General features: G+C 33.9%; 47 protein-coding genes, 2 tRNA genes, 2 pseudogenes and 1 riboswitch (1 of these 52 cut by a window edge). Of the genes and pseudogenes, 26 read left to right on the forward strand and 25 right to left on the reverse strand.

Annotated elements, in window-relative coordinates; genetic code table 11:
• The 4 genes from feoB to tkt all read left to right on the forward strand — a co-directional run.
• Positions 1-1,809, forward strand: the 3' portion of a protein-coding gene (gene feoB / locus J3T98_RS01050; RefSeq protein ID WP_267361918.1) for a Fe(2+) transporter permease subunit FeoB. Its footprint begins 495 nt before the window's first position; 1,809 of the gene's 2,304 nt are visible here — the last part of the coding sequence; its start codon lies beyond the left edge, outside the window; its stop codon occupies positions 1,807-1,809.
• Positions 1,810-1,824: 15 nt separating this feature from the next.
• The gene (locus J3T98_RS01055) at positions 1,825-2,061 is read left to right on the forward strand and encodes a FeoC-like transcriptional regulator (protein WP_065561719.1); all 237 of its coding nucleotides are present in this window, start codon (positions 1,825-1,827) and stop codon (positions 2,059-2,061) included.
• 766 nt (positions 2,062-2,827) lie between these two features.
• Positions 2,828-3,778 carry a transaldolase gene (gene tal / locus J3T98_RS01060; protein WP_065561718.1) on the forward strand — a complete coding sequence of 317 codons (951 nt, stop codon included), beginning with the start codon at positions 2,828-2,830 and terminating at the stop codon, positions 3,776-3,778.
• A gap of 115 nt (positions 3,779-3,893) precedes the next feature.
• Positions 3,894-5,900 (forward strand): transketolase, encoded by a 2,007-nt coding sequence (gene tkt, locus J3T98_RS01065; protein WP_267361919.1) that lies wholly within the window; start codon positions 3,894-3,896, stop codon positions 5,898-5,900.
• A gap of 245 nt (positions 5,901-6,145) precedes the next feature.
• On the opposite strand, the gene J3T98_RS01070 is transcribed toward tkt, so the two are convergent.
• From J3T98_RS01070 to J3T98_RS01085, 4 genes are all read right to left on the reverse strand, one after another.
• Entirely contained in the window at positions 6,146-7,315 is a 1,170-nt protein-coding gene (locus J3T98_RS01070) for a phosphoethanolamine transferase (protein ID WP_267361920.1), read from the reverse strand.
• Between the two features lie 601 nt (positions 7,316-7,916).
• Positions 7,917-9,305, reverse strand: coding sequence for an MATE family efflux transporter (locus J3T98_RS01075; protein WP_267361921.1), 1,389 nt, complete (start codon positions 9,303-9,305; stop codon positions 7,917-7,919).
• 9 nt (positions 9,306-9,314) lie between these two features.
• Positions 9,315-10,631, reverse strand: coding sequence for a 30S ribosomal protein S12 methylthiotransferase RimO (gene rimO, locus J3T98_RS01080; RefSeq protein WP_416380610.1), 1,317 nt, complete (start codon positions 10,629-10,631; stop codon positions 9,315-9,317).
• A 195-nt stretch (positions 10,632-10,826) separates the two neighbouring features.
• A complete protein-coding gene (locus tag J3T98_RS01085; protein ID WP_065734490.1) occupies positions 10,827-11,726 on the reverse strand; it encodes a siderophore ABC transporter substrate-binding protein in 900 nt (299 codons plus the stop codon).
• A gap of 194 nt (positions 11,727-11,920) precedes the next feature.
• On the opposite strand from J3T98_RS01085, the gene J3T98_RS01090 reads away from it, so the two are divergent.
• From J3T98_RS01090 to J3T98_RS01100, 3 genes are all read left to right on the forward strand, one after another.
• Positions 11,921-13,894, forward strand: a complete 1,974-nt coding sequence (locus tag J3T98_RS01090) for a TonB-dependent receptor domain-containing protein (protein ID WP_267361923.1) — start codon at positions 11,921-11,923, stop codon at positions 13,892-13,894.
• 634 nt (positions 13,895-14,528) lie between these two features.
• A complete protein-coding gene (locus tag J3T98_RS01095) occupies positions 14,529-16,082 on the forward strand; it encodes a hypothetical protein (protein ID WP_267361924.1) in 1,554 nt (517 codons plus the stop codon).
• Positions 16,083-16,632: 550 nt separating this feature from the next.
• Complete coding sequence (locus tag J3T98_RS01100) at positions 16,633-17,598, forward strand: sugar-binding transcriptional regulator (protein WP_065563273.1); 966 nt, start codon at positions 16,633-16,635, stop codon at positions 17,596-17,598.
• Positions 17,599-17,650: 52 nt separating this feature from the next.
• Here J3T98_RS01100 and pssA read toward each other — a convergent pair whose 3' ends face one another.
• Both pssA and ydiK read right to left on the reverse strand, forming a co-directional pair.
• Complete coding sequence (pssA, locus tag J3T98_RS01105; RefSeq protein ID WP_267361925.1) at positions 17,651-19,006, reverse strand: CDP-diacylglycerol--serine O-phosphatidyltransferase; 1,356 nt, start codon at positions 19,004-19,006, stop codon at positions 17,651-17,653.
• 132 nt (positions 19,007-19,138) lie between these two features.
• Positions 19,139-20,191: an AI-2E family transporter YdiK gene (gene ydiK, locus J3T98_RS01110; RefSeq protein ID WP_065734485.1), complete on the reverse strand. Its 1,053-nt coding sequence runs from the start codon at positions 20,189-20,191 to the stop codon at positions 19,139-19,141.
• A gap of 102 nt (positions 20,192-20,293) precedes the next feature.
• Between ydiK and eco the strand changes: the two genes are divergently transcribed.
• The 6 genes and pseudogenes from eco to ribB all read left to right on the forward strand — a co-directional run bounded on the left by eco (position 20,294) and on the right by ribB (position 26,672).
• A complete protein-coding gene (gene eco, locus J3T98_RS01115; RefSeq protein ID WP_267361926.1) occupies positions 20,294-20,788 on the forward strand; it encodes a serine protease inhibitor ecotin in 495 nt (164 codons plus the stop codon).
• 305 nt (positions 20,789-21,093) lie between these two features.
• Positions 21,094-22,203 (forward strand): extracellular solute-binding protein, encoded by a 1,110-nt coding sequence (locus J3T98_RS01120; RefSeq protein ID WP_220226203.1) that lies wholly within the window; start codon positions 21,094-21,096, stop codon positions 22,201-22,203.
• Positions 22,204-22,303: 100 nt separating this feature from the next.
• Positions 22,304-23,440, forward strand: coding sequence for a putrescine ABC transporter ATP-binding subunit PotG (gene potG / locus J3T98_RS01125; protein WP_081299544.1), 1,137 nt, complete (start codon positions 22,304-22,306; stop codon positions 23,438-23,440).
• Between the two features lie 324 nt (positions 23,441-23,764).
• A pseudogene (gene potH / locus J3T98_RS01130) lies at positions 23,765-24,637 on the forward strand (putrescine ABC transporter permease PotH); the annotation flags it as partial.
• A 243-nt stretch (positions 24,638-24,880) separates the two neighbouring features.
• Positions 24,881-25,639, forward strand: a complete 759-nt coding sequence (locus J3T98_RS01135; RefSeq protein ID WP_416380611.1) for an ABC transporter permease subunit — start codon at positions 24,881-24,883, stop codon at positions 25,637-25,639.
• Between the two features lie 109 nt (positions 25,640-25,748).
• Positions 25,749-25,887: riboswitch (FMN riboswitch) on the forward strand.
• Between the two features lie 146 nt (positions 25,888-26,033).
• Positions 26,034-26,672 (forward strand): 3,4-dihydroxy-2-butanone-4-phosphate synthase, encoded by a 639-nt coding sequence (ribB, locus tag J3T98_RS01140; RefSeq protein ID WP_267361928.1) that lies wholly within the window; start codon positions 26,034-26,036, stop codon positions 26,670-26,672.
• Positions 26,673-26,714: 42 nt separating this feature from the next.
• On the opposite strand, the gene J3T98_RS01145 is transcribed toward ribB, so the two are convergent.
• Genes J3T98_RS01145 through J3T98_RS01155 form a run of 3 tightly spaced genes read right to left on the reverse strand, consistent with a single transcriptional unit; the run spans position 26,715 to position 28,952 of the window.
• The gene (locus J3T98_RS01145) at positions 26,715-27,815 is read right to left on the reverse strand and encodes a M20 peptidase aminoacylase family protein (RefSeq protein ID WP_267356892.1); all 1,101 of its coding nucleotides are present in this window, start codon (positions 27,813-27,815) and stop codon (positions 26,715-26,717) included.
• Between the two features lie 14 nt (positions 27,816-27,829).
• Positions 27,830-28,303 (reverse strand): YjiG family protein, encoded by a 474-nt coding sequence (locus J3T98_RS01150; protein WP_065563280.1) that lies wholly within the window; start codon positions 28,301-28,303, stop codon positions 27,830-27,832.
• Positions 28,296-28,952 (reverse strand): nucleoside recognition domain-containing protein, encoded by a 657-nt coding sequence (locus tag J3T98_RS01155; RefSeq protein WP_065734480.1) that lies wholly within the window; start codon positions 28,950-28,952, stop codon positions 28,296-28,298. The genes J3T98_RS01150 and J3T98_RS01155 overlap by 8 nt, the downstream gene beginning before the upstream one ends.
• A 599-nt stretch (positions 28,953-29,551) precedes the next feature.
• On the opposite strand from J3T98_RS01155, the gene J3T98_RS01160 reads away from it, so the two are divergent.
• The 4 genes from J3T98_RS01160 to J3T98_RS01175 all read left to right on the forward strand — a co-directional run bounded on the left by J3T98_RS01160 (position 29,552) and on the right by J3T98_RS01175 (position 31,649).
• On the forward strand, positions 29,552-29,875 hold the full coding sequence (locus J3T98_RS01160; protein ID WP_065734479.1) for a DMT family transporter: 324 nt from the start codon (positions 29,552-29,554) through the stop codon (positions 29,873-29,875).
• A gap of 23 nt (positions 29,876-29,898) precedes the next feature.
• Positions 29,899-30,213 (forward strand): DMT family transporter, encoded by a 315-nt coding sequence (locus J3T98_RS01165; RefSeq protein WP_065563283.1) that lies wholly within the window; start codon positions 29,899-29,901, stop codon positions 30,211-30,213.
• A gap of 97 nt (positions 30,214-30,310) precedes the next feature.
• Positions 30,311-30,386 (forward strand) — tRNA-Lys (locus J3T98_RS01170).
• Between the two features lie 930 nt (positions 30,387-31,316).
• A complete protein-coding gene (locus J3T98_RS01175; protein ID WP_065563209.1) occupies positions 31,317-31,649 on the forward strand; it encodes a DMT family transporter in 333 nt (110 codons plus the stop codon).
• A 148-nt stretch (positions 31,650-31,797) separates the two neighbouring features.
• Here J3T98_RS01175 and J3T98_RS01180 read toward each other — a convergent pair whose 3' ends face one another.
• Both J3T98_RS01180 and srmB read right to left on the reverse strand, forming a co-directional pair.
• On the reverse strand, positions 31,798-32,400 hold the full coding sequence (locus J3T98_RS01180) for a peroxiredoxin C (protein WP_065563210.1): 603 nt from the start codon (positions 32,398-32,400) through the stop codon (positions 31,798-31,800).
• 125 nt (positions 32,401-32,525) lie between these two features.
• Positions 32,526-33,836 carry an ATP-dependent RNA helicase SrmB gene (srmB, locus tag J3T98_RS01185; protein ID WP_267356891.1) on the reverse strand — a complete coding sequence of 437 codons (1,311 nt, stop codon included), beginning with the start codon at positions 33,834-33,836 and terminating at the stop codon, positions 32,526-32,528.
• A gap of 243 nt (positions 33,837-34,079) precedes the next feature.
• On the opposite strand from srmB, the gene trmA reads away from it, so the two are divergent.
• The 3 genes from trmA (at position 34,080) to J3T98_RS01200 (ending at position 37,608) form a co-directional block, all read left to right on the forward strand.
• Positions 34,080-35,180 carry a tRNA (uridine(54)-C5)-methyltransferase TrmA gene (gene trmA, locus J3T98_RS01190; RefSeq protein ID WP_267361929.1) on the forward strand — a complete coding sequence of 367 codons (1,101 nt, stop codon included), beginning with the start codon at positions 34,080-34,082 and terminating at the stop codon, positions 35,178-35,180.
• A 351-nt stretch (positions 35,181-35,531) separates the two neighbouring features.
• Positions 35,532-36,218, forward strand: coding sequence for a heavy metal response regulator transcription factor (locus J3T98_RS01195; protein ID WP_065563213.1), 687 nt, complete (start codon positions 35,532-35,534; stop codon positions 36,216-36,218).
• Positions 36,205-37,608 carry a heavy metal sensor histidine kinase gene (locus J3T98_RS01200; protein WP_065734474.1) on the forward strand — a complete coding sequence of 468 codons (1,404 nt, stop codon included), beginning with the start codon at positions 36,205-36,207 and terminating at the stop codon, positions 37,606-37,608. The genes J3T98_RS01195 and J3T98_RS01200 overlap by 14 nt, the downstream gene beginning before the upstream one ends.
• Here the strand turns inward: J3T98_RS01200 and J3T98_RS01205 are convergent.
• From J3T98_RS01205 to J3T98_RS01230, 7 genes and pseudogenes are all read right to left on the reverse strand, one after another.
• Positions 37,601-37,801 (reverse strand): YaeP family protein, encoded by a 201-nt coding sequence (locus J3T98_RS01205; RefSeq protein ID WP_267361930.1) that lies wholly within the window; start codon positions 37,799-37,801, stop codon positions 37,601-37,603. The two genes, J3T98_RS01200 and J3T98_RS01205, sit on opposite strands and share 8 nt — an antisense overlap.
• A 37-nt stretch (positions 37,802-37,838) precedes the next feature.
• Positions 37,839-38,801, reverse strand: coding sequence for a lipopolysaccharide heptosyltransferase RfaC (gene rfaC / locus J3T98_RS01210; RefSeq protein WP_267361931.1), 963 nt, complete (start codon positions 38,799-38,801; stop codon positions 37,839-37,841).
• Between the two features lie 2 nt (positions 38,802-38,803).
• Positions 38,804-39,844, reverse strand: coding sequence for an ADP-heptose--LPS heptosyltransferase RfaF (gene rfaF, locus J3T98_RS01215; protein ID WP_267361932.1), 1,041 nt, complete (start codon positions 39,842-39,844; stop codon positions 38,804-38,806).
• 11 nt (positions 39,845-39,855) lie between these two features.
• Positions 39,856-40,782 (reverse strand): ADP-glyceromanno-heptose 6-epimerase, encoded by a 927-nt coding sequence (gene rfaD, locus J3T98_RS01220; RefSeq protein ID WP_267356888.1) that lies wholly within the window; start codon positions 40,780-40,782, stop codon positions 39,856-39,858.
• 118 nt (positions 40,783-40,900) lie between these two features.
• A pseudogene (locus tag J3T98_RS11180) lies at positions 40,901-41,011 on the reverse strand (CBS domain-containing protein); the annotation flags it as partial.
• Between the two features lie 31 nt (positions 41,012-41,042).
• The gene (locus J3T98_RS01225) at positions 41,043-41,810 is read right to left on the reverse strand and encodes a methyltransferase domain-containing protein (protein WP_267361933.1); all 768 of its coding nucleotides are present in this window, start codon (positions 41,808-41,810) and stop codon (positions 41,043-41,045) included.
• Positions 41,811-41,815: 5 nt separating this feature from the next.
• Positions 41,816-42,544, reverse strand: coding sequence for a 1-acylglycerol-3-phosphate O-acyltransferase (locus J3T98_RS01230; protein ID WP_267361934.1), 729 nt, complete (start codon positions 42,542-42,544; stop codon positions 41,816-41,818).
• Between the two features lie 86 nt (positions 42,545-42,630).
• Between J3T98_RS01230 and mnmD the strand changes: the two genes are divergently transcribed.
• A complete protein-coding gene (gene mnmD / locus J3T98_RS01235; RefSeq protein ID WP_267361935.1) occupies positions 42,631-43,344 on the forward strand; it encodes a tRNA (5-methylaminomethyl-2-thiouridine)(34)-methyltransferase MnmD in 714 nt (237 codons plus the stop codon).
• Between the two features lie 42 nt (positions 43,345-43,386).
• Here the strand turns inward: mnmD and J3T98_RS01240 are convergent, their stop codons facing one another.
• From J3T98_RS01240 to J3T98_RS01265, 6 genes are all read right to left on the reverse strand, one after another.
• Entirely contained in the window at positions 43,387-47,187 is a 3,801-nt protein-coding gene (locus tag J3T98_RS01240; RefSeq protein WP_267361936.1) for a translocation/assembly module TamB domain-containing protein, read from the reverse strand.
• A gap of 1 nt (position 47,188) precedes the next feature.
• Positions 47,189-48,907: an autotransporter assembly complex family protein gene (locus tag J3T98_RS01245; protein ID WP_324123921.1), complete on the reverse strand. Its 1,719-nt coding sequence runs from the start codon at positions 48,905-48,907 to the stop codon at positions 47,189-47,191.
• A 17-nt stretch (positions 48,908-48,924) separates the two neighbouring features.
• Entirely contained in the window at positions 48,925-49,464 is a 540-nt protein-coding gene (hpt, locus tag J3T98_RS01250; RefSeq protein WP_065563227.1) for a hypoxanthine phosphoribosyltransferase, read from the reverse strand.
• Positions 49,465-49,596: 132 nt separating this feature from the next.
• Positions 49,597-50,094, reverse strand: coding sequence for a tRNA adenosine(34) deaminase TadA (gene tadA / locus J3T98_RS01255; RefSeq protein ID WP_065563228.1), 498 nt, complete (start codon positions 50,092-50,094; stop codon positions 49,597-49,599).
• Positions 50,095-50,102: 8 nt separating this feature from the next.
• Positions 50,103-50,924 (reverse strand): 4-hydroxy-tetrahydrodipicolinate reductase, encoded by an 822-nt coding sequence (gene dapB, locus J3T98_RS01260; RefSeq protein WP_267353440.1) that lies wholly within the window; start codon positions 50,922-50,924, stop codon positions 50,103-50,105.
• Between the two features lie 364 nt (positions 50,925-51,288).
• Positions 51,289-51,900 (reverse strand): FKBP-type peptidyl-prolyl cis-trans isomerase, encoded by a 612-nt coding sequence (locus J3T98_RS01265; protein WP_220224823.1) that lies wholly within the window; start codon positions 51,898-51,900, stop codon positions 51,289-51,291.
• A 208-nt stretch (positions 51,901-52,108) separates the two neighbouring features.
• Between J3T98_RS01265 and bamE the strand changes: the two genes are divergently transcribed.
• The gene (gene bamE, locus J3T98_RS01270; RefSeq protein ID WP_065563231.1) at positions 52,109-52,552 is read left to right on the forward strand and encodes an outer membrane protein assembly factor BamE; all 444 of its coding nucleotides are present in this window, start codon (positions 52,109-52,111) and stop codon (positions 52,550-52,552) included.
• A gap of 86 nt (positions 52,553-52,638) precedes the next feature.
• Here bamE and J3T98_RS01275 read toward each other — a convergent pair whose 3' ends face one another.
• Complete coding sequence (locus J3T98_RS01275) at positions 52,639-53,010, reverse strand: DUF5362 family protein (protein ID WP_065563232.1); 372 nt, start codon at positions 53,008-53,010, stop codon at positions 52,639-52,641.
• Positions 53,011-53,389: 379 nt separating this feature from the next.
• On the opposite strand from J3T98_RS01275, the gene dusA reads away from it, so the two are divergent.
• From dusA to J3T98_RS01295, 4 genes are all read left to right on the forward strand, one after another.
• Positions 53,390-54,352 carry a tRNA dihydrouridine(20/20a) synthase DusA gene (dusA, locus tag J3T98_RS01280; RefSeq protein WP_267361937.1) on the forward strand — a complete coding sequence of 321 codons (963 nt, stop codon included), beginning with the start codon at positions 53,390-53,392 and terminating at the stop codon, positions 54,350-54,352.
• Positions 54,353-54,448: 96 nt separating this feature from the next.
• Positions 54,449-56,464 carry a DNA helicase Rep gene (gene rep / locus J3T98_RS01285; protein ID WP_267361938.1) on the forward strand — a complete coding sequence of 672 codons (2,016 nt, stop codon included), beginning with the start codon at positions 54,449-54,451 and terminating at the stop codon, positions 56,462-56,464.
• A 270-nt stretch (positions 56,465-56,734) separates the two neighbouring features.
• A tRNA-Arg gene (locus tag J3T98_RS01290) sits at positions 56,735-56,811 on the forward strand.
• Between the two features lie 233 nt (positions 56,812-57,044).
• Positions 57,045-57,500, forward strand: a complete 456-nt coding sequence (locus J3T98_RS01295) for a hypothetical protein (RefSeq protein ID WP_267356882.1) — start codon at positions 57,045-57,047, stop codon at positions 57,498-57,500.
• Positions 57,501-57,671 lie beyond the last annotated feature (171 nt).

Below are 57,671 nucleotides of genomic sequence, written 5' to 3' on the forward strand. Positions count from 1 at the left end.
AAAATAGCAAAACCGACAATAGATACCTTAAATTGGGATTCAAAAGTGATCTTTAATCGCTATTTGGATGAATTACCCGTGACGAGCAAAATCCATCAATTTAACCGGTGGCAATTAATAGAAGCATTGCTTAATGGTTCTGATCCCTCATTTGATTTAGTTGAAAATGAGAAGTTAGAGATTTGTCGTCGTTTGGTATCGATTAATTTTGATTATCAAGTTGATGTAGCCTTAGCCTCTATACGTTACGATACGATTGATATGATTTGCAAAATGGTGGTCGATAAACCTCGTGAAGCCAGCTTAAATCTTACTGAAAAATTGGATAAATTAGCTTTAGGACGTTTTACTGGGATTCCATTCTTTTTGTTTGCAATGTATGCCATGTTTTTGGTTGCGATTAATTTTGGTTCGGTTTTTGTTGATTTTTTTGAAGGTATTTTTAGTACGATTTTTGTTGATGGCTTTAATTACCTTTTAAATATGCTACATGCGCCAACTTGGTTAACGGTTATTTTAGCTGACGGGCTTGGTAATGGGATTACGACTGTATCAACATTTATTCCAGTTATTGCGGCGATGTTTTTTGTTTTATCTTTTTTGGAAGATTCAGGTTATTTAGCTCGAGCTGCGATGATTGTAGATCGTTTTATGCGATGTATCGGACTGCCCGGTAAAGCCTTTGTACCAATGTTAATGGGATTTGGTTGTGGCGTGCCAGCTATTATGGGGACAAGAACATTAGATAGCCCACGTGATCGTCTCTTATCTATTTGTCTAATTCCTTTTATGTCTTGTAGTGCACGTTTGCCAGTTTATGCATTGTTTGCTGTGATATTCTTTTCTAATTATGCATCGATTGTGGTTTTTATGTTGTATTTATTTGGTATTTTTGTGGCGATGCTGACCGGTTTTGTCTTAAAAAATACTTTGCTACAAGGCGAATTAACACCATTTATTATGGAAATGCCGGTATATCGTATTCCGACTTTACGCAGTATGTTGCGAATAACTTGCCAACGGCTAAAAAGCTTTGTTTTACGAGCAGGTAAAGCAATCGTAGTGATGGTGACAGTACTTAGCATATTAAACTCATGGGGTGTTGATGGTTCGTTTGGGCATGAAAATTCTAATGACTCTATGCTATCTGTTATTGGCCAAAAAGTGACACCAGCTTTTACACCAATGGGGATTGATAAACAAAATTGGCCAGCTACCGTGGGTATTTTTACCGGAATTTTTGCCAAAGAATCAGTGGTTGCAACTTTAAATTCACTCTATTCAATGGATCATCATGAGCAAGAAGAGTTTTCATTTTATGGTGGAATTAAGTCAGCTTTTGCCTCTATTCCTGCCCATCTTATTGATTTAGCAAACTCAATTGGCGATCCACTCGGGCTCGTTAATAAAGATGATAGCCGACAAGATGAATTATCTGTTGATTCAATTACGATAACTAAAATAAGCAATTCTTTCATTACTTCAACTTCTGCCATTGCTTATCTCATTTTTATTCTACTATACACACCGTGTGCAGCAGCATTAGGCACCATTTATCGTGAGGCAGGACTAAAATGGATGATCTTTGTTGCAGTTTGGACATTTGTTATTGGGTGGTTATGTGCAACGATTTATTACCAATTTAGTTTATTAGGTCATTCAACATTTGCACCATATTGGCTAACAGGTATAGGGGGATTTATTATTCTGACTTTTGTTGTTATGCGTAAACTTGGGAATCTGCCATGCTTTAATCATTATCAGTTACCTAAACCACGCTCACACAATAAATCGGCTTGTTGTGAATAATAGACTTTAATTTTTATGCTGATAACATCAATCCGAGATTATGTTCAATTACGAGGGCGAGCCAATTTGCTAGATGTGGCTCGTCACTTTCGTTTACCTGAAAGCGCCGTTGAACCGATGCTTGATTTTTGGGTAAATAAAGGAGTCATTAAATTAGTAAATAATAATTTATTAACTTGTGCTGGTAAGCAGTGTTCTGCATGTATTAGTTGTAATTTAGCCGTTTATCCCAATTATGTTTGGGTTCAATAATTTATCTTCTTTTAACAATCTTAATTAAATCAGGTTAACCAGCCTTAAATAGACTAAATGTATCAAATGTATTAATCTTTAACCTTTGATTAAACCCTGTCACTTTTTTAAAAATTTAACCGCTTATTTTTGCCTATTTTTGTTATCTTTTAAATAAAAAGGTCAATATATTTTTTATTCAATATCTTTTTTCGAGACTTACATCACAAAATTGAATTTATTTATACCTCAAAGTAACAAATGATATTAATATGAACGCATGTTCATTTTGGTGTGATGAAACACAAAATATAAAACATGAAGCTATTGGTGCAGATGATGCTGTATGTAAAGTGAGATAAAGCATTGTAGAATATTAAAACAGTATTTTAGGTTACATTGCTTAAATAAGGTCATGAAATACATACAGTATAATGCCGTGATAGATTATCCGCCGTGAAAAATAGTGATCACATTATGGCAATGGATGGAAAAGGGTTGAATTTGCTAAAAATTGATTCAACTGAGATAAAAATCATAATTTAAAAGTGGTCTATTTGCTGAAGAAGTAGAACGTTTTTTATTACGATGAGTTTTAAAGTAACGAGTTGTTGAATTACGCTTAAATTTAGCTTGCTTGAGCTTGCTAACTTTTAATTTTGCTTTGTTTTTATACTATTTTTGATAAAAATAGCCTGAACTGAAACGACTTTATCCTGTCGTTTTATTACTTAATAAATGTTATTATAATTATGTTTAAAAAACATGTAGTAGAGGAATTTGAAGTATGAGCCAATTAGATGAATTTAAAAAATTAACTGTCGTGGTTGCCGACACAGGTGATATTGATTCGATTAAACAGTTTTCTCCAGAAGATGCAACGACTAATCCATCGCTTGTGTTAAAAGCAGCTCAACTTCCTCAATATCGTTCTTTAATTGATTCAGCTGTTGATACAGCTAAAAAATTAGGTGGCAGTAAAGAACAACAATTGGTTAATGCTTGTGATCAAGTTGCGGTGAATATAGGCGCCGAAATTCTAAAAACAGTTCCAGGCCGAATTTCAACCGAAGTCGATGCTAGATTGTCGTTTGATAAACAGGGATGTATTGAAAAAGCTAGGAAAATTATCGATTTATATAAACAAAAAGGCATTGATAAATCGCGAATTCTAATCAAAATCGCTTCAACTTGGGAAGGAATTAAAGCAGCGGAAGTTTTAGAGAAAGAAGGTATTAACTGTAATTTAACTTTATTATTTTCCTTTGCTCAAGCGCGAGCTTGTGCAGAAGTTAATGCATTTCTAATCTCACCATTTGTTGGACGTATTTATGACTGGTATCAAGCAAAGAAACCAATAGAACCTTATGTTGCCGATCAAGATCCGGGCGTAGTATCTGTTCGTAATATTTATAACTATTATAAACAGCATGGTTATAAAACAATTGTGATGGGAGCGAGTTTCCGTAAAGTCGATCAAATATTAGCGTTAGCGGGTTGTGATCGTTTGACCATTTCACCAAATTTATTAGCGGAAATGCAACAATCAAATGCACCAGTAGAACGCAAATTGAATCCGAATCAAACAATTGTAGAACGTCCATCGTTAATGACTGAAGCTGAGTTTAGATGGCAACATAATAGTGATGCAATGGCAGTTGAGAAATTAGCTGAAGGCATTCGAGCCTTTGCGGTCGATCAAGGTAAACTTGAAGATATGATCGGGGCACTGCTTTAATTATTAATAAAAGGGGAGATAGTTCCCCTTTTTAATTTTGTTACAAACCTGTTTTATTTGTCTGCTGATAGCAGACTATCAATGAATTATTAAATATTTTTTGGAGATCATTATCATGAATGCAACCACACTATCCCACCGCGAATTAGCAAATGCGATAAGAGCATTAAGTATGGATGGCGTGCAAAAGGCAAAATCAGGTCATCCAGGTGCACCAATGGGGATGGCTGATATGGCTGAAGTACTTTGGCGTGGATTTTTAAAACATAATCCAACCAATCCAAATTGGGCAGATCGTGACCGATTTGTTTTATCTAACGGTCATGCGTCAATGTTAATCTATAGCTTGTTACATTTGACTGGTTATAACGTAACGCTTGATGATTTAAAAAACTTTCGTCAATTAAATGCTAAAACAGCAGGTCACCCTGAATTTGGCCATGTTCCAGGTGTTGAAACCACAACAGGTCCACTTGGTCAAGGTATTGCTAATGCAGTGGGTATGGCAATAGCTGAAAGAACATTAGCTGCTCAATTTAATAAGTCTGGCCATACAATTGTTGACCACAATACTTATGTATTTATGGGTGATGGCTGTATGATGGAAGGGATCTCTCATGAAGTTTGTTCTTTAGCGGGAACCCTTAAATTAGGCAAACTTATCGCTTTTTACGATGATAATGGTATTTCAATCGATGGTGAAGTTGAAGGTTGGTTTACTGATGATACTGCTAAACGTTTTGAAGCTTATGGATGGCATGTGATTCGCGGTATTGATGGACATGATGCGAAAGCGTTAGCTGAAGCTATCGAACAAGCACAAGCTGTAACTGATAAACCATCATTATTAATGTGTAAAACTGTCATCGGTTTTGGTTCGCCTAATAAAGCCGGTAGCCATGAAAGTCACGGGGCTCCTCTTGGTGATGCTGAAATTGAAGCAACACGTAAAGCATTAGGTTGGTCTCATCCTGCATTTGAAATTCCTAAAGAATATTATGATGCATGGGATGCAAAAGCTAAAGGTAAACAACGCGAAGATGAATGGAATGCTCGTTTTGATGCATATGCTAAAGCTTATCCTGATTTAGCGAAAGAATTTAAACGCCGTATGAATGGCGACTTACCAAGTAATTGGCAACAAACAGCCAAAGATTTTGTTAATAAATTACAAGCAAATCCAGCAACAATTGCAACTCGTAAAGCGTCACAAAATGCCATTGAAGCATTTGCTCCAGTATTAACTGAATTCTTAGGTGGTTCTGCTGACTTAGCGCCAAGTAATTTAACCATGTGGTCTGGTTCTAAAGAAATTTTAGCCAACCCTGCTGGTAACTATATTCATTATGGTGTGCGTGAGTTTGGTATGTCAGCTATTATGAATGGTATTTCTTTACATGGTGGCTTCATTCCTTATGGTGCAACCTTCTTGATGTTTATGGAATATGCTAGAAATGCAGTACGTATGGCAGCATTAATGAAGATTCGCTCTTTATTCGTTTATACTCATGATTCAATTGGATTGGGTGAAGACGGCCCAACACACCAACCAGTAGAACAAATGGCAAGCTTACGCATGACACCAAATGTAAGTACTTGGCGTCCTTGTGACCAAGTTGAATCAGCCATTGCTTGGCAATATGCGGTTGAACGAAAAGATGGTCCAACTGCACTTATCTTCTCAAGACAAAATCTTAAACAACAAGAGCGTACAGCAGAGCAATTAGCTAATGTTTACCGTGGTGGTTATATCTTAAATGATTGTAGCGGTACGCCAGAACTTATCCTTATTGCAACAGGTTCAGAAGTTGAGCTAGCTGTTGAGGCTTATCACAAATTAACCGAAGCAGGTAGAAAAGTAAGAGTTGTTTCAATGCCATCAACTGATGCATTTGATAAGCAAGATCAAGCTTATAGAGAATCAGTATTACCATCTTCAGTAACAGCTCGCATCGCTATCGAAGCTGGTATTAGTGACTATTGGTTTAAATATGTCGGTTTAAACGGCAAAATCATTGGCATGACAACCTTCGGTGAATCAGGACCAGCAGAACAACTATTTGCTAAGTTTGGTTTCACGGTTGAAAATGTTTTAAACCAAGCCAAAAGCCTATTGAAATAAATCATACTTTCATTAACAAAATAAAACTTCGCTAATAACTTTAGCGAAGTTTTTTTATATTTCTATTTTATATTTTTTGCCTTTTTTCTTGATTTAAATATTGGTGATGATATTTGCTTTGAATAATAGCTAGAATTTATCCATTTTGTAGACAATAATTATTATTTTTGATTCAACAAATTTTGAAAAACCATCACTATTAATTTAGTGATGGTGAATTAATCTTAATCAGGAAACGTCAATGATTAATAGGGATTAGGATCTTTCTTCAAATTATCAAATGGATATAACTTATTTTTCCAATCTTTAATTTGAATATCTTTTTGTTCGGGGATATCAATCAGATTATATTGCATATAATCATGGTGAACGTTTAAATCAATCCCCATCCAATGACTTAGTAGATATACGAATTGATACCCGGTAATTTGTTTATTGATTTTAATTTGATTCTTTTCTGATGAATCAAAAAATATTAATGGCACTTGATAACTATTTTGGTATTCCCAATTATGTCTTAAATCTTGATATTTCTCAGCGTGAGAAAGCCCATGATCGGCAAAGTAGACTACAGAGTAGTCTTCATTGTGTTTTTTCAATATATCAATCGTAGATTTTATTAAGTCATCGGTTTCTTTAATGCTACTGACATAACAAGATATATTCTCGTTTTTGAGATCGAACTGAATATCAAATTGTAATCTTTTACAAAAATGAGGATGTGAACCAATTAAATGCATAACAATGAGTTTTGGTTTATCTTGTTTTTTAGATAATAAGGAATCTAATTCTGGTAGTAGTAAAGTATCATATTTACCACGAGTTGATTTACCATTGTACTCACCTTTTTTAGTGTAAAAGATATTTTTACTATAAGCGGAAATTCTTGGTACAGTTATTTCCATTCTACCTAGTTTTCCTTGATTAGATAGCCAATAGGTTTCAAATCCAGCATCATTAGCAATAGCAATAATATTATTATTTAATTGAGCATTGACTTCATTATCATCTAAATAGCTAGACTGACTAATTAAATGTGGAATTGAGGATTGGGTATTTGATGCAGGAGCAATTAATCCATCCCAAATCACTGAAGCATTTTTATTGGTGAAAGGAGTATTATCATATTTAAAGCCATAAGCACTCATGTAATCTTTACGAACACTTTCACCAATGATAACAACATAGGTTTTATGTTTAGGATTGACAGAAACAATGGGTATTGTATTGGGTTGTTGTATTTGTCTAAGTTGTTCAGCCTTTTCAGTCTGATATATTTTTGCACTTGAATATAAATCGAAGCAAAACTCAAATGCGGGATATTTGAAATTATCTATTATTAAAGTTGTTATCGAAGATAAAGTAGTTGGCTGATATTTGATGGCACTTTTAACCGGTTTATAAAAACAAATCATTAATGCTAGTGCAATAACATAATAATTTTTTATTTTAGGAAATCTAAACTTTTAAAAAAAAAGAATAAAGAAAATTACTAATAGGAATGGTATTAAATAAAAATAGAGAGGTAATTGCGAACAGAATTCTTGCATTTCATCGATATCAGTTTCTGATATGGCACTGACTACAGCAACATTGGGATATCCATAGTAAAATCCTATTGGAAAATAAAGTGCAGCTATGACGAATGTTAATCCGAATAAGAAACGGAAAAAAGTGAATCTAGCTAAAAAAATTAGAGAAAAATAAGTAAGAAGTATCCTATCAAATCTTAGCGGGTAACCTAATAAGTAAACCAATACTACTGAAAGACAAATACAAATAACATGCGATAGTAATTCTTTTTTTAACATTACAAATTTATATTAATAACAATCCATTGAAGAGGTCAAAATTATATAAGTAATTAAATTTTAAGCAATATAAATTTATTTACAATTTAGTTTCTTTTATGACTTTTATATTTATTAAGTTAGATTAAGTATAGATATTAACAATTTTAGATAAAATATAGCCAAACTTACTCTGTTTATTGATAAGTTTGGCGAGAAATTTTTATTATCGTGAAGCTCTTTTCAGTATAATATCTTGCGGTTGTTTTTGAATGTAGATCATTCTACCGATAAGTAAGAACGCTGCTACAGCTAGTCCTAAAATAATTCCTATCCAAAAACCGGCAGCACCAATTGGCTTTATGACAAGATCGGTTAATCCTAAGATATATCCAATTGGTAACCCTACTACCCAATAAGAGATAAGCGTAATAAAAAATATACTTTTAGTATCTTTATAACCACGTAATACATTGCTTGCTACAACTTGCAAGTAATCAGATACTTGATAGATAGCGAGTAGAATAATAAGTTGTAGGCAAATAGTGATAACATCAATCTCATGGGTAAATATGTTAATAATTGGTGATCTGAATATCACCAGAATTAATGCTACCGCTACGGCTATCATGAATGATATGGCTAAACTTACATAAGCTGTTTGTTTGGCCAATATGGGTTTGTTTTTACCTAATAGGTAACCAACTCTAATACTAGTTGCTACCCCTAAAGATAAAGGTATTGCAAACGTTAAACTGCTAATCGTGAAGATAATTTGATGTGCAGCAACAGTTATTTGACCAAGTGGTGCAATAAGTAATGCAACTACCGCGAACAAGCTCATTTCAAAAAAATAGGCCAAAGCAAGGGGAGTACCTAATACAACTATTTTTTTGATGATAGCAAAATCAATCAGTTTTGTTAGTGGTGTTTTACGAATATCCCGTTGAGTAGTTGTCGTTAATGTATAGATACGAATCAAAGCAAACATTAACCAAAAGATTATTGCTGCGGTAATACCACAACCTACACCACCAAATGCTGGCAATCCTAATTTACCGTAAATTAAAACATAATTAATGGGGATATTAGCAAGTAATGCAATAAATATAATCACCATAGCAGGCTTTGTGTTAGATAAACCTTCACATTGATTACGATAAACTAAAAATAGCAAGAAAGCAGGTACACCCCACATAATTGAGCGTAAAAATGATACCGCTACATCAACCATTTCTGGATCGATTGGATGGTCAGCTGAGCTTCTAAAGCTAATTATTTTGTCCGAATTGTACAAAACTAGCATCATGATTATGGATAAGATTAAAGCAATCACAACACCTTGACGAGTCTGATCAGCAACTTGTTCACGTTTAGCCGCACCATTTAAATTGGAAATTATCGGTGTTAATACCGTTAATAAGCCTTGTCCAAATAAAATAGTAGGCAACCAAATTGATACAGCTATGGCTACACCCGATAGTGCTGTTTTGCTGTAGTTACCTGCCATAATGGTATCAACAAACGTGATCGCGGTTTGAGATATCTGTGCAATCATGACAGGGATTGCCAACGTAACTAAGTTTTTTATTTCGTGTCGATAATGTTGCTTCATTGGATTTATTTACTGTTTTACAGTACCCCATAAATCATATTCATCTGAATGTTCAATATTTACTTGAACAATATCGCCGACTTTAACATCTTTTTCTCCATTTAGATAGACAACACCATCTATTTCTGGCGCATCGGCCATGCTTCGCCCAATAGCACCTTCTTCATCAACTTCATCAATCAATACAGATAATGTTTTACCTATTTTATTTTTAAGTTTCTGTGTTGAAATCGATTGTTGTAATTGCATAAAACGGTGGAAGCGTTCTTGCTTTATTTCTTCTGGTATTTGATCAGCTAATTGATTTGCAGCAGCACCTTCCACTGGGCTATAAGGGAAACAACCAACACGGTCTAATTGCGCTTGAGATAAAAAGTCGAGTAATAGTTCGAAATCTTTCTCAGTTTCACCAGGGTAGCCAACAATAAACGTTGAACGTAAGGTAATTTCAGGGCAAATCTCACGCCAATGATGAATTCGCTCTAAGGTTCTTTCAATTGTGCCTGGGCGTTTCATTGATTTTAAAACGCTAGGGCTAGCATGTTGTAAAGGGACATCTAGATAAGGTAATATTTTTCCTTCAGCCATTAATGGAATCAAATTGTCGACACTTGGATAAGGGTACATATAATGTAGACGCACCCAAATACCAAGGGTAGATAATTGCTCGCAAAGGGTATGAATATCAGTTTTTAATGGCATACCATTCCAAAAGTTTGTACGATTTTTTACATCGATACCGTAAGCAGAGGTATCTTGTGCGATAACTAAAAGCTCTTTTACGCCACTATCGACTAAACGTTTTGCCTCATCAAGAACATTACCGATAGGACGACTAACCATCTCACCACGTAATGATGGGATAATACAAAATGTACAGCTATGGTTACAACCTTCAGAAATTTTTAAATAAGCATAATGTTTAGGTGTTAATTTTACTCCTTGCTCTGGTACAAGGCTTGTAAATGGATTGTAGCTAGGTTTTGGCGCATATTTATTAACATGTTCAAGTACAGCTTCGTAACTATGAGGTCCTGATATTTCTAAGACTTTAGGATGAACATTACGTATCTGATCTTCATTCGCACCAAGACAACCTGTCACAATAACTTTACCATTTTCATTAAGGGCTTCACCGATGGCCTCTAATGATTCTTGTATAGCACTATCAATAAAGCCACAAGTATTAACAATAACCAAATCAGCATTGTCGTAACTTGGCACTACTTGATAGCCTTGAGTACGTAGTTCAGTTAAAATTCGCTCAGAGTCAACTAAATTTTTAGGACAACCAAGGCTCACAAATCCAATAGTAGGGGATGACATATTCATAGTAATTTAAAATTTATTGAGGTAGTTATCGAGAATCTAAAAGTTTATTCATTTAGATTAAAATAATAGGTGAGCATTCTAACATAATTAAATTAGTCGAAATAAAAATTTTTAATTTGCAGTGATGAATATGGAGAGAAACGAGAAACAAGCCCTTACTGAAATAAGGGCCTACATTATGATAAAAAATTATTTCAATGCATTAATGACTTCATCAATTTGACGATCCAAACTTTCGACACCACCACCCGATAAGTACCAAAGATCGGGTGTTAAATAGATAACCTCAGTTTTACTTTTCGCTAATACTTTTGGATTTAAAAAGTCGTTTTTCATTGCTGATTGACCAATAGCTTTACTTCGGTCAACGACATAAACAATATCAGGTTTTACTTTACTAATATAGCTGTTATCAATAAAGGTCGGTTTTGGTTTGCCACTAGGCTGTGGTGTTAATGGTACAGCCCGTTTTACTTTCAACACATCATGAATTAATGCTGCGCTTGAACTGCCATTAATAAGAATCATTTTTCCATCATTATGAATAGCAACTATTGCTTTTTTGTGACTCGCTTGTGCAACAGCTTGTGCGTTGGTCACTTTTGTATCAAGCAATTGAATCAAATCTTCAGCTTTCTTTTCAGTTCCAGTTATATCTGCTAGAACATTGATATGATTTTTAGTTGATTCAAGATAATTCTTCGCGTCAACACTTAAATTAATTACTGGTGCAATTTTCGATAATTCTTCAGTTCGACTAGCTTGACGACCATCAATAACGATGAGTTGCGGTTTAACTTGTTTAATTGCATCGATGCTTGGTTCTTTCATACTACCTGTATCAGAGACACTTTTATATTGTTCAAGATAAGAAGGAAGAACGGAAAGAGGTGTTCCTACAACAATAGAACCTTTACCTAATGCATCTAAGGTATCTAAAGCACCATAGTTCATTACTACCACTTTACTTGGTGATTTAGGAACAACAACGGTTTGTTTATTATCTGGATTCACAGTGATTGATGATTGGCAACCTGATAACCCTAAAGTAAAAGCTATTAGAGTGCTTAATAATATTTTTTTATTCATATTGATACCTTTTGCTTTAATGAAAATGATAACCATTATTATTTAAATGATGTGAAATGTCTAGATATAAATAATTTTTCGTAAAGATATTGATAATTATTATCGAAAAGTTATTGATAATTATTCTCATGTAGGTTATTGTAACGCACGGCTTGCTTTGCAAAATATCAATATAAATAATAAGGTTATAAAACATGAATACTAAAATTAAACTGGCAACACATGTCATAAATACAAGTATTTTATTATCATTATCTGGTTTAGCGATAGCAGACACTGATAAAAATACTGATACTATGGTGGTGACAGCATCAGGATTTTCTCAACAAATTAAAGAAGCTCCAGCAACAATTTCGGTAATCACGCCAGAGGAAATCAGCAAAAAACCTTATCGTGATGTGACTGATGCGCTTAAGGATATTCCTGGGATCACGATAACTGGTGGCGGTGATTCAACTGATATTAGTATTCGTGGTATGGATGCCAAATATACTTTATTATTAATTGATGGTAAAAAAGTTAGCACTCGTGAAACCAGACCTAATAGTGATAATTCTGGTTTTGAACAAGGCTGGCTACCGCCTTTAACTGCTATAGATCGTATTGAAGTTGTCCGAGGACCAATGTCATCGCTATATGGTTCAGATGCTATGGGTGGGGTCGTCAATATCATTACTAAGAAAGTTTCAAATAAATGGCATAGCGGTATTCGAGTTGAATCAATCATGCCTTATCGTTCAGATGAAAAAAATACCTATGTAGGTAGTTTTTCAACTATGGGACCAATTATTGATGATATTTTAGGGATTCAATTGTATGGTCAATATACAAATCGACACGAAGATAGATTCTTGTATGGTCATTCAGGCCAAAAATTAAGAAGCTTAAACGGTAAAATATCGCTTAATGCTACTGATACCCAAAAATTTGATTTTGATTTTGGTCGTTCTTTACAAAATAGTACTTCAACTAGAGGTAAAACTAGAGATAAAAGCAGAAAGGATGATTATAAGCGAGATAATGCGAGAAATACTTTTGCATTGACTCATAATGGTATGTTTGGCGATGTTTCAACAACTTCGTTTATTGCCTATGAAGAGAATAATAATCCTGCAAGACAAATGAAAATCAAGAATACTGATGTTGATACACATGCAACAATACCATTTTCGATTAACATGTTAACGGTGGGTGGTAAATATAATTATCAAGAATTGCATGATAAAGGTAATGAACTTACTAGTAATATAACCAAAATTGACCGCTGGAATTATGCACTATATGCAGAGGATGAGATAAGCATTTTCGATAATTGGAATATAACTGCCGGTTTACGTTACAACAAAGATGAAAATTATGGTAGTAATTGGAATCCAAGAATTTATAGTGTCTGGAATATCGATGATAACTTTACTTTGAAGGGGGGGTATTCTACCGGTTTTGCAACGCCACAATTACGTCAAGTTGTTTCTGATTGGGGACAAGTAACAGGTGGTGGATTTTCCAATGGTGTAGTTGTTGGTAACCCAGATTTAAAACCAGAAAAATCAGATAATTTTGAAATTGGTTTGGCTTATACCAATGATTATGGTATTGATGCTTCAGCAACAGCCTTTTATACAAAGTATAAAGATAAAATTCAGTCCTACTATATATGTGATACTAGAAAGATTCCAAATAGAACATGTAAATATAAAAACTTCAATAAAGAATTTGATTTTATTCAAGGGCGAGAAAATGTAGATAAAGCAGACCTTAAAGGTATTGAGCTTACATTTAAAACGCCATTATTTACTGATTTCTTGTTAAGCTCTAACTATTCATGGACTGAGACAGAGCAAAAAACGGGTAAAAATAAAGGTAAACCATTAAACCGTACACCAAAACAAAAATTCAATACTCAACTTGATTGGAATCTCACTCAAGAGTTGGATTTATGGACTAAGGTTGCTTATTACGGGGTAGAAACTACCACAGATCGCAGTGGTAAGAAAATTGAATATCCAGGCTATACCTTCTGGGATGTCGGTGCGTCTTTCCAAATAAATAAAAATGCTAAAGTATATGGTGGCGTTTATAACTTGTTTGACAAAGATGTTTCAAACGATGACTTTGGTAAAACATTAGAAGGGCGTCGTTACTTTATTGGAACAGAAATTAATTTTTAATATTTAATTCTCACCAAGTAGCTATACTTCATAGCTACTTGGTAAAACTGTTTATTTAACCCATAATACAACTGATTTAAAATTCTAATAACTCTTCTATATTTATTTAATTAATCGTTTTTAATTAATTAACTCTATTTGAAATTATTTTTTATCGATATTTGCAAAATGATCTTTGATTAACTAAAAATTATCTTTTATTTAGTCTATTGATCAAATAGTTAAAATTATTCTTTCTTAACCATTCTTAAAAATTTTCTAATTTTTTATTAACACATAATTTTATTATAAAAATTTCTTATTAATTAATATTAATCATATAAATATAGTCTTTATATGAAATTGTATATTAAATCAACTTTTATCATATTTCATACTTCAGAAATTTAACTTGCATATTCAATAGATTAATTTGATTAAATTATTATTGATTGATCGATAATTTCGATCAATAATTTGATCGTTTTAAAATTTAATAGCTTTAATGTCTGATCTTTAAAGAACAATTTCATAATAACAAACTGTATGAGTTATATTCGGTTTAGCTGTTTGAGGTAGTGTATCAAAAGTGGACATATAAAGGAGTGTTTTTATATTTATTTGCAACAGCATGTTAATAAAAAGGAGATTTACCTTGAACTGGTTAGCAATATTAAAAAGTGGATACTTTAATTCAATTTCTATATTAGGCAATAAAGTATTAAAAAATAAACAAAACTATTTATTGGGCATTTTACTATTGTCATTAGTTAATAATATTAATGCATTACTACCCGTCTCAACGACTCAATTGATTCATGGTAATTCACCAATGATAGCGGTCAATGATGAAATGGTTGATTCAACCGGCTTTAAGGAAAAATTGAGTGTTGTTAGTATGCCTGATGGTCGGTTACGCACTTCAGAAAGTGATATTAACGATTTTAAATTGGAACCGGATACCACTCTTAGCCAAATAAGTTGGGTAATTCAAGGAAAAGAGAGTTCACATGAAGTAAAAAAAGTTATTGAGGCCAATGGTCACGATGTTAATTTGATGGATATCGCCAATAATCTCAATATCAGTATTTTTGATGAAGATGGAGATACAGGTATTCCTGATGGCGTATTAACGGCTACTTGGTATTATAGTGTTCCTGGTGGTAATAAAAATGGGCTAGGGGAATATAAAAAAGTACCTGAAAATGAGTTAACTAAAAAAATAGATCCCTGCAAGGCACCTTATAAATTAGAGCTTTCAATTAAGAATATAAAAGTGCAAACAGAATATGGTCTGCCAAATGAGTCAGAACATATTTATAACGATGTTTTTAAAACATATTATTTTAAATCCAAAATTAATCAAGTGTGTTATGCTCGGACTTATCCAACCATGGATAAAAATATATGGTCTTGGACTCAATATAATAATGACACTCCTAGTGGTTATGGTTGGGGAGCATCAATAGATCCTACACCTAATCCAAAACATGGAGGTGGTTATAATAAAAATGAGTGGCATCCAGAATTAGGATTTTTACTTAATACCAGTGCTGGGCATAATAATCGTTTTCCTCATACTGCATTTAAAGGAGCATCATTCCAACTTTGGATGAGTAATGAACAACAAGATTATCTGTTTTCAACAGATGATAATAATATCTCAATTGATAAACTTGGTATTGTAACTTTTAATGGCAAACCTAAAAAAAGAACCATCCAAATTTTTGCATGGCCTAAAGATGCAACCGGGCAATCTGATATGATTGTATTTTGGAGTGATTTAAATTTCTGGGCAAAACCCGGAAAACAGACATTAACATATTCAGATGATCTTTGTGGAGGAATTCAAAATCAATTAACGCTTACTGACTGGGTTAATACGCCTCAAGCAACCAACCCAAATACTAACGCAAGTTTTAGAGAAACCGGAAATGCGATGACCAGAAAAATGAATGGTGGTTTAAACGGTGAATGGGGACAGCTAGCTATTGATTATTATCCTAAATCTGATTTTCCTACATCCAGTGCAATAATTACTGGTACTAACCAACGGCTTGCATGGGTTTCTGATTTTACTATGGAGCTGCAAGGAAAAGTACATCGTGCTGTATTTATGTTAAATGGTGGAATTTTTAAAGCTTATAACAATCCTTGGCCTAGTGCACCTTTCTCAGTAACGTTTGAAGTTTGTAAAGAAACTTGGTAAGAACGCATAAATTCAATTAGATATAGGCCCATGTGATAATTATCGCATGGGTTTAATTAATCTGTATGATAACCTTTTTAGTATGAAAAAAAGTTGAGGAACGGGGTTTTTGAACTTAAAAAAGCGAATTTTTTTATTAAAATCTAACTTTACTCCATTTGTATATAATGGTGAGAGTGCTAAAGAAAAATTATTTCTAAGCTCAAGCCGCTGTTATATAAATGAAGGTAGCTTTATTCTATTTATATAAAATACAAGTTAGCTAAGTCATAATAGCTCATCAACCAATTTGCCATTACCGAACAAGATCTATTTACATCCTAATGAAGAAAAAATATATATGCTAAATTATGTTTTGTATTGATTAAAATGATAATAATTTTAATCACCTAATTTGGCTTGATAAAGATAGTATAAATTTCGAAAATCAAATATTATTAATCGACAAGCCAAACATTGCGAAATCATTTATTCAACATGGAGAATGGCAAGCTAGCGGTTTTTGTAATATATTAACAATCAGCTAAGCTAATAATGAAAGGCAAGCCTAATGGATATATTTGAAGATAAACAAGAGTCAGAACTACTTACTGAAATTGCCGTTGCCTACTATGAGTATGAACAAACGCAAGAAGAGATTGCCAAGAGATTTGGTCTTTCACGTATTAAAGTAGGGCGTTTGCTAAAAAAAGCGAGAGCGGAGGGGATTGTTGAGATTAATGTCAAATATCACCCGATTTTTAGCTCGCGTATTGAGCAGCAATTCGTTAATAATTTCGGTATTAAAAGAGCGTTAATTGCTTTAGATCACCAAGATGAGGATGAGCAACGACGACAAGTGGCGGCACTTGTTTCAAATTATTTATCCAGTACTTTGAAAAATGGTATGACGGTAGCGGTTGGGCAGGGGCGTAATGTGGCTGCAATTGCTAGTCATGTAGGCGTTTTTCCTGAAAAACAATGTAAATTTATCTGTGGTATTGGTGGTACTCAGCGAGTTGGAGAGATTATTGATGCCGATCATATCAGCCGTAGCCTTGCGAGAAAATTTAGCGCAAGTAGCGAAACTTTGTATGCACCAGCTTATGTTGAGAATCGTGAACTGAAACGTGCGTTTATGCAAAATCGGGTTATTAAAGATACGATCGAACGCGCTAGTAAAGCTGATATTGCTTTAGTTGGTATTGGTGATATGAATGAAAACTGTTACATGGTACAGTTAGGCTGGTTTACCCCGCAAGAAGTCACATATGCTACTTTGAATCAAGGCGTAGTTGGTGATATTGCAGGTTATGGTTTTTTTGATATAAATGGCAATCCTGTTGATACAACCATGAATGATCGGGTAATTGGTTTAAGTATTGATGAGCTACGTAACATTCCTTGTGTTATTGCCATTGCATCAGAAAACACTAAAGCGACAGCAATTTTAGGTGCGCTTCGCTCTGGTGTCATTGATATTATTGCTACTAGTGCTTCAAATGCTAGAATGGTGTTGAACCTAAATAAAATTTAAGTTGTATATAAGCTATTTGTAACAATGTAGCTATTTATTATCACTTTGTTAATTATAATAAGCGTTTAATAATTCTATCAACCCGAATTCGGCTTAATCGTTTAATTAATTTATGTACATTTTTGGGATAGAACAGGCTAGCTTGAATTTGTTGAAAATGTGTAACTAAAGTCGTTTTTTCTCGAATTGCGACGAGTTCTTGTTTGATTTGTTTTTGTAATTCGTGTTTTGGATCGTGGATTAATATTGCATTTTCCAGATCTAAACGCCATGCTCTAGGATTAAGATTATTACCTGTGATCATCATCCAACTATCATCGACCCAAATACCTTTTAGATGATAGGTTTGATCGCCATCTTTCCATAACCTAATGATTAACTGTTCTTTGTCTATGAAATTTTGAAGGCGTTCAACAAAGCGTCTTAAGTTGATTTCATATAAATAGGGTAGCCCACCGGAAATATTAAATGGCTGATCTTCTGGAATATAAAAGTCGTTAGCAACTTTATCACCAATAATGATCTCAACTTGTTTTCCTTTTCTTAGGAGACGAATAATATCGCGCACTAATATATTGGGTAGATTGAAATACGGAGTACAAAATATAATTTTTTGTTCGGTAACATTTATTAAGTGGTGAATGACCTTATTGAGCTGATTATTTCGCCCAAGACCAACTATTGGAGAGACCGATAATGTATCATTATCCGTATCTGCCACATATTGATAATTTGCGTCGGTAAGATTTTGACGTAACGCTTTAATTTCTGGTTTAATTTGTTTGCGAGTTTTATGTTCACTAACATCTAAACGTTGCACACCTTCAGCAGAAAGGAAATTGTCATTGACGTAATTGACCATGGTGTCAGATAGCGCTTTATTGGTTATAAAGTGATATCTGTCATAGCGGTATTTATCCAGTTTATGTAAATATACATTGTTGATACTCGCACCACTATAAATGACGGTGTCATCTATGATCAAACCTTTCAAGTGCAGTACACCAAGTACTTCACGGCGATTAACGGGGACACCATAAATAGGAATATCAATATTTGGATGTTGCTGTTTTAGATCATAGTAATACCGTGCATTCGTTTGGGCTTTATCTTCACCTATTCGTCCACGTTGAGCACGATGCCAATCAACAAAAATCTTGATATCTAAATCTGGGTGCGCTGTTTTTGCTTGATAAAGTGCATCAAGTACCTCACGGCCGGCTTCATCTTTTTCTAAATAAAGTGCAACAATGTAGATACGGTGCTTAGCTTTCATGATATGCTCAAGCAATGTAATTCGATAAGATGTTGGATCGTATACAATATGATATTGCTCAGCATTTTGCTGAAGTTTTGCTAATTCATTTAGATGCTTTTGATGGTTGTATTTAATAAATGGTATTCGCATGATTTAAATATCATTAAAACTGACACAAAGTGTAGAATATCACAATTTATGTCAGAAAATAACACTCCTATTTTTCATAGGTTATCCTATGTTTAAATTAATCTGTTTTTATTCAGTCTATTAACTCAATATTTAAGATTGTTCATTAACCCAAGTTTGAATAATTTTATAGCTTAATGCCAGAACGACTGGACCAATAAATAGTCCCATAATACCAAAAGCCAGAATACCTCCAATTACACCAAAAAGTATAAGTAAGAAAGGTAGATCGGCCCCTTTTTTTATCAAATATGCTCGCATTACGCTATCTAGGGTAGTTAATATGATGGCAACTACAATTAATACAATACCTGATACGATATGACCATCCCAAAATTGCCAAATAATACAGCCAATCATTACGATAACTGGTCCAATTTGAGCAACACAGCAGATGAATAAAATGAGGGTTAATATGCCTGGAAATGGCATTTTGGTAATAATAAAGCTTAAGCCACCAATTAAAGCTAATGTAATGGCGGTGACAACCACGCCTAATGCAACTGCTCGTATAGATTGACCGGCTAATGTAACGGTAGTAGTTCCATATTGTTTAGATAAACGATTAGCTAAAACATAAACATATTTAGTAATGCTTTCACCTTTAAGAAATAGCAATAAACTAAATATAATCATCACACCAGCATGGAATATGAAAACGCCAATATTGGTGACTTGTTCTAATAGCCAGCCAATCATTGTACCAATATAGGGTTGAATATCAGATACTAATTCCGACCCATCGGTTTTAATAATTTCGAGCCATTTTTGGTGTAGCTCCTCACCAAACATAGGAACGTTTATTAACCAGTCAAAAGTAGGTAATTCTCTATGAGATAGGTTTCTAACCCATTCGATAAGGTAATGCCCATTTTGAGCGACACTACTAATGATGAGAAGAAAAGGAATGACACAAACAAATGCCAATATTAATGCCATAACTAACAGTGATAACCAACGTTTATTAAACAGCTTTTGTTGGATTTTTATCATTAATGGCCAAGTAGCAATAACCACCATAACAGCCCAAAAAAAGCCAAACAAAAATACTTCTATCACTCGATAAGTTACTGTTATAAGTAAACCTATCAGTAATAGATTTAAAATTAGCTTTAGTAAATCATCGGTTTTTTTTTCTGCTGGCATTTTTACCTCATATTTTTTAATCTAGATAATGTTATTATACGCATTATGTTTTGAAAAGCATACGATGTCGTATCAATTAGACAATTTTCTTGGAGATATAAAATGAAAAAATTAATGTTGTTAGTTTTGATGGGTGTAACATTATCAGCGTGTGCAAATACACAAAAAGTCCCTCAAGTTGCGCAAAAATTGAATGAAATCGCGCCATATCCTAACGCTAAAGTCGGTGCTACGCGATATGTGATTCATCTTCCTAGCTTAAAAGATGAAGCTAACGCAAAAGTAGAAATATTAGTTGGTAAAGATATGAATGTAGATTGTAATGCACATAATTTAGGTGGGGTAATTAAAGAAAAAGAGCTTAAAGGATGGGGATATTCTTATTACGAAGTTGAAGAAGTTAAAGGAACGCTTTCAACCATGATGGCTTGCCCTGAAAGTGCTAACAAAAACCAGTTCGTTACAGTCAGACATAATTTAGGTTTATTAAATTATAACAGTCAGTTACCATTGGTATTTTATGTACCAAACGATGTAACAGTTAAATATAGAATTTGGCAACCAGATTCAAAAGTTTTGCAAGCCACTGCCGAATAAAAAACGTTAATTAATTGTTAATAGCTCGCTAACAAAGGGCTGATTGATTAAAATATAGTCATTCGGTCCTTAATCTAAGTTTATTTGATTTTTTATGTAGACATCTGTAAAAAAAAAGGTATTTTATCCCTCGTAATGCAAGGTTAGCTCTACTTGTTCATTAATTCAATTAATGACTCGTAATTGCCTGATTACCTCGGTTTCGCCGTTAATTAAGATAATGGTAAAATTTGGGGGTCCGTTGTGTTTCACAATGGGCTTGTGTCTAACATGTAATATCCCTAACTAGAGGAGAAGTGGTGAGCATGTTTACTCAACGTAAAACAATTCTTTCAATCATAGCTGGTGTTTCACTAGCATTATCTCAATCTGCTATAGCTAAAGATCGCGTTGTGCATTTTTATAATTGGGCAGGTCAAATTGGTAACGATACTATCACTGATTTTCAAGAATCGACTGGTATCAAATTAGTTTATGATGTGTATGACTCTAATGAAGCACTTGAAGGTAAATTAATGGCCGGTCATTCTGGCTTTGATGTAGTTTCACCTTCTGATAGTTTTTTAGCAAGACAGATCAAAGCTGATATCTATCTGCCATTGGATAAAAGTAAATTACCAAATTGGAAAAATCTTGATCCTAATTTGATGAAATTAATGGCAAACCATGATCCTGATAATAAATATGCAATTCCTTATGTATGGATGACGACAGGTATTGGTTATAACATTGATAAAGTTAAAGAGCGTCTTGGCGATAATGCTCCAGTTGATAGTTGGGATCTAGTCTTTAAACCTGAAAATATGGAAAAACTTAAAGATTGTGGTGTTGCTTACTTAGATGCTCCAACTGAAATCTTTGCGAGTGCACTTAAATATTTAGGTAAAGATCCGAACAGTACTGATGCGAAAGATTATACCGGTGCCGCTTACGAGTTGTTAGAAAAAGTAAGACCAAATATTCGTTATTTCCATTCATCACAATATATAACTGATTTAGCTAACGGTGATATTTGTGTAATTTTAGGTTGGTCAGGTGATATATTACAATCTCGTGACAGAGCTAACGAAGCAAATAATGGTGTGCATATTGGCTACCATATTCCTAAAGAAGGTGCATTAGTATTTTTTGATACATTTGCTATTCCTAAAGATTCAGCTAATCCTGATGAAGCTCACGAGTTTTTAAACTTCGTTATGATTCCAGAAATTGCTGCACAGGTAACTAATGATGTTAACTTTGCTAGTGCAAATAAAGCGGCTAACGATCAGTTTGTAAGACCAGCAGTGAAAAATGATCCTGCAGTTTATCCAAAACCAGAAGTTATGGAAAAATTATTTACCCTCACAGTAAAAGATCCTAAGCTCGAACGTGTGATTACTCGCACATGGACAAAACTTAAAACGGGTAAATAACCGTTTGAACGTCAAATTATTGACTTATATATTCTAGGCGGAGAGGTTTAATAACCTTTCCGTCTCGTTTTTTTTGGCTTGTTGTTATGAGGAAAAAAGTGTGAACGATAAAACAACAAATCAGGTACAGCCTAAAAAAAAGATGATAACTCCATTATTGGAGATCAAAAATTTAACTAAAGTTTTTAATGACGACTATTATGCCGTCGATGATGTAAATTTAACCATTTATGATGGGGAAATTTTCGCCTTATTAGGTGCATCAGGTAGTGGTAAATCGACCTTATTGCGTATGCTTGCAGGGTTTGAACAACCAACATCCGGACAAATTATTTTAGATGGTAAGGATTTATCACAAGTTCCTCCTTACAATCGTCCAATTAATATGATGTTTCAATCGTATGCTCTTTTTCCTCACATGACGGTTGAGCAAAATATTGCTTTTGGTCTTAAACAAGATAGATTAGCTAAAAGCGACATTAAACAGCGTGTAGAAGAGATGTTAGCGCTTGTGCATATGGAGCAATTTGGTAAACGTAAACCTCATCAATTATCTGGTGGTCAAAGACAACGAGTTGCTTTAGCAAGAAGTCTAGCAAAAAGACCAAAACTTCTACTATTAGATGAACCAATGGGCGCTTTGGACAAACAACTTCGTGATCGTATGCAACTTGAAGTGGTTAGCATTTTAGAACAAGTTGGTGCGACCTGTGTAATGGTAACCCATGATCAGGAAGAAGCGATGACAATGGCAGGGCGCATCGCGATTATGAACAAAGGTCAATTTGTGCAAATTGGTGAGCCTGAAGAGATTTACGAGCATCCAAATAGTCGTTATAGCGCTGAGTTCATTGGTTCAGTAAATGTGTTTGATGGCATTTTACAAGAAACATTAGAAGATGGATTAATTATTAGTTGTCCTATGATTAAGCACTCTTTAAAAGTTGATTATGATTCACCCGCTGTCGAAGGTGTTCCAATTCAAGTTGCCTTAAGACCTGAAAAAATCAAACTTTGTGATGAAATTGCTGAGGATGCCTATAACGTTGCAACAGGTGAAGTTGTTGAAATTGCTTATTTAGGCGATCTTTCAATTTATCACGTAAAATTGCAAAGTGGTCAGATAATTATTGCACAGCTACAAAACGAACATCGCTATCGTAAAGGTATGCCTACTTGGGGTGATATTGTCAACCTTAGTTGGGAAATCGATAGTTGTGTTGTACTTACTGAATAAACACAAGAGGATATATTGATGCGATCCATTTTATGGGGTTTGTTATTAAATGCCTTGGTGTTACTCGGTATTTATTTACGTTTTGTAACAACAAATGCATTTGACAATCTTTTTTTAGATGCGTTATTTACATCAATGGTATTAAGCTTTTTATTATCATGTTTAGGTGCATATTTAGCGCATTATAAACCATCTAAATTTGCTTATCGGTTGATAATAGCTGGTAGTATTTTATATATACTTGAATTAGTCGGTTTGGTTGCTATCTATTATGCTTATAAAAAGATGCGACAACAACGTGATGATTCCGACTTAATGACATTATATGGTCGTTTGTTAGTTATCGCGATTCCTTACTTTTGGATGCTGTTACTCTTTTTATTACCATTTTTAATCGTATTTAGAATCAGCTTTTCGGAAGTGGCGATAGCCGTTCCTCCTTATACTGAACTTTTTAGTTATGAAGATGGGCTGGTAAATATTGTTTTAAATTTTGGTAATTATCTTAATTTATTAGCTGATACTATTTATCTAGACTCCTATTTACAGTCATTGAAAGTGGCTGCAATTTCGACATTATTATGTATTTTGATTGGTTATCCATTAGCATGGGCTATATCGCAATGCAAACCATCTACTCGAAATATTTTATTATTGTTGATTATATTACCATCATGGACATCATTTTTAATTCGTGTTTATGCGTGGATTGGAATATTGAATCCTAATGGTTTGTTAAATCATTTCTTAATGTGGTTAGGTGTTATTGATCAACCGCTAATCATTATGAAAACTTATCTAGCTGTTTATATCGGTATTGTATATTCTTACTTACCGTTTGTGGTGTTACCAATTTACACATCATTAAGTAAAGTCGACTCAACCCTAATTGAAGCAGCATTAGATTTAGGCTGTAAGCCAATCAAAACCTTCTTTAGGATTATCGTACCATTAACTAAAAATGGTGTTATTGCTGGAGCCATGTTGGTATTCATTCCGGCGGTTGGGGAATATGTAATCCCTGAACTGTTAGGGCCTTCAGATAGTCTAATGATTGGTACTCAGCTATGGGCTGAATTCTTTAATAATCACGATTGGCCAGCCGCATCAGCTGTCGCAACAGTGATGTTATTGATATTAATTGTCCCTATCTATTACTTTAACAAATTCCAAAACCGACAAATGGGGGGTAAATAAATGAATAATTTACCATTAATCGTGCGATCAGCATTGATTGTTTTTATCTCCGCATTTTTAGGTTCATTGGTGCTATCGGTTTTGATTTCAGCATCTGGTTTTGCTTTATTAAGTAGTAGTAGCTTATATGTGGGATGTTTTGTCTTCAGTCTTATTTTGACAATTATTGTAACGATATCATTGCTAGGTAAATTTTTAAAAGGATTAATTCTATTATTAGTGTTTTCCTTTTTATATATACCGATGATCATTTTGATTGTTTATTCTTTCAATAGTTCAAGACTTGTAACTGTTTGGTCTGAATTTTCAACTAAATGGTATTTTGAATTGATCCATAATGAAGCCTTACTTAAAGCGGTAGGATTGAGCCTTTCTATTGCTGCGGGTGCTGCATCATTAGCAATTGTACTTGGTACCTTAGCTGCTTATGCCATAATACGATATAGACGATTCCGAGGTTCTAATTTGTTTTCGTTTATGACAACGGCACCACTAGTTATGCCAGATGTAATAACCGGTTTGGCATTACTATTGTTATTTGTTGGAATGGGACAAGTACTTGGTTGGCCAACACAAAGAGGTGCAATTACTATTTGGCTCGCTCATGCAACATTTTGTACCGCTTATGTGACAGTCGTTATTAGCGCAAGATTACGAGAGTTAGATAGGTCAATTGAAGAGGCGGCATTAGATTTGGGTGCTAATCCATTAAAGGTATTTTTCATTATAACGTTACCTATGATTGCTCCAGCTCTTGTATCTGGTTGGTTATTGGCATTTACTTTATCACTTGATGATGTGGTTATCGCTAATTTCGTGACAGGGCCTGGTGCGATGACGTTACCAAAACTGGTATTTTCTAAAGTCCGATTGGGGGTTGATCCTCAAGTTAATGCCTTAGCGACAATTATTTTATTAATTGTTGGTGTCATTGGCTTTATTTCATGGCTTTGGATGCGTCGCGCTGAGAAACGGCATTTGCGTGAAATTCGAATGCATTAATTGCCTCATCAAAAATTGCCGCTTTATGCGGCAATTTATTTATCCACCTAAAATATACGTGTTTTTTTTATTAATTTATATTATAGTGTTTGATGTCAGTTCACTGACAAAAAATTCTCAGGGCGGGGCGTAATTCCCCACCGGTGGTATAGCCCACGAGCGCTTAATAAAATAGATTTTATTAAGGACAAGCAGATTTGGTGAGATTCCAAAGCCGACAGTTAAAGTCTGGATGAAAGAGAGTAGCTTATCTTTTCTATATTTGCGCTATAGCAAAATCACTATGGTCAAGCACTTGCCCTGATTCTGGTATTTAATATATTTATAACTTAATGAATTCAAATTAATTAAGAATAAATATAATTAGTTTAATAAAACAGGATAGGTATTTACCATGAATCAGTTTAACTTAAATGAATTCGGAACACCCATCGAGCGTGTCAAAAAAGCAATCGCTTCAATCAAAGCTGGATCTGGCGTATTAGTGCTAGATGATGAAGATCGCGAAAACGAAGGCGATATTATTTGGGCAGCACAAACAATTACAACACAACAAATGGCGCTAACGATTCGATATGGAAGTGGTATAGTTTGCCTATGTATGCCACAATCCTATTGCGATAAATTAGAGTTACCAATGATGGTTGCTAACAACACCAGTAAAAACCAGACCGCTTTTACTATTACTATTGAAGCTGCGAAAGGCGTAACAACTGGCGTATCGGCTGCGGACAGAGTCACTACGGTAAAAGCTGCGATTGCAGATAATGCAAAACCAAGTGATTTAAATCATCCAGGCCATGTCTTTCCATTAGTCGCAAAAGAGAATGGCGTCTTGAGTCGTCGAGGTCATACAGAAGCCTCTGTAGATTTAGTTTCATTAGCAGGCTTTAAACCAGCCGCTGTAATTTGTGAATTAACGAATGATGATGGAACAATGGCTAGAGCACCACAAGTTATCGAATTTGCTAAAAAGCATCAGTTACCAGTAGTTACAATTGATGATATTGTGGCCTATCGTAAATCATTATAAGTCTTTCAAGAAACCGCCGAAATATTCGGCGGAATAATTTACTTAACCCAAAACTTTTAAAGCACAAGTTTTAGTGATTTTTACACCATTTTCTAATGCCGATGTATCAAAAGTCATATCTGGATGATGTAGACCTGGTGTTAAATCAACACCCAATCCCCAAAAACCTGATTTTACATCTCTTTCACGAGGATAATTGAAGAAATCTTCTCCACCTGGGGTAAAAATAGGATCTTTTAATCCATCTTTGCCAAGCACATCTATAATAGATTCAGCAATAATTTTTGTGACTTCATCATCAATTTCAGCTGCTGGTATCTCTTTTGATACTTTGATATCAGCTTTAGCACCAATTGATGCAACGCTGAGTTCGATTGCTTTAAGTGTTTTTGCTTTTAAATCATCCATAGCAGGATTAGTTGGGGCTCTTAAATCCCAACAAACATAGGCCTCTGATGGAATAGCATTCGTTACACCCGCATCACATATACAACGCGTGGCTTTCACGCTATAAGTTAAGCTGGGCGCTAGGTGAATAGTATTCACAGCTTGAATTGCCATAGTTGCAGCATCTAATGCATTTACGCCTAAATGTGGTCTTGCACCATGAGCAGGAATACCATGGATATTTACTTCAACTGTCGTTGAGGCTGAATAAAACATGGCAGCTGATGCACAGCCTTTTGGGCATTCATCTTTAGGACGTACATGTAAGCCAATGATCATATCAACATCGTCAATAGCACCGCCTTCTATCATGGCTAAAGCACCTGAACCTAACTCTTCAGCAGGTTGAAAAATTAGCTTTAATTTTCCTTTTTTTATATTACCTTCTTTAATGAGTTCTTGGGCTGCAGTTAATAACATTGATGAGTGACCGTCATGTCCACAAGTGTGTCTCGCACAGTGTTCACCTTCAATGATATGACCTAGAGCATCCATATCAGCTCGTAATGCTAACACTGGACCGGGCTTTCCACTGTCATATTCAGCAACAATTCCTGTGGTATTGTTAATGTTTCGTGCTACTTTATAGCCAGCAGCTTCAAGTTTATCCGCGATATAGGCTGAGGTTTTAAATTCTTCAAAACCCAACTCAGGAATTTGATGTAAATAGTGGTAATGTTCAAGTACATTAGACATAGATATCTCCTTTATCACACTATAAATCGCATGATGATCATCGCAATTAAAGCATTAACTATACTGTTAAGCATTAATAGTGGCCAATATTTTTTAGGTACATCAGCAACACCCAATAAACGTCCCATATATTGTAATTGTGAGCCCATTAAGAAAATAGCTGGTGCTAAGATCGTGATATCAACACCACTTAAAATACCGCCAGAAATTAAATTTACAGCAACACCCGTTCCTGCTGAAGCTGATAACCAAGCGGTCAACAATACCGTTATAGCTTCACCCGGCAAACCAAATAGCCCCATAACGGGTGCAAATACTTCACCGATTAATTGCATCAAACCTAATCTTTTTAATATTTCCGTGATAACAAATGCCATAATAATGTTAGGCATTAAATTGTTTATTGCAATATTGAAGCCTTTGCGAGCACCAATAACGAAAATATCTAATGGATTGTTAGTCTGTTTTTGATTGGTTGAGTTATTCATTGATAAAATCCTTTTTATAAACTGAATTTAAAATCATGCGTACTAAAATTGCACCAACGAATTTCAATACAATCATAATGACCAATGGTGTAAATATTGCGACAGTCATTGAAGCAAAAAGCGCAGAACCAATAGAAAAGTAGTTATTAATTAAGCCCGCTCCTGAATATTGCCAGGCGCTGATAATGATAAGATCTTTTTTACTGATCTGTTTTTCATCATACAACTCTTTAGTTAATACGGCTCCAGCGTCAGTACTTTGTAAATCAGTAATTAACGCAAGGCCCGTTTTACCAGGAACCCCTAAAATAGGTTTAAGAAGGGGAGTTAATAGTTTGTGAGCTGCACGAATTGTACCGTAATGGGTAAAAATTTCTAAAACACCTAACGCAAGCATAACTGTCGGTATTAGTGATAAGGCAAAAATAAAGCCGGCTCTGGCGCTATTTCCACCTTCACCAACAAAAGTATTTTTTTCAGGGTGAAGCATCGTACCAAATTTACCACTTAAGCTGGTAAAATCAAATGCACCTAACCAAGCTTTTCCATCCACGTTATAAAATAGCCCGGAAAAAAACAGTATGGCAACAACTAGTGACACATAGGCCTTTATTCCGACTTTAAACTCATTGTCCGATTTATTTGACATTGTCTATTCCTTTTTGATTTATCTGACTTATTTTCTAATATAAATATTAAATAAGTTACACTTAAAGTACTTGAATTATTTTGATTTAAAATGAATTAAAATACTAAGCGACGTATTCTATATTGATTTAATTGAAAAAAAACCCCTTTCCTCAATTTTTTTTTAAAATTAGATAGATTTTATTCGTCAATTACGCGTTGAGTAAGATTGATCATTTGCTGGGATTAAGGATAGGATCTAAGCTATATTAAGTTATCATTTTTGGTAATTGATTTAAGTTAAATGGATTAATTTTATTTCGGATTTTCTCTCAATTTTTGAGAAAGTTATTTAAAAGCATACAATTATCAATAATTCTAGGCTTGCCATTTTTCATCCGTCATTATAGAATTGTTAATAAATAGTAAGAAATAGCATTAAAGTGTTTCAGAAACTATCGATATTATATATAAGGTTGAACTGTTTCTCTGCATAAACATCATAATCTTTAGGTGGCAAATGTTTTAGTTTGCGAACCGTCTTTTGTTTTCATTAAGCACATTAATGAAATAATAAAATTAAGCAATATAAACAAAAAATAAAAAAATAATGAGGTCATTATGTACAGCAGGAATAAAGAGTGGGTATTTGTTGTTCTCACCTGCTTTTTTGAATTGTGTTGGGTATTTGGTTTTACTACTGCGAGCCAGTGGTGGCATTGGGTGATTGTTGTATTAGTCATTATTGTTGATTTTACGTTTTTAACTAATGCATGTAAGACTATTCCTACAGGTACTGTCTATGCAATATTTTCTGGTGTTGGCGCGATTGGCTCATTACTGATTGATATGGTTGTATTTGGCAAACAAATTAAACTGATTGAAATATTTTTTGTAGCTTTAATTATCATTGGTGTTGTGCAATTAAAACGAGCTGATAGCTAATTAACTAAAATTTGGATTGAGATATGGGATGGTTATTTATTTTAACTGCTGCAATTTTCGAAGTTATTGGCGCTATAGGTCTTAAGCTATACTCGCAACAAAAAAGCTTGTTGCGATTAATGTTTTATTGGGGCGGTTTTTTTGTTTCATTTATACTATTTTATTTTTCACTCAAGTATCTGGATTTAAGTATAGTTTATCCAGTGTGGGTAGGGCTAGGTACTTCAGGTGCGGTTTTGGCTAATATGCTTATCTTCAATGAACCGAAGAATTTCACTCGAATATTTGGTCTGAGTGTGATTATTATCGGTATCGTTGGTTTACATGTTACCGTTTAGTTGTAAATGAGTTTTCATTCTGACAATTATATTAATTTGAGAATAGAGGATTTGCATTAGAATATAAAGTTATATAGAATATCCCAACTAACTAAATGGGTTGTTAGCTCAGTCGGTAGAGCAGTTGACTCTTAATCAATTGGTCGCGGGTTCGATCCCCTCACAACCCACCATTCACCAGATTCATCCAATACTATTATCCCACATCTTGGAAAATAATTATTGATTTATTAAGGCGTTACATATACTATTTCTCTTCTATGAAGTTGAATCATAGATTTGTTATGATTCTTAATAGCACGTTATAATTATTTAAGTATAGAAATTCCAAATGTTTTCACTAACTACAGGCCAAGTAATTCTAATTCTGTTAATAGTTGCACCGTTTTATTTTTGGTATATCTATTTACCAATTCTTCTCATAGGTATTCTTTTGCTTTGTTTCAATAGAAAGAAGCGAGAAAATGAGACAAATAGGTTTTATTATAAAGTTGGTAAATTTTTAATTGGATTTATCATTGTTAGCTTAATTATTTCATTATTAAGCATTTTGTGTTTACTTAATAGCTGAATATTTTTTGAGATGATGCTGATAAGATAAGAGTATTGAATGCTAATTGAAGTGCGGTATTTAATCGAACTTGAACAATTTTTTCAATGTTTGAGATTGAATCGACTACCGAAATCTTTTAATAGGGTATTTTTTATTTTATCAAAAATAGTGAGCAATTGTCGTGCTGATTAACATATTTAATCGTTTAGCGTAATTTATAAAAAGTTCTGAATCAAATGTATAAATCAATGAAAATTGATAATGACTTTAAGGGACTCATCACTCGAAAAGTAATATACTAAAAAGTAATCCGTTTTCTTTTAATTTTTTACTTTATTATTGAGGAGTGGTATATTACATCAAGGTGTTGAGTGGATAATAAACGTTATATGTTTAATAAGTATTTTTTTAATAGCTCTTTTCTGATCCCTCATACCCCTGCATTTATTCTATTTTTTCCTGAATTGTGTGTTTACTGAGTTTGTATAGATCACACTAAGATTTATGGCGAGTCTTCATTTTTTATTTCAACTAACTTATGAGTCATAATATGAATTCATATCTATTACTTTTTATTGCAATTATTTGTGAAGTGATTGCAACTTCTTCATTAAAACTTTCTAACGGTTTTACGCATTTAATGTATTCAATAATTACTATTATTGGTTATAGCGCGTCATTTTATGTTCTTTCATTGGCCTTAAAAACTATTCCTGTCGGTATTGCTTATGCGATTTGGTCGGGGATCGGGATTATTATTATCAGTTTGATAGCTTGGATTTTTATGAAGCAATCTTTAGATCTAGCAGCATTAATTGGTATGGGCTTTATTATATTTGGTGTGGTTATTATTAACCTATTTTCAAATGTTAGCGGGCATTAATATAAACATATTGCGTTGATAATAACTTAAATACTATTTGAACGTTATCTGACTGTAGTTCGCGTTTGAACATAAAAAAACCGGAGTTGTACTCCGGTTTGCGTTTTTAAAATATTTCTAAGCTAATTATAATAGCATGTTTCTCAACTTAGATTTCATTAGCGTGTTGTTTTAAGTAGCTAGCAACGCCATTTGGATTTGCTTGCATTCCTTGCTTTCCTTTTGTCCATTGTGCAGGACAAACTTCGCCATGTTCTTCATGGAATTGGAAAGCATCAACAATACGCAGCATTTCATCAATATTACGACCGATTGGTAAATCATTAATTGTTTCATGACGAACAACGCCTGATTTATCGATAAAAAATGATGCACGAAGAGCAACACCTGCTTCAGGATGTTCAACACCATAAGATTGCATAATGCTATGTTTTATATCGGCAACGATAGGGAATTTCACTTCTCCGATACCACCTTTATCTTGTGGTGTATTACGCCATGCATTATGAACATATTCTGAGTCCATTGAGACACCAATTACTTCAACACCACGTTTTTTGAACTCTTCTAAACGGTGATCGAATGCAATAATTTCTGATGGGCATACAAAAGTGAAGTCCATAGGCCAGAAAAATACTACGGCATATTTACCTTTAATATGCTCAGCTAAATTAAAATTATTTACAATTTCGCCAGTACCTAGTACTGCCGCTGAAGTAAAATCTGGCGCTTTACGAGTGACTAATGTCATAAAATTTTTTCCTTGTGTAGCTAATGTATATACTGAATATGCGTTTTATTATATCAATCTTAGCCAATACGCCAAGTTGTTATCAGCAATTGATTTCATAAGTTTAACCTATGGTAAATAAACTATTATTCGGTTTTAGTTATCATTTTATTGGGTTTTCCCTTATTTTTAATATCTCGATGACGTTGTTTTAACTTTTTCTTTTTAGTCTCTTCTTGCTTTTTAGCCGCATTTTTTTGTTTAGCTTTTTGCGAGGGTTTCTTTTTTGTTACTGGTTTAGGTGCTTTGGTTTTTGGGCGTAGTTCATCAATTGTTCTTAATTTGATAGGCTCACGAATATAACGTTCAATTTTTTGTAATAACTCATTATCGTGTGCCTCAATCAACATAATTGCTGTACCTTTTTTCCCTGCTCTAGCGGTTCGACCAATTCGATGTAAATAAACATCAGCCGTTTTAGGTGCATCAAAATTGATAACATGGGTAATATCGTTAATATCTATCCCTCTAGCAGCAACATCAGTTGCTACCAGTACGTTGACCGTATTGTTATTCATCCGTTTAATGGCTTCGTTACGTTTGGCTTGAACCATTTCTCCTTCTAAATAACAACTATGAATTCCAGCTTGATGCAGCAGTGAAACCAATTCATGTACACGTTCACGTTTACGAACAAAGACGATAGTTTTTTTAACTTCTTTCTGCTTTAATAAGTGAGTTAGCAATGCGACTTTATGTGTTAAATCATCAGCACGATAATAAAATTGTAAAATCTTCTTTCGTTCTTTTCGGGAAGGATCAGCATTGATTTCAACAGGTTCGTTAAGAATTCGATTAGCAAAACTATGTAAACCTTCACCTTCTAACGTTGCTGAAAATAATAATGTTTGTTTACGCCAGCGCGTTTCAGCTGAAATGGTTTCAACGTCTTGAGCAAACCCCATATCTAACATGCGATCGGCTTCATCCAAAATTAGCATTTCAACTGCACGACAATCAAAGTTTTCTTCTTTAATGTATTGTAATAGACGTCCGGTTGTTGCAATGACTATATCCTGATTTTTGCTGAAAACTTCGGCATGATTCATATAAGCAACTCCACCTGTAATCGTGGCTATACTCAAGTGTGTTGACTTGGTAAGTAGTTTTGCCTGTTCAGCTATTTGCATAGCTAATTCTCGAGTGGGGGTTAAGATTAATATTCTTGGAGGTCCAGGTTTTCGACGTGGAAAATCAAGCAGATGTTGTACCGCTGGAATTAAAAATGCCAATGTTTTACCGGTTCCTGTCGGGGCTGATCCTAGAACATCTTTACCGTCTAGGGCTACAGGGACAGTTTGTGCTTGTATTACTGTGGGTTCGTTAATGTTTTGCGCTTGCAGATTTTCAATTAAAATATCATCTAACTGTAAATCAGAGAAAGTTTGCGTTGTCATAGTGCTCTTCTAATCTATCATTTTGCCCCACATTATAACGGCAATCGCTATAACTACAATCTTTATCAGCAACCAATCATATTATATGAAAGTAAAAATTGTTTTAATTGCAGACGCTTTATTTGATAGGCAACTACTGGCGTATGAGCTTATCATAAGCTGGGGATTATGATAGAATTATGATTTTTAGAAATTATAAAATACTATTCACTCTTTATCAAAATTGATGGTCGAATTATAAATATGACAGAATCTTTTTCGAACGATAAATATAACCAGCAGTTACAAAATAAAATAATCAATTTAAAAACGATATTATCTGATTTTCAATTACCCGAGTTAGTGACTTATTCTTCACCTATTAGTCATTATCGAATGCGTGCTGAATTTAGAATTTGGCATAATGGTGATGAGCTTTATCATATAATGTATGATAAGAAGAAAAGAGTCAGAATAGATAGTTTTCCTATTGCCTCAAAACTGATTAACAAGGCAATGCAGTCAATTTTACCTTTAATTCAATACAACGATAATTTACGTCATAAGCTTTTTCAAATTGATTATTTCTCTACACTTAGTGGGCAGTTATTAATAACACTTTTGTATCATAAAAAATTAGGTGACGAATGGATAATTGCTGCTGAGCGTTTAAAACAACAATTAGCTGAACTAGAGATTAATACTAATCTGGTTGGTCGAGCAAGTAATCAAAAAATTGCCATTGATGCCGATTATGTTGATGAGGTTTTACCAATATTTGATAAGACTTTTAAATATCGACAAGTTGAAAACAGTTTTACTCAACCTAATGCGGCTATCAATATAAAAATGTTGGAATGGGCTGTTTCGGTAACTAAAGAGTCTAAAGGTGATCTTCTAGAGTTTTATTGTGGTAACGGTAATTTCTCTATTGCATTGGCTCAAAATTTTAATAAAGTTTTAGCAACTGAGATTGCAAAAGCTTCCGTCTATTCAGCACAACATAATATCAAAATCAATAATATTGATAATTTAATTATTGTGAGATTATCTGCTGAGGAGTTTACTTCTGCCATTAGGAAAGAGAGGGATTTTAATCGATTAAATGGTATTAATTTAGAAGATTATCATTGTCAAACTGTGTTGGTAGATCCTCCTCGAGCGGGATTAGACGATAAAACGATTAATATCATTCAAAGTTATGATCGAATTGTCTATATTTCATGTAATCCTTATACTTTAAAAGATAATTTGCAACAACTTACTCAAACGCATTATATAGAACATTTTGCTATGTTTGACCAATTTCCTTATACTGATCATATTGAAACAGGTATTGTATTACGTAAAAAGGAATATCAATAATATTCAAAAACGGTTAATCTGGTTTAAATAAGATAAATTTTATGCCAAATTAACTGTTTTATTCCAATTATTTCATATTAAGTGGTTTAAAAAGCAAAAAAAAACCCTAGATAAACTAGGGCTGCATTAAATTGCAAGGAATGGATGAAAGGAAATAAAACAATGAAACAATACTGTCTAGCCTCATGAATCATTGTGGTGCTACTATAGCAAACCTAAACAGACGTTTTAATGACTGAAAAATTACAAAATAGTCACTGAAATGTCATGATGTCATTTGACTTCCTAATATATCCTATAACTGCATTATGCAATTTCGATAACCTGATAAAACATTAAGGAATATTCAATATGAAATTGTTAGTTGTTGAAGATGAACAAAAAACCGGTGAATATCTTCGTCAAGGTTTAGTTGAATCAGGATTTATTGTAGATCTTACTGATAACGGACTCGATGGTTATCATCGAGCAATGACTGAAGATTATGATCTGATTATTCTTGATGTAATGCTACCTGATATTGTGGGTTGGAAAATTGTACAGTCTTTGCGTGAAGCAGGGAAAGATACTCAAATTATTTTACTTACTGCAATGGGAAGTGTTGAAGATAAAGTGAAAGGACTCAATTTAGGCGCAGACGACTATTTAGTTAAACCTTTTTCTTTCGCTGAATTGTTAGCAAGAATTAAATCCTTATTAAGACGAAACGTTCCACAAGTCAATAATTATCAATTAAGCATTGCTGATTTAATTATGGACTTACCTAAACGAACAGTAACCCGAGGTGATAAAAGAATTGATTTAACGAATAAAGAATTTTTATTACTAGAATATTTTTTACGTTATCCCGGAGAAGTTTTACCAAGATCCCTTATTGCTTCACAAGTATGGGATATGAATTTTGACAGCGATACCAATGTAATTGATGTAGCAATTAGGCGATTGAGGAACAAGATCGATGCCGATTTTGAACCTAAATTAATTCATACAGTCCGTGGAATGGGATATAAATTAGATGTCTTGGATGAAGCAGAGTAACATCATATCGTTTCGTATACCACTTATCGTATGCCTGCTAACCTGCGGGCTACTTTATTGTTTTAGCTACCTTATTGAGCATACGTTTGAAAAAATTTCAATTCAGCAAAATGTTTCGGAATTGAATTCAGTTATTACCTCAATCGAACGAGAACTTACCTATTATTCACCTGATGAAAATCGAGATGAATTCTTTCAAAATCTACTACTCATCTTGACCGGTCATCATCATCTATTTGTTTATATCATTGATGATTCAGGAAAAATTGTGTATCGCACTCGTGGTCCTAATTTATCTATTGCTTTATCACAAGAAGATTTTGAACGATTGATTACCGAAAATAGTACGGCGATTTGGAATATCGATAAATCATCTTATCGTATCGGTGCTTCCCGAGTTCTACTGGATGAAGGGCGTCAATATACGACAATAGTTGCAGTAGCGCGCAATTTACAGCTTGAATTTATTAATCGATTGAGAAATGGATTAGGTTTACTAATTGCTATTTCTTGTGTGTTAGCATTGATTGGATCGTTAATTTCCATTTATTACACACAAAAACCAATTAATCGTTTAATTAAAAAAATTGAACGAATTAATATGAAAAGCTTAAATTATCGTATTTCAACAGCTTCGGTTCCTGTAAAATATGTGAGTTTGGTTAAGGCGTTTAATAATATGCTTCATCGAATGGAAGATGTCTTTGAACGACAACGCAATTTTACCGCAGATATTGCCCATGAAATGCGAACACCAATCACAAATCTAACGACACAAACGCAAATTGTTTTAAATAATGCGCGCTCTACAGAAGAGTACCGAGAAATTTTATATTCTAATTTAGAAGAGTATGAAAAAATGTCTCAGATGATATCGGATATGCTTTTTTTAGCACAAGCCGATAATCATCAGCTAGTACCTAATCTTATCGATATAGATTTACATTCGATGATTAGTTTAATGTGTGAATATTTTGAACCTTTGACTGATGAGAAAAATATTACTTTTGAACTTGAAGGTAATTGTTCTCATATTCAAGGTGATAAAATGATGTTAGGGCGGGCGATAAGTAATATCATCTCCAATGCGATTCGTTATACCCCTGAAAATCAAACAATTAAGATTAAATTGGGTCAACTTACACAAAAACGAATTCAAATTATCATCTCTAACCCTGGAAAAAAGATTGAAAGTCGTCATTTACCTCATCTTTTTGACCGCTTTTATCGAGTTGATGAATCGCGTCATCGAAATAACAAAGATAGCTCAGGTACCGGAATTGGTTTGGCTATTGTAAAATCGATTATCGATACACATAAAGGTCATATTTATGTTGAATCAGATGATCTGTCTACACGTTTTATAATCAATCTTCCGACCGTTATTTAACATCATAATCACTTATTAAGAGATTAGCTGCAGCGTATGCGGCTTTATCTCTTAGATCTTGCGGTACTAGTTGATTATCGACTACTTCATTAAGTACCATCATTACCGCACCTAACGCATCTTCAATATAACCTAAATCATTACTGCCAATTTGAGCATATCTTTCACGAATTAGCTCATGATATTTGTTCATATTATTATCTTCCTATCTATTGAAACTCAAATACAATTTAAATAAACGCAGTTAACATTTGATAAACTTCATTGGATGTGATTGATTGCATCGTTTTATCTTTTGAAATGATGCTATGTTGGTTTTTGCCATATCCTCCAATTAGGTTTGGATCGGTTTTTCCAAATAAAGTTATATTAGGACGATCTAGTGCCGCTGTTAAATGGCTTAATCCTGTATCTACTGACACTACAGTTTTTGAACCCGCAATAACCGTTGCGATTTCGTTAAGAGAAAGCTTTGGTAATACTTCAACGTGATTAAATCCTTGTGCTAAGCGTAAAGCCCGTTCTTGCTCATGAGGAGCTCCCCATGGTAGTTTAATCCTTAGTCCTGTTGGTTGAATTAATTTAATTAATTCTCGCCATGCTCCTTCTGTCCAGTGCTTTTCTTCGCGAGTAGTAGCATGAAGGAATACTAAATATTTCTGGTTATCATCAGGTAATGCAGTTAAGAAATGACGAGCAATAGCATAATCACCGATTGAATCAGGTTGCAAGTAATTAAGACTTTTAGCAAACAGCATCCGAACACGTTCTATGGCATGCATCTGTTTAGGGACATGATGTTTAACATCATAAAACCAACTAGCGATGGGTTCTTTGATGCTTTGTCGATCTAAGCCATGCTTAATACCTCGCGCTTTACGAGTAATTAAAAATGCGCTTTTTATTAAACCTTGAGCATCAATGATGCAATCATACTGTTGTCGTCTTAAATGTTCTATAAATTGGTGGCGTTCTTGACGAACCGTTTTAGCAAACCAATTTTTTCGCCAACGCCTTATTGCAACTGGGATAACTTCATCTACAGCAAAATGCCAACTTGGAATCTGTGAAAAGTTTTCTTCAACTACCCAATCAAATGTAATATTTGGTAGATTGTTGGCGGCATCTGTTAAAGCCGGTAAAGTATGCAACACATCACCCATTGATGAAGTTTTAACAACCAATACACGCATAATTAATTACTCTTTTCACAGCGAACGATAAGTTTCATCAATGTTTCAAAAACATGATCGGGTTTTATATCAATTAGACTTTGATGATAACCTTGCTCACTATCACCTTTACGGATTCGGTGGTAGCCAGTAATGAGTCTAATGACTTCTGCTTTATTTGATAATGGGGGAGTAAAATCAGGGCTACTTGGTCCATAAAGTGCAACTAAAGGCTTATCAAGTGCAGCTGCAACATGCATTAAGCCTGAATCATTAGTGACAATTGCTTTACATGCCGCAATCAAGTTGATCGCTTGTTCTAATTTTGTTTGGCCAGCAAGATTAATACACTGATCACCATGCGCCATTTTGGCAATAATCTGTTCACCAACAGCTTTATCTTTTTCTGAACCAAAGATAATAATTTTAGCATGTTGTTTTACTATCAAATCAGCCAATGCAGCATAGTGATAATCAGGCCAACGTTTAGCAGGGCCAAATTCAGCGCCAGGACAAAATCCAATTAAAGGAACATCTGTAGGAATATTAAAGTTTGATAATGCTTGCTCAACCTCATCCTTTTCAACACTCAGTTTTGGCCATAAAATTGGTTGAGGAATATCTTTTGCTGAATGGATATCTTGTTTAGGGTAGGCAAGGGCGACATAACGTTCGACCATTAATGGAAAAGCTTTTTTATCAAGTATGCGCATATCATTTAATAAACCATAACGCATCTCACCCTTCCAGCCAGTGCGTTTAGGAATTTTAGCAAAGAAAGGAATCAGTGCTGATTTAAATGAGTTAGGTAAAATGATTGCTTGGTCGTATTGACGTAATTCTTTTCCTAGCTGGTAACGTTTAGTTAATGCAAACTCCCCATGATTAATTGGCATAGCAATTGATTGATTGACTTCAGGCATTTTATTCAATAAAGCACGGCACCAAGCAGGTGCCATTACATCAATTTCAATAGTTGGCTCTAGATGCTTTAAAGTGCGATATAAACTTTGGGACATCATCATGTCACCAACCCAAGATGGACCAATAATCAGGGTTTTCATTGTAGTTCCTCTTATTGCTCGTTTAACCATTTCATATATTCAGTTGTACCTTGTGCAACTGTTTTAAACTCAATTGGACATCCTGTTTTTCTAAATTTAGTCAAATCAGCTTGAGTAAAGCTTTGGTAACGTCCTTTCAGGTGTTCTGGGAAAGGAATATAATCAATTTCACCTTTTTGATGATAATTTAAAACTGCATCTGCTACTGATTGGAAAGATTCAGCTCGTCCAGTTCCACAATTAAAGATGCCAGAAACATTATTTTTCCAGAACCATAAGTTTACCTCAACGACATCTCCAACATAAATAAAATCACGTCTAAAATTATCACTTCCAGTAAATAATTTAGGTTTTTCCCCTTTATTGATTTGTTCATTTAAATGGAATGCGACGCTAGCCATGCTACCTTTATGGTTTTCCCGTGGACCATAAACATTAAAATAACGAAATCCACAAATTTGTGAATTTGCTTGTGGTAATATTTCACGGACATATTGGTCGAATAAGAATTTTGAATAACCATAAACATTTAATGGTTTTTCATAGGAACGCTCTTCAATAAAATTATCGCTCCGACCACCATAAGTGGCAGCTGAGGATGCATATAAAAAAGGAATATCAAAATCTAAACAATAATGGAGCAAATCCTTAGAATAATTATAATTATTTTCCATCATAAATTTGCCATCCCATTCTGTTGTGGATGAACAAGCACCTTGATGGAAAATAACTTCAATATCAAGATTTTCGCCAGATATTATTTCTGCTATAAATTCATCTTTATCCTTATAATCAGCAATATCTAAATCAGCTAAATTCGAAAATTTAGTACCATCAGTTAAATCATCTACCACTAAAATATCTTTGTGCCCTAGATCATTTAATCCTTTAACGATATTACTTCCAATAAACCCAGCACCGCCAGTAACAACAATCATAATCACAACCTTTAACTAGTAAAAATAATATAATAACGATTTATTGGCAAATTTTCGAGTATTCATTTCTACATCTTAGTTTTGTTGCTAATGAATTTATGATAAAAAATGACACGATTTAATGGTATATATCAGTTATGTGAATCATACCTATGAATTTTTCATTAACATCAAGTACCGGTAAAACTGTTATTGGTCTTGGCTTGTGTTGTTCCATTATATTTAAAGCATCTGATAAGGGATTACGCTATCTCAAAATCTTAATTTAATAATTTTGCAGTAACTAAAATATATCTAGCTAAGTTAATATAAGGTTCGCTTTGGCAGTATTGTTTTTCAATTTCTAATAACTGATCAAAATGAGTTTCTGCTTTTGACTTATTAGTTAAATAGTCATGAAAGACTCGGATTCCTGTTTTATTCGTAATCTCAAAACTTTGTTCAATTAGCCATTGATACACTTGATTTGGATCACGAGGATAATCAGGCGATAAGGTTTTCTTTTTGCGTTTAGCAAGTCCTGATTGAGTATATCCAAAGTTACCTAATGTCACCGTTTTAAATAATAGTCCATGATAGTTATAAAACATTAAAGATAAATAACCCTCTTTTTTTAGATGTCTTTTTAAAGATTGGATTATCTGTACAGGATCAGCTACCCACTCTAATACAGCATGGCAAATCACAAGATCAAAAGGTTGATCGATAAACTTATCAAGATTTTGAATTGAACAATGAATAAAGTTTAAGGTTAAATTTTCTTGCTGCGCTTGATGGCTAGCTAAATCCAGCATTTGTTTGGAAATATCACAAACAGTTATATTGTGTCCTAATTTGGCAAGTCTACACGCTATTTGTCCTTGACCACCACCAGCGTCAAGGATGTTGATAGGTTTAGGATATTTGGCTAATATGTTTTCAAGTTCTTGCCAAACAATAGCTTCTCGGATTTTGCCTTTAGTTGTACCATAAATATTTTTGGCAAATATATGGCTAATATCATCAAAATTACGATCGTTAACTGTCATAGTGGTTATTTATTATTTAATTTAGTTACTTCTAAATTAATCTGAGCTATTTTTTCTGACATTTGTTGATAACATTGTTCCATCAAAGTTCTTGCATCTTCTTTACGTAAATTTTTTGTCTCAATAGGCGAGAGCATTTCGACAATCATATGACCATTATTGAGGCGATTTAGGTTAATGTTATTCGTATCCGATACACAAATTGGCACAATAGGGACTCCAGCTGCAATAGCTGCTTTAAATGCGCCTGTTTTAAAGGGTAACAAACCTCGCCCTTTACTACGGGTTCCTTCAGGAAACATCCAAATTGATATACCACGTTTTTTTATTTCTTTAACGACCAAATTAATCGTATCACGAGCTTTTGATTTATTGTTACGATCAATCAAAATATTTCCTGTAAGGTAATAAAGTTGACCAAAGAATGGAATCAAAGCAAGACTTTTTTTGCCTACTGTAACTGTTTTAGGCTGTACAATATCAGCAGCGACAACCATATCATAATTATTTTGGTGATTAGCAATAAAAACACAGCTACCTAAATTTTCAATTTCGGGGTATTTACGAGTATCAACTTTTACTCCTAATATTGGTTTAAAGAAAAAGCTGAAAAGATGGGCAAATCGAGCCACATTTTTGGGGTTGCGAGGATTGAATAAGCAAAAAATAACGCCTAGTACACAAGTTAAAATACCAATAAATAACACGATGATTAAGCGAAAAAGAAAAACCATAATTTACCTCATAAGTTAACTTGGCGTATTATATACGTAATCTATAAGAATATACAGTTTGTTAAATATCGCTTTGAAGGATGTTTATGCACGAATCAACAATCATTTGGGATGAAAATCAAACCCCAATTTCTCGTTATTTTGATGATATCTATTTTAATACCAACGGCGCAATCGATGAAACTCGTTATGTGTTCATTGAAGGAAATAGTTTATATGAGCGTTTTTTGCAACATCAGCGCGAAAGCTTCACTATAGCAGAAACAGGTTTTGGTACAGGTCTAAGTTTTTTAATTGCTTGGCAAATGTTCAAACAATTTAGAGAGAAAAAACCTAATAGTCCCCTTAAAAGATTGGATTTTTTTAGTGTTGAAAAATATCCTTTATCTGAAAAAGAAATGTCAAAAGTTCATAGTAAAATAATCAACAGTAATGATTCTTTGAGTTTACTAGCCAAACAATTAAGAGATTCTTTAAACGAGTCTCAAAGTATTGTTTTAGATGATACTCATTTAGTTATTTGTTATGACGATATCACTCACTATCCAAAGTTTTTAAAACAACAACATCGTTTGATTGATGTTTGGTTTTTTGATGGTTTTTCACCTGCAAAGAATCCTGAAATGTGGTCGGAATCGCTTTTTAAAAAGTGTTATGACTTAACGAATGATGGAGGTTCTTTTGCTACTTTTACTGCAGCAGGCTTTGTTCGGCGTAATTTAATCAATGCAGGTTTTAATGTCAAAAAACATAAGGGGTTTGGGGTTAAGCGAGAAATGCTTATTGGTAGTAAATCTTAATTTAGTTTGCCAATTTTGACAAACTAAATTAGATGTTTGAAATTAATTAAATTCAAATTGATAAATAAGATCTAAAGTTTGTGCTAGACCAGAAGCAGCTTCCACGTATAAATTTGGTAAAAGTCTATATCGTAAGGTAAATGTTGCTAATGAGTCAAAAATACCTACACCATATTTTAATTGTAGATTAGGTAAAATATAGCCACTCACTACCACTTTTGAATTATTGCCTGCTCCTTGAGTATCTAAAGTTAGATTTTTAATTCCAAAAGCATTACCTATATCACCAATGAATTTTCCTGTTTTTGCTGTCCCAACACCGACTAAAAATGCCGTCATCATATCGTTGTCACTCTGATCGGAGCTATCAAGACCTTGACCTCGAATTAAATAAGAAAGTGCTTCTTGTTGTGACATAGCTGGATCAGAAAATATTTCGATCTTAGGATCTTCTGTAGATCCTTTAACACGAATCCCTGCTGTAATATTGCTATTATCCATTGAGTCAGGATTTCTTATTGCTTCTATGTCTAAGATAGCTTGATCGGTTGGTCCTGAAAAAGTGACAACTCCTTTGTGGATAATTAAATCCTGTCCATAGGCATGGAATCGACCATTAGGAATAAGAATTTCACCATGTAAATCTAACCCTTTATTAGTCTGTGTAGCGATCAATTTCCCTTTTAATGATGCTTTTAATCCAAATGCATCGACCGTGACGTTATCACCAATATTGATTTCGATATGACTATTAATTTTCATACCAAAGTTTTGTGGTTGAATTTGTTTATAGTTCCTATCCAACATTACTTCATCAGGAGAAACATCAATACTTGAAGGCGGAAGTGAATCAACCGTAATTTTACCTTTTGGAATTGAAACTTTACCAAGTACCGTTAGTTCATCTTGCGTTGCCTCGATCTTAATGTTTGGAATGACAGACATAACAATCATTGGCGGTACAGTAACCTCCATAGCGGCACCATTTACAGTTATATTAGCTTGCCATTTTTCAAAGTTATTCCAACTAGCTTGGCCATTAATATTGATATTTCCAGATTTAGTAACTAATACACCTTTTAATGTTGATGATTTACCATTAAATTTAATATCAACCATAGCGGATTTTACATCAATTGGTAATTGATAAGTCTTAATATCACTATGTCTTAAATTGATGCCACCATTTAAGATTGGGTCCATTAATGAGCCAGAAAATTTGATATTACCATTGATAGCGCCTTTGGCATATTCATCTTTACTTAATAACGGATTCACAATCGCTAATGCCAAATTGTCAATATTCAATTGACCACTTAACTCTTTTTTGGCGGTAGGATCTTTAATTAATAAATCACCAGTGATCTTTCCTAATTTATTTAAACTAAAACGCCAATCTAGCTTAGCTTGTTGCTCATTAAATTCTGCATTGATATTGAATAAATCAAATGGAATCGGCAAAGCTTGATTAGTGATCATTTGTTTAACATAAACTTTATTACTAGTTATATTTGCTTTGATACTTGGAATTTTGCTTGAATCATCAAATTTAATATTTGCCTTTCCATTTATGAAACCATCAATTTTAGTTTCACCATCATTTGGAATAGGTAACTTAGCCAGATCAATATCTTTTAATGTAATTGATGTTTCATTATTTGGCGCAATAGAAAATGATTTATCTAAACAGATACTTGAAATATTATCACGCCAACAATGAGCGCCAATAGTTGGAATTTCTTTAGTGATATCATAAGAAAGACTGATCGGCTTGGTTAATTGCCAACGGCTCTTATCATCTAATGTTATTAAACTACGTGGTATATTTCCAGTCCATATAATACGTTCTTTATCAAGTTCACCTGTTAAAGAAGTTGTCATGGAAAGAGGGCTACCATCAAGATTGATGGTTAATGTGTGATGAGCTTCATTACCTGAAAGTTCTATGTTAGCTTTTTTGATACTTTCACTTGTAATATCGATATTTTGACCAACTAGATTCAATTGACCACTAAATTGATTGGTATATTGAACTTTGCCAGTTAGGTTTGCCTTGGCTATCGAAATAGTTTCATAACTTAATGCGTTAATATTTAAGTTCGTGTTAATAACAGGAGAAGCACTATTTCCTGTCATTTTAATATTACCTACAACAGCACCATTGAGATTATCAGCCAGTAATGATAAAGCACTTAAATTAAGTTGCGCAGTCAAATTTCCCTTATCTGTAGAACCATTGATGTTAATTTGGTTTTTACCCCAAACCATTTCAAGGTTATTGGCTGATATAGCGTGGTTAGAATCGGCAAACAAATTACCATTAGCTGAAAAGTTTGCTTGTTTTATATTACCTTTTAACTGCATATCCGGTATATTTAATTGCCATGAATTTTCATCGAATGCCCCTGTGGTTTTTAATTGTCCGGCTAAACGAATAGGGTAGACAGGTAATTCTTTAGTAAGATCAACATTATCTAATTTTATATTAGTATCCCATTTTAAAGCTTTTTGCCAATCTAAATAACCTGTAATATTAATGCTACCTTGAGGTAATTTAATATTAGCATGATCAAAGGATGCTGATTGATTTGTTCCATTACCAACAACGTCTAAACTGGTATCAGGTAAACCTTCACCTTTAATATCGCCTTTGGCTAGCATATTATATTTTTCGGTATTTCCATCTAATGCGATATCAAAATTATTAAACTGATATTGTGGCTTACCTTCAATTGGCCATTGAATATGTTTACCATTGATTTTAGCCATTAATGGTAAATATTTCTCAATAAAGTTAATTTGCCCATCAATAGTAATTTGATTCAATCCGTTAATATTGGTGTAAGTGGACAATTGACCTAATAATTTTCCTGAAAACTCTCCATTGAGATGATTACTTTCAGTATCCACATTCACTAAAGCAAAAATAGGCCAATCATCACCTAAGGTAATCTGTCCTGATACAAAAGCATGTCCATTGGCATATGGTGTTATAGCATCAGTTTCAACTTGTTTTACAATAATATGATTATTAATCATATCCGTTTTAATACTAACCTGGTTGAAATGGTAATCTTGACCACCAATATGTAGCAACCAATTGTTACCGGTTAAACTAGTAACATCAAAATCTAATGGAATATTAACTTGTGGTAGTGACGTAATTAGAGGTTGATTAAATATTTGGTTAATTTTTTGATTTAATGGTAAATCATCATTTGAAGTAGTAATTGATTTATTATCATCAGTATCGGCAAAGATAGCTGATAAATCCATAGCAACTGATGGATAAACATAAATTTTTTCATTCACCCATCTAGCTTTACCTGTAAAGTCTGACATGCCAAATTGCATATCATTGACTTTTACATTGACATTAGTGATATGGGTCTGCTTAAGATCAATTGGTAGTGGTGTACTAATTGTTTCTCGTTTTTCGGGAATAGGTTCATCTGGTGAACGATTGATTTTGTCAGTATCAATAATAACGCTTACACCATCAGCATCAAACTGTTTGACACAAATTTTGGTTTGAATCAAACATGAACCATTCAATTTGAATTTTGCATCTTTTACTTTAACATCAATGCCCGGAAGTTCTAATGACAGCCCTTGAAGGTGTAAATTATGAAAAGTGCCATCTATTTGTTCAATTTTTAATTCTGGTAAAAACTTATTAAGTACGTAAGTTGTTAGTTTTACACCTAAACTGGTATAGATCATCAAAATAATAAAGGTGATGAGAAAAACAAAAATGGATAACACGACAATACTGCGTTTTTTCCACTTTCGGATTCGCTTTATTTTTTCAGCTTTTTTTACTCTATTTGGATTTTTTGCCATTTTATAATTCGCTTCCCAAACCAATATATAGATGTATTGAGCCTTTATCTTTTTTGTTTAGAGGTGTTGCTAAATCGAACTTAATTGGGCCTACCGGTGAAGCCCATCGAATACCTAAGCCTGTACCTGTATAAAACTTAGCTTTATCGACTTTATCTATCGCTTCACCAGTGTCAATAAATGCCGCTCCCCACCAAGAACCAGTAACATTGTATTGATATTCAGCAGAACCGGTTATCAGTTTTGACGCGCCTTTTAATTTACCTTTTTTATCTTTAGGTGATATGGATTGGTAACTATACCCGCGGATGCTTCGGTCACCACCAGCAAAAAATCTGAAAGAGGGCGGAACTCGTTCAAAGTTACTGGCTTGGATAATGCCGAAATTACCTCTAGCAATGAATCGATGAGATTGATTTATTGAACGAATCCAAGTTTGTTGCGTTTGAAAACGCACTAAATTGATATCAGATCCTAACGCATCAGCACCGCCTTCAATTGAAAAACGTTGAGAATCCCCCCACATAGGCAATAACTTACCATCATTACGAACACGCGAAATACTAACTGATGGATAATATAAGTTAGTTTTGTAACTGTCATCACCTTGGGTGAAGTTGTCTCGCAACATATTTAAGCCTAATGCTGTTTGCCAACCATCAAAGTTATCCCAATTACGAAGCACGCCAAATGTATAAGATCGAGAATAGGTATCGTTATTATCGATTTTTTTATAACCACCTTGAATAGTATAATATTGTTCAATCGGATTTTTTTTCAGTGGAATTTTATAGCTCATCGTAATAATCTGTTCAGGCGATGAGAGGGATAAACTACTTTGAAAACTCTGTCCTTGGCTATTAATCCAAGGTTTATTCCAACCAATTTTACCATGCACACCATTATCGGTTGAAAAGCCCAAACCTAAGTCCATTGCATTTCTTTTTCTAGGTGTTGTTGCAACTTCAATGGGTAATGCTTTATCTGCTGTAAGATGAGGAAAATCTGGTGTAACCACAACAGAATTAAACCAGTTAGTTGAACTAAGACGGCGATTTAATAAAGATAAATCTTCAGCAGAGTATTCATCACCTTCTTTAAACGGTACAATATTTTGAAGATAATCCTGACGGATTTTTGCATTAGGAAAATTGACTTTACTAAATTTGTAACGCTTACCTGTATTAAAGTCGATATTCCAAAAAGCTTGATGATCAAATTGAGCTATCGCCAATTGATGAGTAGGCATATCTGCGTCAAAGTACCCTTTTTTTAACGATATGCTTTGTAATCCTTTCTTGAAATTCTCATAAGTGCCATGGTTCAACACATCACCAATTTTAGGTAATTGTGTCGCCATTAATTCTTGAAAATCTTTATCTTGTTTCCCTTCACCATTCAGATTGATATTTAATTGTTTTATTCTAACAGGTTGTCCAGGAGTTATTTTTACTGATAATACTTTAGGATCGGTTTCATCATATTCAAAAGTAGGGGAATAATAACCTAAAGCACGTAGTGCCTTTTGCGTTTCACTCTCAAAATAACGTTTGAAATTTGGCGTATTATTAATCTTATCTGGAGTAATTAAAGAAAGGCGTGCGTCGACATTTTCTTCAAGCTCTCCAGACAATCCTTTAATGGATAACTTCATATCTGCATAAGTTGATGCTGTCGTAACCATTAAAAGTAAGCATAATGAGCGAGAAAATCGTAACACATACACCTCGATAATGTTTAAGATTCAAGTAATTTCACATGTCCAATATAAGGTAAGTGGCGGTAATGTTGTGCATAATCGATACCATAACCAACCACAAACTCATCAGGGATGGAAAATCCAATATATTTAACAGGTACTGCTACTTCACGCCGAGATGGTTTGTCTAGTAATGTACAAATTTCAATACTACGAGGATGACGCAACTTAAGTATTGCCATCACTTTGCTAAGCGTATTACCTGTATCAATAATATCTTCGACAATTAACACATCTTTATCGCGAATATCTTCATCTAAATCTTTTAATATTTTAACATCTCTATTACTTACCACCGCATTGCCATAACTCGAAGCCGTCATAAAATCAACTTCATGCCCGACAGTAATAGCACGGCTTAAATCAGCCATAAAAATAAACGAACCTCTTAACAAACCAACTAATATAAGCTCGTTTTGACTTTGAGCATAATCTTGGCTAATTTGTTGTCCTAATTTACTTACTCGTGTTTGGATATCTTCAGCCGATATCATCGTTTCTAATGTGTGCTTTTTCATCAATAATGCTCAGTGTACTTTTAAAAAATCAGAACAGATTTTAACAATTTTCATAGGTAAAAAGAATAACTAAACTAATTTTTTATCAAATAATTAAGAAATGATTAAAAGAATTTTCTTTTAAATATTAAATTAATCTTCAATTGTTTTGAGGATTGATTGTTTATTTTGCTTTTTTTGTTGGCGGCGCTTCTGAAAAAAAGCGCTTAACATTGAACTACACTCATCAGCCAATACGCCACCAATGATTTGAGCATAATGATTAATTCCTGTTCGGGAAAGAATATCAATGTAAGAACCTGCCGCACCAGTTTTAAAATCACTTGCTCCATAGACCACACGCTTGATGCGACTATGAATGATTGCCCCCGCACACATAATACAAGGTTCAAGGGTGACATATAAAGTTGTATTTACTAATCGGTAATTCTTTTTATACTGACCGGCTTGTTCTATTGCCATAATTTCCGCATGAGCAGTTGGATTATGATTAATTATTGATTGGTTATAACCTTCACCAATGATTTGGTTATGTTCATCAACAATAACCGCTCCAACAGGAATTTCGCCTAGTGATTCTGCGTGTTTTGCTAATTCTAATGCTCGTCGCATCCAAATTTCATCTAACATACTCAATATTATAGATTGTTTAAATTAAGCACATCGCGCATATCATAAAGTCCTTCAGGTTGCTCAGCAAGCCATAATGCAGCACGGACTGCACCATTGGCGAACGTCATTCGGCTTGAGGCTTTATGGCTAATTTCGACTCTTTCGCCAATATCGGCAAAAATAGCCGTATGCTCACCAACAATATCACCAGCACGAATAGTTGCAAATCCAATAGCGCCTTTTGGTCTTTCACCGGTATGTCCTTCACGGCAATAAACTGCGCGGTCGTTTAAATCGCAGCCTAAAGTATCAGCAATTGCTTCGCCCATAGCTAGTGCGGTGCCAGAAGGTGCGTCAACTTTGTGGCGATGATGTGCTTCTATAATTTCGATATCAGTATAACTACCCATAATTTTAGTCGCTTTTTCAAGTAACTTGAGCACTAAATTCACGCCAACGCTGAAATTTGCAGCAAATACAATAGCAATTTGCTTAGCGGCTGTTGCAATCGCTTTTTTGCCTGCTTCATCAAATCCTGTTGTACCGATAATCATCATTTTTTTATTGTCTGTACAAAAAGCTAAATGAGCCAGTGTGCCTTCAGGACGAGTAAAATCGATTAATACATCAAATTGGTCTTTTGCCTGTAGTAAATTATCAGTCACTTTAATTCCACAGGCCCCAATTCCGGCAAGTTCACCAGCATCACTACCGATCAATGATGATCCTTCTCTTTCAAATGCTGCACCTAATGTAACCCCTTCTATTTGTGACACAGATTGAATAAGCTGTCGCCCCATTTTTCCACCAGCGCCAGCAATAGCGATACGAATCATACTTGTAGCCATATAACTTTCCTTAACTTTTTTATCAGATATTTATAACAAATTATTATAGCGGAAAACTTTCAACTTATATACTTAAACAAAATGATATACATTTCATGCTTTATTGAGACTACGTTGAAACTAAATAGTAATAACGGATGCCATAAGACGGCACTTTTAACCATATTTTTAAGAGGATTGATTTGAAGGGGGCATTTTTGCCTATTGCTGATAATTTACACTTTAGTCAAAAAGCGTTGTCTTATTTTATAGATAATACTTGCTTGGTATATCCATTTTTTATTGCGAAATATTGAGAGATCAAATAAAGCAATTGATTTGCGATTGAACTTAATAATATGGACGCGAATGCGCCCATATAAACTTATAGTACTTTTAATAATTCTACATCGAAAATTAATGCACTATAAGGAGGAATTGAAGCGCCAGCCCCTTGCGAACCATAGGCTAACTCTTGAGGAATATATAAACGCCATTTTGAACCTTCTGGCATTAATTGTAATGCTTCAACCCAACCGCGAATCACACCATTGACAGGGAATTCAGCTGGCTGTCCTCTTTCAACTGAGCTATCGAATACCGTACCATCAATTAACTGCCCAGTATAATGGACTCGAACACGGTCAGTTGCTTTAGGGAATGCACCATCACCTTGTTTAATAATTTCGTATTGTAAACCAGATTCAGTCGATTTGATGCCATCTTTTTTTAGATTCTCAGCTAAAAAGTCTTTACCTGCTTGGGCAATTTTTTCAGCTTGTTTAGCTTTTTCTTTAGCTGCTTCTTCATGAACATGACGAAGGGCATCATGCAATTCTTGTAAAGGTAAAGCCGGTTGATTACCGCTTAGCACATCTTCCATAGCAAGTTTCAATGCATTTAACTCTAAATTATGTAAGCCAGATTCTTTTAGCTGTTGGCCAATTTGAAGTCCAATTGCATAACTTGCTTTTTGCTCAATTGTATCTAATTTCATTTTTTACCTGTCATTTGTTGAGAATAGTTTTTTATTATAGAGCATTAACATTCGAGATAAAAAGTAAAATATTAACAGTTGTTAATTATCATCAATATAAGCAAACATTTTATATCCTATTACCTAAAGTTTTTTTTATTTTATCTAGCGCTTAGTCAAAATATCAGCGATAATAAGCGACATTATATATTTGAATGGATTAATTTAGATGTCGTTTTTCAAACTTATTCCGCTTGCAATTGTGACTAGTATATCGATAACTGGTTGTTCACTTGTTGACCGTTTAGTTTATAGACCTGATATCAATCAAGGTAATTATATCTCTCCAGAAGCGATTGAATTATTACAAGTTGGTCAATCCAAAGATCAGGTCGTATTTATTATGGGCTCGCCAATGTTAACTTCAGCTTTTGGTGGTAATGTTTGGTACTATGTTTTCCGTCAACAACCTCAACATGGAAAATTAAGCCAAATTAATTATGCTATTTACTTTAATGAAATGGGTATAGTTACTGATATTAAAACTTCGTCTTTAGAAGGTTCTTTATCTTTAGAAGAGATGAACCAACAGGGTATTTCAGACCCAATTAATATAAAATCTGATGATGATCAACCGAATAGTTCACGTCCGCCACAAGCCCCTGAAGAGTAATAATCGGAATAAAATTTTCAAAAAAACCTCGTCATTCTGCGAGGTTTTTATTTATTTAATTCGATCAATTATTACTGTGGAAATTATTAGTGATTAGCTATAGAAGCAATGATTGAAAAGATGATTAAAAGGTAGATAAAGAAAAGAATAACTGCACATATAATTCCAATTAATACATATTTCCAATACCCATGTAAATTTCTGATAGCTTCAGTAAAGTCTTCTCCTCTACCGAGGGCTGCTGCTAGACTAAATGCACTACCGGATTGAAAAAGTTTAACTCCGTTGATTATTACTGGAATACCAACAATAGCTGTAATTATACCTAAACAGCTAATTGCACCTATAACAATATTTACTACGCCAAAGATTTGTTGCATAGTCCCAATAAATCTCAATTGGCTTTTTAACAATTCTGTTGATTTAATTAAAATAGTATCTGTATTATCTGTTAACATTTCCATTCCTATCACTACCAATTATTATATTTAAAAAATGCAAGTAAGAATAACACGTTCTTTACCTATGTCGAAGTAAATTTGTTTAAGAATTGTACATGGTTAACTTTTATATTAATCACATCATTCTAAGGTAAACCCCTGAAATAACGATAAGACTAGCTCTAACGTGCATTTGAGTAAGACAATTAAATGGGAAATTAGTACCACTGGGAATGATATTAAAAAAGACTTCACACATCTTAAAATTAGCTGCTCAATGCCTGATTAAGGCTAAAGTGTATTACAATGAAGGTTTAAAGAATGTAGATGAAGTTGTTCCAAGTATAATAATATTTTAATATAACCAACAAAGACAGTTTTAAACACCGGTATATCAATGAAATCAACCTTAAATAAATTTTCTATAGCTCCAATGCTGGATTGGACTGACAAACATTGTCGATATTTTCATCGAATATTAACTAAACAAACATTACTTTATACCGAAATGGTAACCACTGGCGCAATTTTATATGGTAAAGGAGACTATCTCGCTTTTAATGAACAGGAACAGCCAGTAAGTTTACAATTAGGTGGAAGTGATCCTATAGCACTGGCTAAATGCGCCAAGTTGGCAGAGGAACGAGGATATAATGAAATTAACCTTAATGTAGGTTGCCCATCAGATCGCGTTCAAAATGGTATGTTTGGTGCTTGTTTAATGGGAAAAGCTGATTTAGTCGCAAATTGTATTGATGCCATGCAAAAAGAGGTAAATATACCTGTCACGGTAAAAACACGCATAGGTATTGATAACCAAGATAGTTATTCATTTTTATGTGAATTTATTGAAAAAGTGATGCCATATACCGATACATTTATTGTTCATGCTCGCAAAGCATGGCTTTCGGGGCTAAGCCCAAAAGAGAATCGAGAAGTACCACCACTTGATTATGAGCGAGTTTACCAGCTAAAGCGTGACTATCCGCAGTTAACTATTGCCATAAATGGTGGGATTAAAACCATTGAAGAAATCAAACATCATCTAAACTATGTTGATGGTGTCATGGTTGGGCGAGAAGCTTACCAAAATCCACTGCTATTAACTCAGATTGATCAGCAAATTTTTGGAGATGATACGCCAATTATCGATCCTATTGTCGCAATACAAACTCTTTATCCATATATTGAAACACAACTTAGTCAAGGCGGACAACTCAATCATATTATGCGACACACCCTAGGAATATTTAATGGTAGAAAAGGTGCAAAACAGTGGCGACGTTACCTTAGCGAAAATGCGCATAAACCAGGAGCGGGAATTGAAGTTGTTGAACACGCGTTAACTTTCATTCATTAAAGAATTTTGTCTAGCTTAATTGGTCATGCGTCTGATTGCGCATGATTGATAAATCAGTATATACTAACGAACAATTTTACTTAGGGCTTTTCTTCTGTGCGTTTAAATCCAAGTCAACAACAAGCTGTGGAATATGTTTCGGGGCCATGCCTTGTATTGGCTGGTGCGGGTTCGGGCAAAACTCGGGTAATCATAAATAAAATAGCTTATTTAATTCGAGTCAAAGAGTATTTACCTCGTCATATCGTTGCCGTGACTTTTACTAATAAAGCTGCACGAGAAATGAAAGAACGTATTGCTCAATCGCTAAGTAAGCAAGAGGCAAGAGGTCTGAAAATTTCAACTTTTCATACTTTAGGCCTAGATATTGTTCGACGAGAACATAAACATCTTGGTATAAAATCTAATTTTTCATTATTTGACGACCACGACCAAATTGCTCTACTCAAAGAACTAACACAACAATGGTTTGATGGAGACAAAGATCTCATCAACCAATTACGCTCTACCATCTCAAATTGGAAGAACGATATTGTCGATTCAACGATAGCAATGGCTAGAGCGCAAACCAACAAAGAAAAGTTATTTGCTCACTGCTATCATCTTTACGAAAAACAACTTAAGTCTTGCAGTATATTAGATTTCGATGATCTAATCTTACTACCTACATTGTTACTAAAAACAAATGAAGAAGTTAGAGAAAAATGGCAAAACCGTATCCGCTACCTGCTTATTGATGAATATCAAGATACTAATACCAGCCAATATGAATTTATCAAATTATTAGTGGGTAGCCGAGCTAAATTTACGGTTGTTGGTGATGATGATCAGTCGATTTACTCATGGCGGGGGGCTCGTCCTAAAAATTTAATTTTACTAAAACAAGACTTTCCTAAATTAGAAGTGATTAAATTAGAACAAAATTACCGATCATCAGGAAGAATTCTAAAAGTCGCTAACATTTTAATTGAAAACAATCCGCATATCTTTGAAAAAAAATTATTTTCAGAACTCGGTTATGGTGAACATTTAAAAGTGATCTCTGCCGACAATGAAGAACACGAAGCGGAAAAAGTCGTTAATGACTTAATTGGTCATCGTTTTGCTAATAATAGCCAATACGGTGAATATGCTATTTTATATCGCGGAAATCACCAGTCTCGCTTAATTGAAAAAATGCTAATGCAGTATCGAATACCTTACCGAATTTCTGGTGGGACATCTTTCTTCGCTCGCATTGAAATTAAAGACTTAATGGCATACCTACGCCTATTAACCAACCCTGATGATGATAATGCTTTTATCCGCATTATTAATACACCAAAACGAGAAATAGGGCCAGCAACTATCCAAAAACTGGGTGAATGGGCAAATCAACGTGGTGTAAGCTTATATCATGCAAGTCATGATATGGGGCTAACCGAATTATTATCAGGCAAAAGGATGGAAACACTACATGCCTTTATCCATTGGTTCGATTCTCTGATAGAAAAATCACATTCCGAACCAATGGCCGCGATTCATGAATTATTACATGGGATTCACTACGAAAGTTGGATCTATGAAACGTCTACATCACCAACAGCCGGGCAGATGCGAATGCGTAATGTTGAACAGTTAGTTAGTTGGTTGAATGAAATGTTACAGGGTGATGAAATAGACGAAGCATTAACGCTAGAACAAGCAGTAGCAAGATTTACGTTACGTGATATGTTAGAAAGAAATGAAACAGAAGAAGAGCTAGATCAAGTACAATTAATGACATTACACGCCTCAAAAGGCCTCGAATTTCCTTATGTTTATTTAGTTGGTATGTCTGAAGGGGTATTACCTCATCAAACAAGTATTGATGAAGACAATATCGAAGAAGAGAGGCGACTTGCTTATGTAGGCATAACTCGAGCCCAAAAAGAGCTAACCTTTTCATTCAGCCGACAGAGAAAACAATTTGGTGAAACAGTTTATGTTGAACCAAGTCGCTTTTTACTCGAACTTCCACAAGACGATTTAGCTTGGCAAGATCAGCGTAATGAACTATCACCAGAAAAGAAAATGCAACAAGGCCAAAGCCGGTTAGCGATGCTAAAAGCGCAAATAGCTAGCGCAAAATAAATTATCTATATATTAAAAACAATTAACTACTGCTCAAATTATTAAAGTAATTTATCGCCATAATTGAAAAAAAAGTTGAGGAACGGGGTTTTTGAGATCGAATAAATGAATATTTTTTTATTTTTTCTGATTATTAGTATTGAATTTATTGCCGATAACGTCAAAATTGACGATATTTTGTCTATATAGATTGATAATCAATTAAAAAGCATTGACGGATCAAAATAGCTTTATATAATACTCAGCGTTTAATCACTAAATCCAATCAATGTCTCCTTAGCTCAGCTGGATAGAGCAACGGCCTTCTAAGCCGTAGGTCACAGGTTCGAATCCTGTAGGGGACGCCATTAAAGCTATATATAATCAACGAGTTTTAAGTTTAACCCTTAATATCTTTATATACTCTATCACACTATTTAAAGTGTTTACGTCATAATAAATTTTAATAATTAATAATTGCATTAATTAAATTAAATCAATATTATAAAATGAATGTTATAAACGGTATTGATAATTCTATAATATTCGTTTATCCATATTATCATTTTCAAAATTATTAGAATTTATAAGCGAGTATTAATTGAGTATTAAAAAAATTCGAAACATTATCTTAAGTATTATTGTTTCAGTTGTTTGCTATTTTTTTGTTAACCAGTTTGATCTATTTAATAAAAGGTCTATTAGTGGCCAACTCTTTAAGATTTCTCAGTCACTGAATGAACGCACTCCAATTCGTCTAGATCAATTTACTATGTTGACCACATCTTATGCAGAAAACAATACCTTAACTTATAGATATATTATTGAGAAAATTAATTTTAATGAGATAGATAAAAGTGAATTTGATAAATTACGTGATTTTTTGTTTTCTCAAATAAAAAATGATGGTTGTACTAATGATCAAATAAAACAATTATTAAAAAAAGGCGCAATTTTTCAATATTTATATTCCACCGAGGAGAATAAATATTTGTTTATGATTACCTTAAAAGAAAGTGATTGTTCAGGCGTAAAACCTATTGATACAACAAAATAAAAAAGAATCTAATATGAACGTCCGTCATCTATAAAATCGTCGTTCTGAATTTGCCTGGTTACTAATTTTGGTTCGTTTTTTTTACGCTTTTTATTAACCCTATTTAATATTTAAATATTGCAAATTCAATTCATTAACGACAGAATTATTAGCATAATATTTAGGAGCTTT

The sequence above is a fragment of the Gilliamella sp. B2772 genome (genome assembly GCF_026536985.1).
Lineage (GTDB): Bacteria > Pseudomonadota > Gammaproteobacteria > Enterobacterales > Orbaceae > Gilliamella > Gilliamella apicola_E.

What these genes read in the sequence shown, in the direction of transcription:
- J3T98_RS01155 (WP_065734480.1), bottom strand. Translation starts at nt 28,952, where the DNA reads ATGTCAAATAAATCGGACAATGAGTTTAAAGTCGGAATAAAGGCCTAT.
- tadA (WP_065563228.1), bottom strand. Translation starts at nt 50,094, where the DNA reads ATGTTAGATGAAATTTGGATGCGACGAGCATTAGAATTAGCAAAACAC.
- J3T98_RS01195 (WP_065563213.1), top strand. Translation starts at nt 35,532, where the DNA reads ATGAAATTGTTAGTTGTTGAAGATGAACAAAAAACCGGTGAATATCTT.
- J3T98_RS01090 (WP_267361923.1), top strand. Translation starts at nt 11,921, where the DNA reads ATGAATACTAAAATTAAACTGGCAACACATGTCATAAATACAAGTATT.
- mnmD (WP_267361935.1), top strand. Translation starts at nt 42,631, where the DNA reads ATGCACGAATCAACAATCATTTGGGATGAAAATCAAACCCCAATTTCT.
- J3T98_RS01150 (WP_065563280.1), bottom strand. Translation starts at nt 28,303, where the DNA reads ATGAATAACTCAACCAATCAAAAACAGACTAACAATCCATTAGATATT.
- dusA (WP_267361937.1), top strand. Translation starts at nt 53,390, where the DNA reads ATGAAATCAACCTTAAATAAATTTTCTATAGCTCCAATGCTGGATTGG.
- J3T98_RS01275 (WP_065563232.1), bottom strand. Translation starts at nt 53,010, where the DNA reads ATGTTAACAGATAATACAGATACTATTTTAATTAAATCAACAGAATTG.
- J3T98_RS01070 (WP_267361920.1), bottom strand. Translation starts at nt 7,315, where the DNA reads ATGATTTGTTTTTATAAACCGGTTAAAAGTGCCATCAAATATCAGCCA.
- ribB (WP_267361928.1), top strand. Translation starts at nt 26,034, where the DNA reads ATGAATCAGTTTAACTTAAATGAATTCGGAACACCCATCGAGCGTGTC.
- J3T98_RS01265 (WP_220224823.1), bottom strand. Translation starts at nt 51,900, where the DNA reads ATGAAATTAGATACAATTGAGCAAAAAGCAAGTTATGCAATTGGACTT.
- J3T98_RS01145 (WP_267356892.1), bottom strand. Translation starts at nt 27,815, where the DNA reads ATGTCTAATGTACTTGAACATTACCACTATTTACATCAAATTCCTGAG.
- J3T98_RS01160 (WP_065734479.1), top strand. Translation starts at nt 29,552, where the DNA reads ATGTACAGCAGGAATAAAGAGTGGGTATTTGTTGTTCTCACCTGCTTT.
- J3T98_RS01240 (WP_267361936.1), bottom strand. Translation starts at nt 47,187, where the DNA reads ATGGCAAAAAATCCAAATAGAGTAAAAAAAGCTGAAAAAATAAAGCGA.
- J3T98_RS01120 (WP_220226203.1), top strand. Translation starts at nt 21,094, where the DNA reads ATGTTTACTCAACGTAAAACAATTCTTTCAATCATAGCTGGTGTTTCA.
- J3T98_RS01075 (WP_267361921.1), bottom strand. Translation starts at nt 9,305, where the DNA reads ATGAAGCAACATTATCGACACGAAATAAAAAACTTAGTTACGTTGGCA.
- trmA (WP_267361929.1), top strand. Translation starts at nt 34,080, where the DNA reads ATGACAGAATCTTTTTCGAACGATAAATATAACCAGCAGTTACAAAAT.
- dapB (WP_267353440.1), bottom strand. Translation starts at nt 50,924, where the DNA reads ATGGCTACAAGTATGATTCGTATCGCTATTGCTGGCGCTGGTGGAAAA.
- J3T98_RS01230 (WP_267361934.1), bottom strand. Translation starts at nt 42,544, where the DNA reads ATGGTTTTTCTTTTTCGCTTAATCATCGTGTTATTTATTGGTATTTTA.
- srmB (WP_267356891.1), bottom strand. Translation starts at nt 33,836, where the DNA reads ATGACAACGCAAACTTTCTCTGATTTACAGTTAGATGATATTTTAATT.
- rfaD (WP_267356888.1), bottom strand. Translation starts at nt 40,782, where the DNA reads ATGATTGTTGTTACTGGCGGTGCTGGGTTTATTGGAAGTAATATCGTT.
- J3T98_RS01180 (WP_065563210.1), bottom strand. Translation starts at nt 32,400, where the DNA reads ATGACATTAGTCACTCGTAAAGCGCCAGATTTTACTTCAGCGGCAGTA.
- tal (WP_065561718.1), top strand. Translation starts at nt 2,828, where the DNA reads ATGAGCCAATTAGATGAATTTAAAAAATTAACTGTCGTGGTTGCCGAC.
- pssA (WP_267361925.1), bottom strand. Translation starts at nt 19,006, where the DNA reads ATGCGAATACCATTTATTAAATACAACCATCAAAAGCATCTAAATGAA.
- tkt (WP_267361919.1), top strand. Translation starts at nt 3,894, where the DNA reads ATGAATGCAACCACACTATCCCACCGCGAATTAGCAAATGCGATAAGA.
- J3T98_RS01205 (WP_267361930.1), bottom strand. Translation starts at nt 37,801, where the DNA reads ATGAACAAATATCATGAGCTAATTCGTGAAAGATATGCTCAAATTGGC.
- J3T98_RS01100 (WP_065563273.1), top strand. Translation starts at nt 16,633, where the DNA reads ATGGATATATTTGAAGATAAACAAGAGTCAGAACTACTTACTGAAATT.
- rfaF (WP_267361932.1), bottom strand. Translation starts at nt 39,844, where the DNA reads ATGAAAACCCTGATTATTGGTCCATCTTGGGTTGGTGACATGATGATG.
- rfaC (WP_267361931.1), bottom strand. Translation starts at nt 38,801, where the DNA reads ATGCGTGTATTGGTTGTTAAAACTTCATCAATGGGTGATGTGTTGCAT.
- J3T98_RS01085 (WP_065734490.1), bottom strand. Translation starts at nt 11,726, where the DNA reads ATGAATAAAAAAATATTATTAAGCACTCTAATAGCTTTTACTTTAGGG.
- J3T98_RS01055 (WP_065561719.1), top strand. Translation starts at nt 1,825, where the DNA reads ATGCTGATAACATCAATCCGAGATTATGTTCAATTACGAGGGCGAGCC.
- ydiK (WP_065734485.1), bottom strand. Translation starts at nt 20,191, where the DNA reads ATGCCAGCAGAAAAAAAAACCGATGATTTACTAAAGCTAATTTTAAAT.
- J3T98_RS01165 (WP_065563283.1), top strand. Translation starts at nt 29,899, where the DNA reads ATGGGATGGTTATTTATTTTAACTGCTGCAATTTTCGAAGTTATTGGC.
- J3T98_RS01200 (WP_065734474.1), top strand. Translation starts at nt 36,205, where the DNA reads ATGAAGCAGAGTAACATCATATCGTTTCGTATACCACTTATCGTATGC.
- eco (WP_267361926.1), top strand. Translation starts at nt 20,294, where the DNA reads ATGAAAAAATTAATGTTGTTAGTTTTGATGGGTGTAACATTATCAGCG.
- J3T98_RS01175 (WP_065563209.1), top strand. Translation starts at nt 31,317, where the DNA reads ATGAATTCATATCTATTACTTTTTATTGCAATTATTTGTGAAGTGATT.
- hpt (WP_065563227.1), bottom strand. Translation starts at nt 49,464, where the DNA reads ATGAAAAAGCACACATTAGAAACGATGATATCGGCTGAAGATATCCAA.
- J3T98_RS01225 (WP_267361933.1), bottom strand. Translation starts at nt 41,810, where the DNA reads ATGACAGTTAACGATCGTAATTTTGATGATATTAGCCATATATTTGCC.
- rimO (WP_416380610.1), bottom strand. Translation starts at nt 10,631, where the DNA reads ATGTCATCCCCTACTATTGGATTTGTGAGCCTTGGTTGTCCTAAAAAT.
- bamE (WP_065563231.1), top strand. Translation starts at nt 52,109, where the DNA reads ATGTCGTTTTTCAAACTTATTCCGCTTGCAATTGTGACTAGTATATCG.
- J3T98_RS01135 (WP_416380611.1), top strand. Translation starts at nt 24,881, where the DNA reads ATGATCATTTTGATTGTTTATTCTTTCAATAGTTCAAGACTTGTAACT.